Origin of the sequence: Streptomyces sp. NPDC058872 (assembly GCF_042743065.1) — a bacterium.
Classification (GTDB): domain Bacteria; phylum Actinomycetota; class Actinomycetes; order Streptomycetales; family Streptomycetaceae; genus Streptomyces.
In genome coordinates this window covers 1-56672 of the sequence record NZ_JBHYMK010000034.1, presented here as the reverse complement: position 1 = coordinate 56672, position 56672 = coordinate 1, and the positions used below count along the sequence as shown (strand labels likewise).

Genomic DNA, 56672 nt, shown 5'->3' with positions numbered 1-56672 from the left:
GGCCTGTGCGAAGACCGAAGCCCCGGAGAGGGCGCCCAGCACGTCATTGGTACGGCCCATCCACTCCACGGAGCCGTCGAGGCCCAGATCGGTGCTCCGCTGCCGCAGAGACTGCTCCTCGTCGCCGGTCCCGTAGATCCGCAGCTTCCACTCGGGGTGACGCGGGGCGATCTCGGCCCAGCTGTCGACCAGCATGTCGACGCCCTTCTCGTGCGAGAGGCGACCGATGGAGACGACGATCTTTTCGCTGCGCGGTGCCGGGGCCTCGGGCATGAACGGCAGGGCGTTCGGCATGTGGCCCACGTTGTCCATGCCGGCGCGGATCCACTGGTCGGCGTCGCCGGGGGTGAGGACGAGGAGCCGGTCGACGTCCTGGTAGTAGCGCTTCACGCGGGCGAGGCGGGAGGACGCGGCGCTGGCCGCGTACGACTCGTGGCTCATGCCGATGACCACGTGGCCCTTGGTGTCGGCGAGGGAGACCCACTCCATCGCCCACACCTGGGTGACGATCACGATCGCGCCGGGCCGGGCGGCGGCGAACAGCGCCGTCATCCGGTCCGCCCGCTCCCGCACGCCTGCGGCGCGGGCGGCGTGGTTCCGCCGCTCCGCCGCGTTCAGCTTGCCCTTGATGCCGCGCAGCGGCTTCACCTGCGGCGGGTGCGCGTCGTACAGCGTGGTGGTGGGGTAGGGCAGGGGGTCCAGGAACTCGTGCTGCCGGCCCGCGGGGGCGGGGGTGATGCCGATGACGTGGACCTGGTGGCCGCGGCCGGTGAACTCCCGTGCCATCTGGTGCGTCCAGGTGGTCACACCGCCCATCTCGTCGACGCTGTTGGAGACGATGAAGATGTCGCGGCCACCGGACACGGTGGTCTGGTCGGTCACTTGCCGCTCCCGGTGAAGAACTTGGCGACGATCTGGCGGGCCGCGTCGCCCCGGTCGTACTCGCTGAATGCTGCGTTGAACCGTTGACGGGCGGCTGCGTACTTGGTGTCGGCCTCGTCCTTGAAGTTCGAGATCACTCCGAAGAGCTCCTCCTCCGTCGCCACCACCGGCCCCGGCGCGTGCTCCTTCAGATCGAAGTAGGTGCCCCGGTTCTCCTTCGCGTATTCCTCGTAGTCGTAGGTGAAGAAGATCATCGGACGGTCGAGGAGCCCGTAGTCGAACATCACGGACGAGTAGTCGGTGATCAGCCCGTCGGCGAGTGCGAGGAGCGGCGTGATGTCGTGGTGACCCGAGACGTCGACGACTCGTCCCCGTACTGACGGCGGCAGCGTCACGCTGTTCAGGTAGTGCGTCCTGATCAGCAGGGTGTGGGTGTCGCCGAAGCGCTCGGCGAACTCCTCCACGTCGAACGGGGCCTGGAAGGCGCGCACCTTGCCGCCCGGAGCGGCCCGGAAGGTCGGCGCGTACAGCAGCACCTTCTTCTCCGGATCGATTCCCAGCTCGGCGGCGAGCGGGCCGCGCTTGCGGGTACCGCTCTCCGCCTCCTCGCGACGCGTCACGGCGAGCTCGTCGTTGCGCGGGTAACCGACGGGCAGCAGCACCTCGTCGCGCAGCCGGAAGGCCTTCGCGAGGGTGCGCCGGTCGTGCTCGCCGCGGATCAGGAAGTGGTCGAAGCGGTCCAGCGACTTCTGGAAGGACGCCTGGGCGGCGAGCCCGCCGGCCTTGGTCCGGGGCTCGTCGAAGCCCATCCGCTTGAGGGCCGTGCCGTGCCAGGTCTGGATGTACGTGGTCCCCGGACGCTTGGCGAGGCGCAGCGGGAAGCCCTGGTTGTCGATCCAGAACTCGGCCTGGGCGAGCGCCCGCAAGTACTGCCAGCTCCAGCGCTTCACGAGCGTGGCGTCCTCGGGGAAACCGGTCGGCTTCGCACCCGCGTAGGACCAGACCGCGTCGAAGGCGACGCCCTGGCGGCGCATCTCCTCGTAGATCGCCTTGGGGCTGTCGCTGTACTGCTTGCCGAGGTGGCTCTCGAAGACGACGAGCCCCTTGCGGATCGGGAGATTGCTGTAGAGCTCGTGGTAGACGCGCAGCTTGGTCTCGCCCGAGCCCAGGTTCCTCTTCGCCTTGAGGAGGCGGCGCAGGCTCGTCTTCGCCAGACGGGCGGTGCGCCCGTGCATGGCGCCCTCGATCATCGAGGTCGTGTGCACGGCGGCCTTGCCCTCGGCGGAGAGCACGTAGGAGAGGTTGCCCTTCTTGGTGATCTCCGGGACGAAGCGGTCGGAGACCAGCGTCGTCAGCCGCGGGCGGACCTTCAGGGAGCGGGCGTCGTCGAGGGAGGTGCCGCCGACCGATACCCGGGTGCGCAGTTCCTGATCGTCGGCCGTGAGGATCAGGCGGACGTCCCAGACCACGTCGATGATGCCGAGCGGACGGACGGTGCGGGCGACATCCGCCGTTCCCTCCCACTCGATCCAGTCGCCGGCGTGCCGGACCGACTCCACCGGGATGCGGGCGGTCTTGCCGCCGACGCTCCGGCGGGCCGAGAACTCCAGGACGGCCTTGAGCTTCGCGTCCGGGGCGATCCGTCCCAGCGGGTTGACCACACGGCCGGCGAGCCGGACCACGCCGTCGGTGCTCTCGTACGACGTCAGTTTGTTGCCGAGGGCGAGCGCGGTGAGCGGCCGGGTATGGAAGCCGAGGGCTGTGACGTCCAGGATCTGGCGCCCCTGCTCGGTCTCCAGGTGCTGGTCGCACCAGTAGATCCGATCGTCCACTTCGGCGAGCGGGGAGGTGAGGCGACCCGGATTGGTGAGCGCCTCGGTGGCCCGGAGGAGCTGCTCCCAGTCCTCCTTGCTCAGGAGGTAGGCGCAGATGGCGTGCAGCGGTTGCACTTCCTCGTACGCCCGGGGGGCGATCTCGGCGAGGTAGCCGTTGCTCAGCTCGGCGAACTCCCGGCGGTAGTCCTCGTCGAGCAGGGCCAGGTCACGGAAGTGGAGGACCAGGTCGTGCTTGAGGAACTTGATGTCCTTGCGGTACTTGAGTTCGTCGTAGCCCTTGCTCTCGAGCAGGGCGTCCACCCGGCGGTGTATCTCCATGCGGTGCATGAAGTTGGCGATCTCGTGGCGCCGGTTGCTGATCGACTTGGCGGCGGCGCTCTCCTGGACGTTCCAGTAGTAGACCGTGTTCGGGATGAGCGTGATCCGCCGGGCGGCGACGTAGGCCTGGGCCGAGAAGAGCAGGTCCTCGTAGTGGATGCCGACCGGGAACTCGAGCCCCGACTCCTGGAGGAACCCGCGGCGGTAGCACTTGTTCGTCGACAGGGTGTCGTAGGTCAGCAGGTCCGGCAGTTCGGTGATCGAATCGATGGTCCGGGTGCTGGAGTAGAGCCAGGGGTACCAGGAGGTCTCCTTCTGGCTGCGGCTGTCCAGGTGCACCCGGACGCAGAGGCCGGAGACGATGTCGGAGCCGGTGCTCTCGGCGGCTTCCAGCATGTTGCGACAGGCGTTGCGCTCCAGCACGTCGTCGCTGTCGAGGAACATGACGTAGTCCCCGGCGCACTGCTGGACGCCGTAGTTGCGGGGCGCTCCGCACCCGCCGCTGTTCTGCGGCAGCTGGAAAGCCCGCACCCGGTCCGGGTGCGCAGCGGCGAGCGCTTGGGCGACCTCGAAGGTGTGGTCCTTGCTGCAGTCGTCGACGATCACCACTTCGACGCCGCGCAGGGTCTGATCCAGTACCGACTGAACGGCCGTCGGGAGACGCTCTGCGTCGTTGTAGGCGATGACGACCACGGAGACGTCAGGCACTTGCACCTCGATCCACTTGTCTTTCCTCCAGACACACCCAAGCTACCTGGTGTTGGCCACCCGGTTCGCCGCCCCTCGCGGGCGCGGCACCGGGCGTCGTGTCCCGATCCTCGCGGGAGGGGAGCGGGGCGAGGGGCCGACGGTCCGCGCACGCGGAGAAGTCCCCCCTACGGGTGGTCGTTTCACGGAGCGGGGGCGCAGGCGTCTGCACGGACGGCGAGAAGGTACCTCGGATCCGCCCCTTCTCGACCCCCGGAAGTGACAGGCTTCACAGTGGTCCGGCGTGTCGGGCTCAGGGCTGGCGCAGTTGGTCCACCCGGTAGTAGCGGGCGGCGCACTGCGCGACCCAGTCCCGTGCGGGGGTGTTGGTGAAGAAGGGTTCCGCGAGGCTGCCGATGCGGAGGGGACGGTACGCCACCTCCCCGGCACCCGCAGCCGCCTCGGCACGGATGCGGGCGTCCTGCGAGTCCCAGGCGAGGGCGCGCGCCACCGTCAGGGTGGTCAGCGTCCGCACGGGCGGCACCAGGGCCGCCGTGCTCGCCGCGGCGACCACCCCGGCGGCGAACAGGGTCAGGAGGCGGATGGCGCGAGCCGCAGGGGACGGAGCGCCGTCGGAGGCGTCTCCGGCGACCGGCGTCTCCGGCTCCGGAGCTCCCGCGGGGGCCGCATGCGGTGCGGTGCGGAGACGGAGTCGGTAACCGAGCCACGCACCGTAACCGCACAGCGCCAGGAGGAACGCCAGGAGGAAGCTCGTCCAGGTGCGGGCGTACGTCCAGCCGTCCGCCCCGTATCCGGCGCGCAGGCCGTAGGCGGAGACGAGGCTCCCGAGTGCGATCAGGGGCACGGGCAGTGCGGCGGCGATGAGGAGCGTGCCGCGCGCAGGGCCGTTCGGCCGTTCGACCGGGCGACCGGTCCGTGGCGCCAGCGCCAGGCCGAGCAGTACCCCGACGGCGAGTGCGCCCGCGTACGCCCACTGCCCGCCGATCGTCTCCCAGATGCGCGACCAGTCCTGAAACGTCTCTCCGAGTTCCGCCAGTGACAGGGGGCGCTCCGGCTGCTGTGCGCGCCGCCAGCGGGCGCCGGGGGACGTGACGAGCACCACCGTGCCGACCAGTAGGCCGAGGCACCAGGCGGCGCACCAGGTCGACGCGAAGCGGTCGTGGGTGAGGCGCAGCCGGGGGAGGCAGAGCACCCCTGCTGCGGAGGCCGCCAACCCGGACATCGCGACGAAGGGTTCGCTGAGGGTGCCGATCGCCGCGCCCGTCAGCACGGCCGAGCCGACGGCTGCGGACCGGGCCCAGGGGCGGCGGCTGCGGGCCGCCCACACCGCGGACAGGGCCGCCCAGACCCCGATGGTGCTCGGAAGGGTGTGGGACAGGGTGGCCGGCGCCCAGAGCAGCACCTGGTAGGCGCGGGTCCCCGCGAAGAACAGCAGCGCCTCGACCACCAGGACCGCCGCGGAGGTCGCCACCACGGGGAACGGCAGGCGCAGCGCGCGCAGCGCTTCTCGGGCCAGGAGGAACAGGCCCAGGCCCAGCGCGACGACGAGGAGGGCGGGCAACAGCTTCGGGCCCCGCATGCCGTCGGTGTAGAGGAGTCCGGTGAGGAGGGCATTGGTGACGCGCCCGTTCTGGGTGCGGTAGAAGTCCGAGGCAATGCCCAGGGCCCCCATGTCCCGGGTCTTCCAGAGTGCGCACCAGTCGTCCGACGTGGGACGCACGTAAACGCCGAGGAAGGCGCCGACCGAGAGCAGCGCCCCGGCGCCCGCGCCGACGGCGAGCGTCGTCCAGCGCAGTGCCCGCCCGGGACGGTTTCGGGTCCCGGTCCCGCCCTTCGTCGTGGCGCCGTCGATGTCCCGTTCCTCCTGCCCGTCGTGGTGCGTCCGTGCGGCACCGTGCTTCGAGATGGTCGTCCTGCTCACCGGTCACCGCTCCAACTGGCCGAGGTCCGTGGCGCGTCGCCCCTATGGGTGACAAATGGGTGAAAATGCCCGGTATATCAATATCTTCCCCACATGCTGTGCCCCATGGACGACATGCCGACGGGGCGTGGCTGCCCGGACGGCGTCGGGCGGCCACTGCGAGACACCGGTGCGGCCGCGCCGGGAGGAGGCCCCGGCATCGGCCCCTCGCGACGTACTCCCATCCACCCCCTTGGAGTGACCGTTCCATGACCAGACTCTCCGTCGTCGTCCCCTGCTTCAACGAAGAGGACGTCGTCGAACGGTTCGACGCACGGATGCGACAGGCCCTCGACGCGCTCCCGGTCGGCTACGAGATCTGCTACGTGGACGACGGGAGCTCCGACGGCACGCTGGGCAAACTGCGCGAGATCGCCGTCCGGCACCCACGGCGCACCCAGTACGCCTCCTTCAGCCGCAACTTCGGCAAGGAGGCCGCCATGCTCGCCGGTCTGCGGAAGTCCAGCGGGGACGCCGTGGTCATCATGGACGCCGACCTCCAGCACCCGCCCGAGCTCCTCGCGCGGATGCTGGACCTCTATCACCAGGGGCACGACCAGGTGATGGCACGGCGCACCCGAGAGGGGGACAAGAAGCTCCGCACCGCACTCAGCCGCGTGTACTACCGGGCCGTCAACCGCTGGGTCGACGTGGAACTCGCGGACGGGGTGGGCGACTTCCGACTGCTCTCCCGTCCCGCCGTCGACGCCCTCCTCTCGCTCCCCGAGTACAACCGCTTCTCCAAGGGCCTCTTCTCCTGGATCGGCTTCGACACCGTCGCCTTCGACTACCAGAACGCCGCCCGCGAGGGCGGGGAGACGAAGTGGAAGTTCAGCTCCCTGCTCAACTACGGCATGGACGGGCTGATCTCCTTCAACAACCGCCCGCTGCGCATCGCCCTCTGGCTCGGCATGATGCTCACCGGCCTCGCCGTCCTCTACGCGGTCTGGGTGACCGTCGCCGCCCTCACCCAGGGCATCACGGCCCCGGGCTACGTCACCCTGGTCGCGATCATCGTCGGACTCGGGGGAGTGCAGATGGTGATGCTGGGACTGATCGGCGAGTACATCGGCCGCATCTACTACGAGACCAAGCGCCGGCCGCACTTCCTGGTGAAGGAGACCCACCGCTCCTTCGGCCGGGCGGCCGCCGAGCGCGCCGCCGCCGCCGAGCGGATCCGCGTCGTGACCGGCGAGCGGGAGCGCTGATGGGGCGGGGGCGGGCGGGCGGTACCGGCTCCCCCGTCGATCCCGGCTCCGGCCCCCGCGATGGCCCTGGCCCTGGCCCCGATCCCGGCCCTGGCCCCGGTCCCGGCCCTGGCCCCGGTTCCGGCCCTGGCCCCGGTTCCGGCCCTGGCCCCGGTCCCGGCCCTGGCCCCGGTCCCGGCCCTGGCCCCGGTTCCGGCCCTGGCCCCGGTTCCGGAGGCCGGCGGGCACGGCTCGCGGAAATCATTCGCTTCGCCCTGGTCGGAGGAGTCAACACCCTGACGTTCTTCGGGTGTTACCTGCTCCTGCACCCGTGGATGCCCTACTTCGCCGCGTACACCCTGGCCTTCCTCCTCAGCATGACCGGCTCCTTCTTCCTCAACACCTACTTCACCTACCGCACCCGACCGACCTGGAAGAAGTTCGCCCTCTTCCCGCTCACCAACGTCACCAACTACCTGGTGCAGAGCGTCGGCCTGTACGCGCTCGTCAGCTGGGCCGGAACGGACGACCGGCTCGCTCCGCTCATCGCGGCCGTCGTCGCGATCCCCTTCACCTATGTGATCTCCCAGCGCATCCTGGCCCCGCGCGGCCGCCGCCGCGCCCCCGCCGGGTCCGGTCCAGGGAGCGGAACGGACGAGCGACAGCCTTCCAGACTCGCGTAGATTGCCTGGGCAGCCGCGGCGGGGAGCGCGCGGCGCATGGGACGACCGAGCGAGGGCGACACAGGTGACCGGAGAGAGGGACATGGCGAGGCAGTACGTGGCAGAAGCCCGCAGGATCGTCGTCAAGATCGGCTCCTCCTCGCTCACCACCGCCTCCGGTGGGCTCGACGCCGACCGCGTCGACGCCCTCGTCGACGTGCTCGCCAAGGTCCGCAGCGGCGGCGAGAAGGAGATCGTCCTCGTCTCCTCCGGCGCCATCGCCGCCGGCCTCGCCCCCCTCGGCCTCACCCGCCGCCCCAAGGACCTCGCCCGCCAGCAGGCCGCCGCCAGCGTTGGCCAGGGCCTCCTCGTTGCCCGCTACACCGCTTCCTTCGCCCGCTACGGCGTCCGCGTCGGCCAGGTCCTCCTCACCACCGACGACACCAGCCGGCGCGCCCACTACCGCAATGCGTACCGCACCCTGGACCAGCTCCTCGCGATGGGGGCGATGCCCGTCGTCAACGAGAACGACACCGTTGCCACGGACGAGATCCGCTTCGGCGACAACGACCGGCTCGCAGCCCTCGTCGCCCACCTCGTCCGCGCCGACCTGCTCGTGCTCCTCTCCGACGTCGACGGGCTGTACGACGGAGACCCGTCCAAGCCCGGCACCTCGCGCATCGCGCAGGTGACGGGGCCCACGGACATCGCGCACGTCGAGATCGGCTCGGCCGGCAAGGCGGGCGTCGGCACCGGGGGCATGGTCACCAAGGTCGAGGCGGCCCGGATCGCCGCAGCCGCCGGCATCCCCGTCGTCCTCACCTCCGCGAGCCGTGCCGCCGACGCCCTCACCGGTCGGGACACCGGCACCTACTTCCACCGCACCGGCCGCCGCTCCGCCGACCGGCTGCTCTGGCTCGCCCACGCCTCCACGCCCCAGGGATCCCTCAGCCTCGACGACGGGGCCGTACGGGCCGTGGTCGAGGGCAAGAAGTCCTTGCTCGCGGCCGGCATCGCAGCCGTCGAGGGCGATTTCGTGGCCGGCGACCCGGTGGAACTCCGCAACGCCTCCGGCCGGGCCGTCGCCCGCGGCCTCGTCAACTTCGACGCCAAGGAACTGCCCCGGATGCTCGGCCGTTCCACCCGTGAACTCGCCAAGGAACTGGGGCCCGAGTACGAACGGGAAGTCGTCCACCGCGACGACCTCGTCGTCATCGGCTGAACGCCGCGGACCGTACGTCATCGAACACCACCCGCCGAAACGGCTGAAACTGCGGCCATCCGGAAGGGACGTTCACCAAAACCGCCCCAAGTACCGCCTCGGACTGGTCAACTTTGTTTCGGGGATGAAGAGCAAGGCGGGGTACAGCACTACACGCATCACACAGGAGGCCGCCGGTGAGACGAGCGCGCCCAGGGGCACCGCCCCGCGGGACTGCCGAACGCGCCCTGACCAGTGTCGAGGCCGGAGCCGACTTCGACGAGGCACGGGACAGGTCCACGGACAGGAAGACCGAGACCACCACCCACACGGACGGGGCACGCGAGACACCAGGGGCACGCGCCGAGGAACGGCCCGTGTCCAAGCTCTGGCACATCACGCTCAGCGTGTCGGGCGTCGAGTCACCGCTGCAGGAGGTGCGGCGGGGGCTCGAACAGTTGGCCCACGACCATCCCTTCCTGCTGACCAGTCGCTACGCCAACGATCACGCCGAGATCCGGTACTGGGAAGAGGCCCGCGACCTGCACGACGCGGCTGCCGTCGCCCTGCGCCTGTGGGGCGAGCACCGACAGACCGCCAAGCTGCCGCCGTGGGAGATCGTCGGCCTTGAAGTCATCGACCGGGAGACCTACCACCAGCGGGTCGCGGAGGGCTACGGCCCGCCCCCCGCCGCCCCGGTCGGCGTCCACCCGTACTGACGGGCGGGAGCGCGCCCCCGTGCCCAGCCCCGTCTCGGACCGCGGGATGAGTGAGGGGTGTCCGCAGGGCTGCCAGTACCCTGCGGACATGACCTCGCTCACGCCCCTCGACAACCTCTCCCCGGTAGCCCGGGCCGCCTACCAAGCTCGTGGCGCCGCCGCCGAAATCGCGCCACTCCCGCGCGCGGCCAAGGACGATGCGCTCCTCGCGATCGCGGACGCCCTCGAAGTCCGCACCCACGAGATCGTCGAGGCCAACGCCGTGGACATCGCCAAGGCCCGCGAAGCCGGGACCAGCGAGGCCATCATCGACCGTCTGACCCTCACCCCGGAGCGCGTCCGGGCCATCGCCGCCGATGTCCGTGACGTTGCCGCGCTGCCCGACCCCGTCGGCGAAGTCGTCCGCGGCTCCACCCTCCCCAACGGGATCGACCTGCGCCAGGTCCGCGTCCCGCTCGGCGTGGTCGGCATCATCTACGAGGCCCGGCCCAACGTCACCGTCGACGCCGCAGCCCTCTGCCTCAAGTCCGGCAATGCCGTCCTGCTCCGCGGCTCCTCCTCTGCATACGCGTCCAACACCGCCCTGGTGACCGTCCTGCGCGACGCCGTCGGCGGCGCCGGACTGCCCGCCGACGCGATCCAGCTCGTTCCCGGAGAGTCCCGCGAATCCGTCCGCGAACTGATGCGCGCCCGCGGTCTCGTCGACGTCCTGATCCCGCGGGGCGGGGCATCGCTGATCAAGACCGTCGTCGAGGAGTCCACCGTCCCGGTCATCGAGACCGGCACAGGCAACTGCCACGTCTACGTCGACGCCCAGACCGATCTGGACATGGCCGTCGACATCCTGATCAACTCCAAGGCCCAGCGGGTCAGCGTCTGCAATGCCGCCGAGACCCTCCTCGTCCACCAGGACGTCGCCGAGGCCTTCGTGCCCAAGGCCCTCGCCGCGCTCGCCGAGGCCGGCGTCACCGTCCACGCCGACGAGCGGATCCTCGCCCTCGCCGAGGGCTCCAAGGCCACGGTCGTGCCGGCCACGCCCGAGGACTGGGAGACCGAGTACCTCTCCTACGACCTCGCAGCCGCCGTCGTGGACTCCCTCGACAAGGCCGTCGAGCACATCCGGATGTGGTCCTCCGGTCACACCGAGGCGATCGTCACCACCTCGCAGGCCGCGGCGCGCCGCTTCACCCAGCTGGTCGACTCGACCACGGTTGCCGTGAACGCCTCCACCCGGTTCACGGACGGTGGCCAGTTCGGTTTCGGCGCCGAGATCGGCATCTCCACCCAGAAGCTCCACGCCCGGGGCCCCATGGGCCTCCCGGAGCTCACCTCGACCAAGTACATCGTCACGGGCGACGGTCACGTGAGGTAATGCCTCCTTTCGGTACGGGCGGGGAGGGTTCGCACTCTCCCTGCCCAAAACCACCTTTCGGGTCTACTCTGATTCCGTGCCGGACGACGTGGGGGGCCAGCCGTTCCAGGACGGCGGAGACCCCGAGGACGCTGTCGACCGCGGAGGCGCTGACGAGGTACAGGCCGCCGTGGTCTTCGACGAGGACTTCGTCAGGGCCGCCACCATCCACGAGCCCACTGCAGTGGAGCGACTCCTCGCCGCCGCCCAGGCGCGTGCCGAGGCCGAGGCCGCCCGCGCCCGTGCCGGAGTCGGATCCGCCGAGGACGACCCCTACGAAGACGGCCACGACCTCGTGGGCCCCACCTACGAACCCGATGACGTCGGCGACGACGCCAGCCCCTACGGCCGTCACGGCGGGGCCCTGCGCCCCTACCGGGGCCAAGCCCGCTGGCACCGCCCCGTCGCCTGGGTCCTCGCCCTCGTCATGGGCGTCGGCATGGTCGCCCTCGCCTTCAGCGCCGTCTACCGGGGCGCTGCGGCCAACCGTGACGACCAGGTTCCGCCGCCGGCCACCAGCGGCGTCGACACTCCGAACCCGAACCCGGCCCCACCCGCCGCCGAAGCGCCCGTCGCACGGTCGACATCGCCCCGCTAGGCACGGTCCAGCAGGAGCGGCGACGTCGTGGACCGACGGGGACACCCGCAACGCGCCACCGACCCCCGTGGGTACTCCCGCCCCGTCGGTCTTTCTTCGGCCCGGGGCCACTCCGACGGCCGAATTCTTCCGAACTTGTCGTGTACCTGGGAGTTTATAGAGGCGCCCGCAGACCTACCCTGAAGGTATGGCAGGGCGTGGCGACCCGCCTGAGGGGACACCCGAGGGAGTCCCCGGCGGTGAGGACGAGTACCGGTCCCTCGTCTTCGACGAGGCGTTCATCCGCGCTGCCCGCCTCCAGGAGTTCTCGGCCCGGGAACGGATGGGCGAGCACGCCCTGGCCGTCCGCAGCCGTTCCACCCGGGAGGGCCGGAGCGGCTCCCGCCCGACGGTCCTGCTCGTCCTGCTGATCCTCCTCGCCTTCGGAACCGCCATCTACCTGGGCGCCCGCACCCCGTACCAGCCCCCGGTCGACCAGCGCGCCGAGTCGCTGCGGACCACGGTGGTCCCGCTCGCCCCCCAGGGCCCCGTCCCCGGCGGCGCACCCGCCCAGCTCTTCTCCCACAGCCCGGCCGCCGAGTACCGCACCGGGGCCGCGGGCATCAACCTTCCCGTCACCGGGCGCACCTCCCACTTCGCCGAGAGCCAGGTCGTCACCGCACTCAGCATCGCCAAGGACTACCTGGTGACCTCCGGCCTGGAGCCCGACGTGCTGTCCGGGGCGACCGTGCGTCCAGTGCGCCTGTTGCTCGACCCGGACCAGCTGGAACAGTTCGACCGGAGCGTGGAGTCTCCCGCCAACGACGGCCAGCACGCCCTCGCGGGCTGGCTCATCCGCTTCGACCCCGGTCAGGTGGCGCTCGCCGAGCCCGCCGCCCGGGTGCAGGGCACCCTCCGCTTCGAGGAGGTCGGCCCCGACACCCTGGACGTCACCGCGGACCACACGTACACCTACGCCCTGCGTCCGGCTGTCCAGGGCGCCGGACCGGTCGGAGCGGCCTCCCTCTTCACCGTCCACCGCGTGGTGCACTTCCGCTTCGACCGCGAGGACCTGCGGATGCACCGTGCCGAGCTGTTGACCAGCACCGTGGAGGCCGGCCCCCAGGCGTGCGGTGCCGACACCACGGGCTCCTTGGAACCGCTCCTGGCAGGGGCGCGAGCCTCGGACACGGGGCGCGTCCCGGCCGTCACCGACCCGTACGCCACCGCCCGGCCCGCTGCCCCCGCGCTGTGCGGAGTGCTGGCGCCGAACGCTCAGCCCTCGCTCTGACCGTCCCCGGCCGTGCCGTCGGCCTTCCCCCCGCCGGTCGTGCCGCCGTCTCCGGCCGCCGAGCCGCCGCCGGCCTTTCCTCCGGCCTGGCCGGCACTGAACCGGTTGCGCAGCCGGCCGCCCAGATCACCGGCCAGGTCGCCGGCCCCACCGGCTATGTCCCCCACCAGCTTCATCAACGGATCCTTGCTGCTCCGCACCGTGTCGGCATAGTGCCCCGCCGACTCGCGGAAGGAGTCCGTGACGGAGGTGTCCTTGTCCTCCGAGCGCTTCGGGTAGTGCCCGTCCATGATCCGCTGGAAGTCGCGGTTCTCCGACCACTTCTTGAGCTCCGCCGCCCGGACGGCCGTGAAGGGGTGCGAGCGCGGCAGCACGTTGAGGATCTTCAGGACCGAGTCCCGCAGGTCCCCGGCCTTCTCGTACTCATCGGCCTGGGCGAGGAAGGCGTCCACGTTCATCTCGTGGAGGTGGTTGCCGCCGGCGATCTTCATCAGGCCGCGCATCGAGGCCTGGACGTCCTGGCCGACGAGCAGCCCGGCACGGTCGGCGGAGAGCTCCGACTTGCGGAACCATTCGCGCAGCGCCGTCACGATGGCCGTGATCGCCACCGTCCCGAGCGGGATCCAAGCGACCTTGAGGGCCAGATTGGTGAGGAACAACAGGACCGTGCGATAGACGGAGTGTCCGGAGAGCGCATGGCCGACCTCGTGGCCCACGACCGCCCGCATCTCCTCCTCGTCGAGGAGTTCTACCAGTCCGGTGGTGAGCACGATGATCGGCTCGTCCAGGCCGATGCACATCGCATTGGGCTTCGGATCCTGGGTGACGTACATCGGCGGGACCTTCTCCAGGTCCAGGATGTAACAGGCGTCCCTCAGCATGTCGTTGAGGTGGCTGAACTGTGCGTCGCTCACCCGGACGGAGTCCGACAGGTAAAGGAGCCGCAGGCTGCGCTCCGGCAGCAGCCCGCTGAGGGCCTTGAAGGCGGTGTCGAACCCGCTGAGCTTCCGCAGGGCGACGAGCGCCGAGCGGTCGGCCGGGTGCTCGTAGGCCCTCGAGGAGATGCCGGGGAACCGCTTCCGCTGCCTGCTCGGCGTGCTCCCCTGGTCTTTCTCGGTCATGGATGCCCCCTGTTCGTACGAGATCGATGCTCGTCCCCCTGACTGCCCCCAGCGTAGGTGCTGGCGCTACCGTGTGCCGGGGGCCTGTGGATAACTCCGGGCCCCGAGGACGACCGAAGGGCACGACCGACATGCCGGACACCGTCGACGCCGCAGCCGACCTGCTGGCGACCACCGCCCAGCAGGGCCCGGGGGACACGCTCCGGATCGTGCTGCTCGTCTCCCTCGTGGGCGGTGCACTGCTCGCCTGGTTCCTGCTCCGCGGGTACCGCACGGAAGACGCCTCCCGCGAAGAGGACGCCGACCGTGATGCCAACGCCTGAGTCGGCGTGATCGCTCCGGGACGGCCCGCATACGATGTGCGCGAAGTCTCCGCTCCCATTCCCGATCGATAGGTCTGCCGAAGATGAGCCTCCACAGCACCGCCGTCCACCTGGTCACCCTCGCCGAGGGTGCCGAGCACGGCGGCAACCACGACAGCCTCAACCCCTACCTCACCGGCTTCGGCGCCCTCGGCGCCCTCCTGCTGCTGCTGTGGATCACCACCCGTTTCAACCGCGACCGCTGAACCGACGGCCGCTGATCCGGCGTCCGCCGCCGTGCCAGTAGGCTCTGCACGCATGGGAGAGCAGGAAGTGCCTACTGGCGGGCGCGGCAAGCGCCGACTCGGCGTGATGGGCGGAACCTTCGACCCGATCCACCACGGACACCTGGTGGCGGCCAGTGAGGTCGCCGCCCTGTTCCACCTGGACGAGGTGGTGTTCGTGCCGACCGGGGAGCCCTGGCAGAAGAGCCACAAGGTCGTCTCGGCCGCCGAGGACCGGTACCTCATGACGGTCATCGCCACGGCGTCCAACCCGCAGTTCTCGGTCAGCCGCATCGACATCGACCGCGGTGGCGCGACCTACACCATCGACACCCTGCGGGACCTGCGGTCTCTCAACAGCGACTCGGACCTCTTCTTCATCACCGGGGCCGACGCGCTGTCGCAGATCCTCACCTGGCGCGACGCCGAGGAGCTCTTCGCGCTCGCCCACTTCATCGGCGTCACCCGACCGGGCCACGACCTCACCGACGACGGACTGCCCAAGGGCGGCGTCTCCCTCGTCGAGGTGCCCGCGCTCGCCATCTCCTCCACCGACTGCAGGGCGAGGGTCGCGCAGGGCGATCCCGTCTGGTACCTGGTCCCGGACGGCGTGGTGCGCTACATCGACAAGCGCCAGTTGTACCGCGGCGAGTGAGCTTCGGGGAGGGCCACCGGTGAACGATCAGCAACACCCGTACGACCCGTACTATCCGCAGCCGCAGATCATCGGCTACGACGAGTACGGGCAGCCGGTGTACCAGCAGCAGGTGCCGCCGCAGGCACCCGCACAGCACTACGACCCGTACGGCGGCCAGCAGCAGGCGTACGGCCAGGACCCGTACGCCCAGGGGCCCTACTCGCAGGGGTCCTACGCCCAGGAGCCGGCCCCGTCCCCGCAGTACGACCCCTACGGGCAGCAGGGCTACGCCTATCCGTCGTACGACACCGGACAGCAGTGGGCCGCCCCGGTCGATCCCGCCCCGGCTCCCGTCCAGGCAGCCCCGACCGTCGCCCAGGCCGCCCCGGTGGACCCCACCCCGGTCCCCGCCCAGGCCGCACCGACCGGAGTCCCCGGCCAGCGTCCCGCCTCCGAGCGGTCCGCCCCGACCCGGAAGGGCGAGGGCGACTACCGCACCGAACAGTTCTCCTTCGTCGAGGAGCCCGACGAGGACTCCGAGGACGTCATCGACTGGCTCAAGTTCACCGAGAGCCGTTCGGAGCGGCGCGAGGAGGCCAGGCGGCGCGGGCGCAACCGGACCATCGCGCTCGTCGTCGTCCTCGTCCTCGCCGTCGTCGGAGGCGTCGGCTACCTCTGGTCCGCCGGCCTCTTCCCCGGCTCCTCCGACCCGGAACGCAAGGGCGGGAGCACGGCGACCGGCCCGCAGCAGCGCGCCACGATCGTCGTCCACCTCCACGACCTCAAGAACGGCAGCACCTCCACCGCCCTGCTCGTGGACAACGCGACCACGGGCCAGGGCACCACGGTCCTCATCCCCAACTCCGTCGTCGTCGCCGGCGTCGACGGGGTGGGGACCACCCTCGCGAAGTCGGTCGAGGAGGACGGTTCCAGCGGCACTCGGGAAGCGATCGGCAACCTGCTGGGAACGAAGATCACCGGCACCTGGCGCCTCGACACCCCGTACCTGGAGAACCTCGTCGAGTCCCTCAGCCGCATCGAGGTCGACACCGACACGGACGTGCCCAATCCCAAGGAGGGGGCCGAGCCGCTCGTCAAGAAGGGCGAGAAGCAGACGCTGAACGGCCGTGCCGCCGTCGCCTACGCCACCTATCGGGCGCCGGGCGAAGCAGAGGCCAAGCAGCTCCAGCGCTTCGGCCAGGTCATGTACGGGGTGCTGCGCAAGTTCTCCAGTGACCCCGAGGCGGCCACGGTGACGGTCGAGACCCTCCAGCAGATCCTCGACCCCTCCCTCCCCGAGCGGGACCTCGCCGCCTCCTTGGCCAAACTCGCCGACCACGCCAAGGTCGGCGACCACAAGACCGCCCTGCTCCCGGTCGACCAGGACGGCGCGCTGACCGAAGGCGCGAGCGACAGCGTGGTGAAGGACATCCTGGGCGGCAAGGTGAGCGCCCCCGAGGCGGGCGAGGTGCCCCGGGTCTCCGTACGGGACGGGTCGGGCAAGAAGGCGTCCGAGAGCGCCCGGATCGTCCTGGTCAACGGGGGCTACGCCTTCGTGGGCGGCGCCGACGCACCGACCCAGAAGACCTCGCAGGTCTTCTACGGCGATGACGCGCAGAAGGCGACGGCCGTCGAGGTGGCCAAGACGCTGGGGCTGCCCGACGACTCGGTCGAGAAGGGCAAGCCTTCCGGAACGATCGCGGTCACCGTGGTCCTGGGCCGGGACTACGAGGTCCAGGGGGCCGGGTAAGGGGCGCTCGGAAAACGCCGACGGGGTCGTCGGCGGTCCGTGAGACCCTGGAGGGGTACTGGACCGCCGACGAAAGCCTGCCTGTGACCGCCACGGACCGTTCCATCGAGCTCGTCAAGACCGCCGCTCAGGCGGCTGCCGACCGGCTCGCGCACGACATCATCGCGTACGACGTCAGCGACGTGCTGTCGATCACCGACGCCTTCCTGCTCGCCTCCGCGCCCAACGACCGCCAGGTCAAGTCGATCGTCGACGAGATCGAGGAGCGGCTGCTCAAGGAGCTCGGCGCCAAGCCGGTCCGCCGCGAGGGCGACCGCGACGCGCGCTGGATCCTGCTGGACTACGTCGACATCGTCGTCCACGTCCAGCACAGCGAGGAGCGGGTCTTCTACGCCCTGGAGCGGCTGTGGAAGGACTGCCCCGAGCTCGACCTGCCCGAGGATGCCCTGAAGACGCGCGGCAAGGCCGCCGAGCACGCCGCCCTGACCGGTGCGGACATCGAGGCCGGCTCCGGTCTTCCCGAGGGAGCGGACGGTGAGCTGAGCTGAGCGCCACCAAGGGCGGCAGAGGCCGCCGCATCGTCCTCTGGCGCCACGGCCAGACCTCCTGGAACCTGGAGCGACGTTTCCAGGGCTCGACCGACATCGAGCTGACGGAGACCGGCGTCGCCCAGGCGCGTCGCGCCGCACGGCTGCTCGCCGCGCTGGAGCCGGACGCCATCGTGGCCTCCGACCTCAAGCGGGCGGCCGCCACCGCCGCCGAGCTCTCCGTCCTCACCGGGCACACCATCGCCCATGACGCCGCGCTGCGCGAGACGTACGCGGGGGAGTGGCAGGGCCTGACCCACGACGAGATCGTGGCGCGCCACGGGGAGCAGTACGCCGCGTGGAAGCGCGGGGAGCCCGTGCGTCGGGGCGGCGGCGAACTCGAGACCGAGGTGGCCGACCGGGCCGCCCCGGTGGTCCTCGAGCACGCCGACAAGCTCCCCGAGGACGGCACGCTCGTCGTGGTCAGCCACGGTGGCACCATCCGCACCACCATCGGTCGGCTCCTGGGGCTGGAGCCCCACCACTGGGAGAGCCTGGGCGGGCTCTCCAACTGCTGTTGGTCGGTCCTCGGCGAGGGCGCCCGTGGCTGGCGCCTGCTGGAGCACAACGCAGGAACGCTGCCCGAGCCGGTCCTCGGCGACGACGACTGAGTCCCACGAGGGGCCTGCCGGACCCGGATTTCACTTTCTGGCAGGTCACAGGCTAAAGTTCTTCTTGTTCGCAGCGCAGAGCGCGAAGAACACGAGGGGCTATAGCTCAGTTGGTAGAGCGCCTGCATGGCATGCAGGAGGTCAGGAGTTCAATTCTCCTTAGCTCCACAGTCACCGAATCCCGTCCCCCATGGGGGGCGGGATTCGTCGTTCCGTCACTTTCCCGCCCGGTGCGGGGCATCGATCCTGCGGTGGCCCTCCGCCCCGTTCGACGTGCGGGCCGTGATCCGGCACTCGGGCGTCCCCCTCCCGGGGACGCGGGGCGTCGCTGGTTCCGGAGTACAGGGCTCCGTGAGCGCGTTCCGGGTGGTCGGCCCGGCCCCGACGGCCGTGCGCATCACGGCTGACGAGGCGTGACCGCCTCGTCGGTCACGCTGACCCCCTTGCGGGGACATGGCAGAATCGGACGGCCGGAGGGGGACGAGGATCCGGACGGGAGGGTGACCCAAGTGCTCGGCGACAACGGCAGGGCGTCCTATGGGTGCACGGCCTGCGGCCACAGCTGGAGCTGATTCATGGGTGCACATCGGCGGAAATGCGATTGGTGCGACAGCGGTACGCCCATCGTGCGTGACATGGACCCCGTCAACCCGGGGTTCCAGTACTGGTGCGAGGAGTGCGCGCGGGCGCTGATCATAAAAGGCGACCCCATCGAGACCTACCGCGAGCTGGAGGGGGAGCCGATCTACGGCCGGCTCCTCGACGAGCACTGCACCCTCAAGCGCTTCTACTCCTTCGCCACGGCCTGACGCCGCAGCGTCAGCGCGTACCCCACGAGCAAGGCCGTCGCCGTCAGCGGATAGACCGCCGACAGCAGCATCTGCCCCGCGTTCTGGTCCAGTTCGGGGCGGCCCGGGTCGTGCGGGACCCACCACAGCGCGAACGAGGCGAAGGCCAGGGCCGTCGCCCCCGTCACCGGCCACGTCCGCGTCGCCCGGTCCGCGAGCAGGATCAGCAGGGGCACGCACCAGACCCAGTGGTGGGACCAGGAGATCGGGCTGATCATCAGTGCGGTGAGCGCGCAGACGACCACGGCGACCGCCTTGTCGCCGCGCATCGCGGCCCGTACCGCGAGCACCATCGCCGCACCGCCCAGGACGGCCGCGGTCACGGCCCACCACGTGCCCGGGTCATCGGTGTGCATGAGGCGGGCCAGCACTCCGCGGATCGACTGGTTCGCGGTCTCTTCGGCGAAGCCGACGCGGCCCGTCTCGAACAGCGTCTCGGTCCAGAACCGCCGTGAGTCCGCAGGCAGGGCGACCGCCACGGCGAGCGTCGTCCCGACGAACACTCCGGTCGCGGTCAGGGCCGTGCGCAGCCACTGGTTTCCCCTCCGGTCCCGGTGCCACAGGAGCAGGCCGGCGGCGAACAACAGGACCACGAAGAGCCCGGGGGTGAGCTTCACGGCGGTTGCCAGGCCCGTTCCCAGGCCCGCCCAGCGGCTCCCCTCGCGACGGGTCAGGTCCCAGAGCACCGCCACGGCTATGAGCAGGTTGATCTGGCCGTACCGCAAGGTCGTCCACACCGGCTCGCACCAGACCACGACCGCGGCGACCCACAGGGTCGTGCGCCACAGGTCGGTGCGGGGCAGGGAGGGGCGGACCAACTGGAGGGACAGGTGCACCAGGGCGACCACCAGCAGCAGGTTCCCCGCGGTGGTGAGCGTCCGCATCAGCGGGACGCCCACCAGGGTCAAGGGGACGAACAGCAGGGCCGCGAAGGGCGGGTAGGTCATGCCGAGGTTCGCCGAGGTCGCGCGCATCGCGTACAGGTCCCCGCCCGCCAGGACGGTCTCGCCCTCGGCCCGGTAGACCATCACGTCGAGCATGTTCACGTGGGCGAGGCGTTGAGCCACCCAGAAGGCCGCGAAGGAGAGCAGGCAGACCGCCGCGGCGGTGGCCAGGGGCCACGGCCGGGCGCGGGTTCGGGAGAGCACGGAGACGGACACAGTCGGCGACCCTACCCGGCAGGTCAGGGGGGTCCCGGGAACCGATTTGGAGATCTGCGGGGAAGCCGGTTAATGTTCTGTCTGTCGCCGCGAGGGAAACCGAAACGGAGACAGAAGAAAAGCAAGGGGCTATAGCTCAGTTGGTAGAGCGCCTGCATGGCATGCAGGAGGTCAGGAGTTCAATTCTCCTTAGCTCCACAAGAAGGAAGCGGGTCATCCTCAAAGGGTGGCCCGCTTCTTCGCGTACACCTTCCCGTCAACGCCCCCACCGCCGTTCCGTGGACGCCGATGCGCCCCCGTCGAGCGCTGCGGTACCCTGACGCCATGCGTGCCGTACGCCTCCTGCTTACCGAGCCGCGCTGATCAGTGTCGACGGGTGACCGACATCCCGTCGGAGTCGGCGCGGCATCCCCTCCTGTGCGAGGGGATTTTTCATTTCGGGCAGTTCGTGGCAGTGGGCAGAGACGATCGATGGAGCATCAAGGACCATGACCGAGATCACTACGGCCGCCGAGACGGCGGCCCCGCATCGCTACACGGCGGCCATGGCCGCCGACATCGAGGCACGCTGGCAGGACTTCTGGGACGCCGAAGGCACCTATGAGGCGCCGAACCCCACCGGTGACCTGGCGGGCGACCCGGCAGTCGCCGCCCTGCCCAAGAAGTTCATCATGGACATGTTCCCGTACCCCTCGGGTGCGGGCCTGCACGTCGGCCACCCGCTGGGCTACATCGCCACGGACGTCTTCGCCCGTCACGCGCGCATGACCGGCCACAACGTGCTGCACACCCTGGGCTTCGACGCCTTCGGCCTGCCGGCCGAGCAGTACGCCGTGCAGACGGGCACGCACCCGCGGGTGTCCACCGAGGCCAACATGGAGAACATGAAGCTCCAGCTGCGCCGGCTGGGCCTGGGCCACGACAAGCGCCGGTCGTTCGCCACGATCGACCCGGACTACTACAAGTGGACCCAGTGGATCTTCCTGCAGATCTTCAACGCCTGGTACGACGACGAGGCCAAGAAGGCCCGCCCGATCGCCGAGCTGATCGAGCAGTTCGAGACCGGCGCGCGTGAGGTGCCCGGCGCGCGAGCATGGAGCGAGCTGAGCGCCGTCGAGCGCTCCGACGTCCTGGGCGAGTACCGTCTGGCGTACGCCTCCGACGCCCCCGTGAACTGGTGCCCCGGCCTGGGCACCGTCCTGGCCAACGAGGAGGTCACCGCCGACGGTCGCTCCGAGCGCGGCAACTTCCCCGTCTTCAAGGCGAAGCTGCGCCAGTGGAACATGCGGATCACCGCCTACGCGGACCGCCTGCTGGACGACCTGGACGCGCTGGACTGGCCCGAGGCCATCAAGCTGCAGCAGCGGAACTGGATCGGCCGTTCCGAGGGTGCCCGCGTCGACTTCCAGGTCGGCGACGCCGGAGCCATCACCGTCTTCACCACCCGCCAGGACACCCTGTTCGGTGCCACCTACATGGTCCTGGCGCCCGAGCACGACCTGGTCGAGAAGATCGTCCCGGCCGCCTGGCCCGAGGGCACCCACGCCGTGTGGACCGGCGGCCACGCCACCCCGTCCGAGGCCGTCGACGCCTACCGCAAGCAGGCCGCCTCGAAGTCCGACGTCGAGCGCCAGGCCGAGGCCAAGGACAAGACCGGCGTCTTCACCGGCGCGTACGCGACCAACCCGGTCAGCGGACAGCAGGTGCCGGTCTTCATCGCCGACTACGTCCTGATGGGCTACGGCACCGGCGCCATCATGGCCGTCCCGGCCCACGACAGCCGTGACTTCGCCTTCGCCCGCGCCTTCGAGCTCCCGATGCGCTGCGTGGTGGAGCCGGGCGACGACCGCGGCACCGATCCGTCGACCTGGGACGACGCCTTCTCCTCGTACGAGGCCAAGCTGGTCAACTCGGCCAACGACGCGATCTCCCTGGACGGCCTGGGGGTCGTCGAGGCCAAGGCGAAGATCACCGCCTGGCTGGCCGACCGGGGCATCGGCGAAGGCACCGTCAACTTCCGCCTGCGCGACTGGCTGTTCAGCCGCCAGCGGTACTGGGGCGAGCCCTTCCCGATCGTCTACGACGAGGACGGCGTCGCCCACTCGCTGCCCGAGTCGATGCTGCCGCTGGAGCTCCCCGAGGTCGAGGACTACTCGCCGCGCACCTTCGACCCGGACGACGCGGACACCCAGCCCGAGACCCCGCTGTCCCGCAACGAGGACTGGGTCAACGTCACCCTGGACCTGGGCGACGGCGCCGGTCCGCGTCGCTACCGGCGCGAGACCAACACCATGCCCAACTGGGCCGGCTCCTGCTGGTACGAGCTGCGCTACCTGGACCCGCACAACTCCGAGAAGCTGGTCGACCCCGCCGTCGAGCAGTACTGGATGGGCCCCCGCGAAGGGATGCCCACCGGCGGGGTCGACCTGTACGTCGGCGGCGCCGAGCACGCGGTGCTGCACCTGCTGTACGCGCGCTTCTGGTCCAAGATGCTGTTCGACCTGGGGCACGTCTCCTCGGCGGAGCCCTTCCACAAGCTGTACAACCAGGGCATGATCCAGGCCTTCGTCTACCGGGACGCGCGGGGGATCGCCGTGCCGGCGGCCGAGGTCGAGGAGCGGGACGGCGCCTTCTGGTACCAGGGCGAGAAGGTCGGCCGCGTCCTGGGCAAGATGGGCAAGTCCCTGAAGAACGCGGTGACGCCCGACGAGATCTGCTCGGAGTACGGCGCCGACACCCTGCGCCTGTACGAGATGGCCATGGGCCCGCTGGACGTGTCGCGCCCCTGGGACACCCGCGCGGTCGTCGGCCAGTACCGGCTGCTGCAGCGGCTGTGGCGCAACATCGTGGACGAGACGACCGGCGAGGTCACCGTCGTCGACGACGCGCCCGACGAGGACACCCTGCGCGCCCTGCACAAGGCGATCGACGGTGCCGCCCAGGACATGACCGCGATGCGCTTCAACACCGCCATCGCCAAGATCACGGAGCTGAACAACCACCTGACCAAGTCGGGCACTGCGGTCCCCCGGACGGTCGCCGAGCAGTTGGTCCTGCTGATCGCCCCGCTGGCCCCGCACATCGCCGAGGAGCTGTGGAACAAGCTGGGCCACACCGACTCCGTCGTCCACCAGGACTTCCCGGTCGCCGACCCGGCGTACCTCGTCGACGAGACCGTGACCTGTGTCGTGCAGATCAAGGGCAAGGTCAAGGCCCGCCTGGAGGTCTCCCCCTCGATCACGGACGCCGAACTGGAGGCGCTGGCGCTGGCCGACCCGCAGGTGGTCAAGGCACTGGGCGGTGCCGAGATCCGCAAGGTCATCGTGCGTGCGCCGAAGCTGGTCAACATCGTCGCCGGCTGACGACGCATAGGGGTTTCCCCTACGGGCAGCTTGGGGGTTCCGATGGAACCACCAAGCTGCCCGTTCCGTTTACCGTGGAAGAACCACAGCCGTGGGAAACCGACGGACGCCGGAGGGGCGCACATGGGAGCCACGATTATCACGATCATGGCGCTGCTCTTCTTTTCCTTCGTGGCGCTCGGGGTGTACGCCACCGTGAGGGTCGCGAAGGCCGCCAGACGGGGCGTCGACCGCACCATCGACCAGGCCCGGCGCACGGTCGAGGACACCGCACTGCGGGCCAAGAGCTTCGGTCAGGCCGGTGTGGCCGGGGAACTGGCCCGGCTGCGGCTCTCGCTGCGCACCTCGATGCGCGCCACGCAGGAGGCACTGCGGGAGGGCGTCGGAGAGGACGCCTCGCTCAAGGAATCGCTCGACCTCTTCCAGAGGCTCAGCGGTCACGGGCTCGAACTGGACGCGGACCTCAAGCGGCTCGAGCGGGAACCCGACCGGGCGTGGGTGGCCGGGCAGCTCCCCGAGCTCACCGCGCGGACCGAGCGCATCACCGGCTCGGCCGACGCGCTGCGCCGCGCGGCCCGTGAGCGGGCCCTGAAGTTCGCCGAGGACGACCTGTCGATGCTCAGCGCACAGATCGACGTCGAGGCGGGTGCCCTGCGCCACTGGGCCGAGCCGGAGAGCGTGCCGGGAACGACACCGGCGTCCGGAGCACCCGGGGTGACGACGGCGGACGCATGGGGACAGCCCACGGGGGCCGCCGCTCAGACCGGCCCTGCGGGCGAGGGGGAACCGCCTGCGATCACGGCACCCGATCCGCGTCGGACCGCCTACCCCTGGGAGAAGTCGACCCGTCCGGAGACCACCACCTGACCGGGGGCGCGGGCGGGGTCGTGCGTCGGGACCGACGGTCCCCTCCCGTCCGCACCGCTCCCGACCCGTCCCGTCACGGTGGACGTCCATGAGCCCGGCCCTGCGCCGTGTGCATCAGGTGGGGGCCGGTCTGCCGTGTTGCCGCCCCGAAGGGTAACCTCCCGCTCATGTCCCGGCATGTCGCGATCCTCACCGATTCCACGGCCTACCTGCCACGCCAGACGAGGGAGCGGCACGCGATCGTCACGGTTCCGCTGACCGTCGTCATCGGCGACCGCGCCCTTGAGGAAGGCACGGAGATCTCGGCAGGGGCCCTTGCCGAGGCCCTACAGAAGCGCCGGCCCGTCACGACCTCGCGGCCCAGTCCCGAAGTCTTCGCCGAGGCCTACCGAGAGGCCGCGGCAGCGGGTGCGAAGGGCGTCGTCTCGCTCCACCTGTCCGCGGAGGTCTCCGGAACCCACGACGCTGCGGTCCTCGCGGCGAAGGACGCGCCCCTGCCGGTACGGGTGGTGGACACCCGCATGGTCGGCATGGCGCTGGGCTTCTGCGCCCTTGAGGCGGCCCGGGTCGCCGAGGCCGGTGGCTCCCTCGACGAGGTGGTCGCGGCGGCCGAGAAGCGCGCTGCCGGAACCTCCGCCTACTTCTACGTCGACACCCTGGACTATCTGCGCAGGGGCGGGCGGATCGGGACCGCGCAGGCGCTGCTCGGCTCCGCGTTCGCGGTGAAGCCGCTCCTCGAACTCGACGGCGGCCGGATCGAACTGAGGGAGAAGGTCCGGACGGCCTCGAAGGCCATCGCCCGCCTGGAGGAGATCGCCGTGGAGCGGGCCGGGGCCGGTTCCGTCGACATCGCCGTGCACCACCTCTCCGCACCGGAACGGGCCGCCGCCCTTGCGGAACGCCTCCGGGACCGCGTGCCGGGGCTCGAGGAGCTCCAGGTCAGCGAGGTCGGTGCGGTCATCGGCGCACACACGGGCCCCGGTCTGCTCGCGGTCGTGGTCTCCTCGCGCTGAGACGGTCGTGCCCGGGCTCGGGTTTTCCCGCGCCCTGCGGGGAGAGGGTTTCTCCGCCACCCGCACGGGTGACGGAGTTCTCCACAAGAGAACCCCCGTCCACAGAGAACGGGTGGGGCCCGCAGAGGACGGCCGCGATCCCTAGCGTCACGGTCATGACTCTTCGCACACGCATCGCATCGATCGCCCCGGGAACCGCGCACACGGCAGGAGCTCCGACGGGCGGGCCGGGCCGGGTGCCGGGGGCGGGCGGGCGCAACCGTCCCGGAGGGCCCGGCGTGCTTCTCGGCCGGCGTCGTCACACCGGTGGAGGGCGGACCTCGTCCCCGTCCGTGGGTGCCGTACGGCGGCGTGGAGAGGCCTTGTTCCCGCCCGAGACCCTGCAGGTCCCCCAGGTCCCATACGCCCCGCAGGCCCCCCAGGTCCAGCAGGCCCAGCACGCCTCGGTGGAGGCTTCGCCGTCGATCGGCCCGTCGCAGATCCCCGGGGAGGGGGCCCCGGGGGTGCGAAAAGCTCCCGAGGCCCCGGAGCGAGGCTCCCCGCCAGGGGCGCGGGAGCGGTTTGCTGCGGCGCTCCGCGACCGGACTCCGACCTGGGTGCAGACCCGGTGCGGGCTGGAGCCCAGGACGCTGGCGGCGCTGACGACGGTCCTGCTCCTGGCGGTGGCCCTCGCAGGCGGTTACTTCTGGAGCGGCCGGCCACAGCAGGTGCGGGTCCCCGAGACCGTCCGGGCCGCTCCTGCGGTTGCCGCGTCCGGGTGGCGCGCCGGGGCAGGCCCGGCACCGGGGCCCGGGACGGTTCCGGTGCCGGAGCGTGGCGCACCGGACGCGGAGGCCGGCGCAGCACCGGGGCCTGCTCCCGGGGCCCGGGTCGTGGTCGACATCGGTGGAAAGGTGCGAAGGCCCGGGGTGCTGAGTCTGCCTGCGGGTTCCCGGGTGGCCGACGCCCTGCGCGCGGCCGGCGGCACGGAGCCCGGTGCCGATCTCACCGGCGTCAATCGGGCCCGGGTGCTGTTGGACGGCGAGCAGGTCCTGGTCGGTCTGCCCGGGGTCCCGGCCGGTGCCCCGGGGGCGGGCGGCGCCATCGGGGGAGGCGGGCTAGGAGCGCCCCTGAGCCTCAACGCGGCCACCGTGCAGCAGCTCGATTCCCTACCCGGCGTGGGTCCCGTACTCGCCCAGCACATCATCGATCACCGGACGGAGCACGGCGGTTTCCGATCGGTCGCGGAACTGCGGGAGGTCAGCGGCATCGGAGAACGTCGGTTCGCCGACCTCGAACCACTGGTCAGGCCGTGAAGCGCGACCGGTCGGCCGGCACGGAGCGGGTCGGGGGAGGACCGACGCGGCACGAGGGGCCGACCGACCTCCGGCTCGTTCCCCTCGCGGCGGCGGCCTGGGCGGCAGCGGCCTGGGCCGTGGGCGCCACTGGGTGGCGGACGTTCGCCTGTGTCACGGCGTGCCTGCTGACCGGCCTGTTCCTCCTCGTGTGGGGCGCGAGGCGGTGCCGTGCCACGGGCGGCGGCCCTGGAACGTCGGCCTCCCTGACCACGCCCGGGAGGCGGTTGTGGTGGACCGCGTGGTCCGGGGCCCTGCTCTGCGCGGCGGCCGGAGCCGCTGCGGCGGGGCTGCACGCGGCGGACCTGCGGAGGGGACCCGTTCCGGGGCTGGCGCGGGAGTACGCACGGGTGCGGCTGGAGGTGGTGGTCACCTCCGATCCGCGGCTCACCCGACCCGCGGTGCGCGGCAACGCGGTGGCACCGGTCTCGGTCCTCCTGGACGGCGAGGTGACCCGGGTCGAGCAGTCGGACGGCACGGTCCACCGGACCAGGGCACCGGTCCTGCTGATCGTGCCCTCCGGGGAGGGACGGGAGGACTGGCTCGGGCTCCTCCCCACCACCCGACTGCGGATCGACGGTCGACTCGCCCCGCCGCTGCGTTCCGGAGCGCCTTTCGCAGCCGTCCTCAGGGCCGGTGGAGCCGGGCCACCGCACACCATCGGTCCGCCGAGTGCGCTGCAGAGGACCGCGGGAAGACTGCGCGCCGGGCTCCGGACGGCGACCGCGGGACTCGACCAGGACGCAGCGGCCCTGTTGCCGGGGCTGGTCGTCGGAGACACCTCGCGGGTCGGCCCCGAACTGCGGGACGCCTTCGAGGCCACCGATCTCACCCACCTCTTGGCGGTTTCCGGAAGCAACCTCTCGATCGTCTTGTTGCTGCTCGTCGGGAGGCCCGGGCGGGCACACCGGGCGGAGCGGCGCGGGCTCGCGCCGAGGATCGGATTGTCGCTGCGGGCCACGGCACTGGCCGGGGGAGGGCTGACGCTCGCCTTCGTGATCGTCTGCCGCCCCGACCCGAGCGTGCTGCGCGCCGCGGCCTGCGGGCTCATCGCGCTGCTGGCGATCGGAACCGGGCGTCGCAGATCGTTGGTCCCCGCGCTGGCCGCCGCCGTCCTGGCCCTCGTGCTCCATGACCCCTGGCTTGCACGGAGTTATGGATTCCTCCTTTCGGTCCTGGCCACCGGGGCGCTGCTGACGATCGCCCCGCGCTGGAGCGAGGGACTGCAACGGCGCGGGGTGCCCGGCCGGCTGGCGGAGCCGTTGAGTGCGGCACTGGCGGCACAGGCGGTGTGCGCTCCGGTCGTGGTGGTGTTCGCCGCCCGGCTCAGCCTGGTTGCCGTACCGGCGAACCTCGTCGCCGAACTGGCGGTGGCTCCGGCGACGTTGTGCGGATTCGCCGCGCTCGGTCTGGCAGCGGTCTGGATGCCGGCTGCCGAGTGCGCGGCCTGGCTGGCGGGATGGCCGGCCGGGTGGATCGCCCGGGTCGCCCGCGCGGGGGCCGCACTGCCGGGGGCCACGTTGACCTGGCCCGGCGGCTGGTGGGGCGGGCTCGCCCTGGCCCTGCTCACGGTGCTGGTGGTCCTCGGTGCGCGCAGGCTGCGGTACCGGGGAGCGGTCGGTGCCTGTGCGGCGGCTCTGCTTCTGGTCGCGGTGGTGCGCCCGGCGCCGCTGGTGCGATGGGCCACGGGGTGGCCGCCACCGGGCTGGGTGCTCGCCATGTGCCAGGTGGGTCAGGGAGACGCGACGGTGCTCGCGGCGGGCGGGGACTCCGCCGTCGTGGTGGATGCCGGACCGGATCCCGAGCCGGTGGATCGCTGCCTGCGCGAACTCGGCGTGCGACGGGTGCCGTTGCTGGTGCTCACCCACTTCCACGCGGACCACGTGGCCGGACTTCCCGGGGTGTTGCGGGGGAGGTCAGTGGGCGCGATCCAGACCACGGGGCTCGAAGAGCCGCCGGACCAGGCCGCGTTCGTGCGACGGACCGCGGCCGTCGCCGGGGTGCCGGTGATCCCTGCGAGACCGGGCGAGCGGTGGCGGGCGGGGGACCTGGAGTGGCGGGTGCTCTGGCCGTGGAACAGCGCCGAGGGGGCAGCGGTGTCCCGCGGCGGGCCCAATGACGCCAGCGTCACGCTCCTCGTGCATGCTGCCGGAGGGGTGCGCCTGCTGCTCCTCGGCGACCTCGAACCACCGGCCCAGCGGGCCTTGTGGCGGGCGCATCCGGACCTCGGGCCGGTCGACGTGCTCAAGGTCGCCCATCACGGTTCCGCGCATCAGGACCCGGGCCTGATGCGGAGGGTGCGGCCTCGGCTGGCGCTCGTGTCGGCGGGGAGGGACAACCCCTACGGCCACCCTTCGCCCAGGACCTTGGCGATGCTGCGGGCAGGCGGTGCGCAGGTGCTGCGGACCGACCGGGACGGGACGGTCGCCGTCCTCGGAGCGGAAGGGGGACTCGTCGCGGTACCGAGAGGAGGGTGAGCCGGTGCCGGGGTGAAGGGGAAGGGCCAGCGGAGGAAGCTTCCCCGCGGAACCCGCACGCCTGCCGGAGACCAAGGACACCCCCTCCGGGGAGGAGTCGCCACGGCATCCGACGGACGCGGAACGGGAGCGGGCGGGAGACTGCCTGCATGACGACACGTGATCATGCCCGCATCGAGGCCTATCTGCATCGCATCGGTGCCGAGCGGCCGTTGCGCGCGGACAGCGCCGCGCTGCGCGAACTGCACCTGCGGCACCTGCGGACCGTGCCCTTCGAGAACCTGTCGATCCATCTCGGCGATCCCGTCGTCCTGGACGAGGAGGCGCTGGTCGACAAGGTGGTCGCTGCCCGCAGGGGCGGGTTCTGCTACGAACTCAACACGGCGTTCGCCGTGTTGCTGCGCGGGTTGGGGTACGAGGTCGAACTCCTTCAAGCACGGGTCATCGGGCCGGAAGGGAAGCCGGGCATCCCGTACGACCACATGGCCCTGCGCGTGGAGTCGGCGGACGGGAAGCGGTGGTTGGCCGACGTGGGTTTCGGCGACCACAGCCACTTTCCGCTGGAGTACGGGGCACGCGACGACCAGGAGGATCCGGGAGGGGTCTTCCGGATCGTGGAGACGACCGATGGCGACCTGGACGTGCTGCGGGACGGGAAGCCGCAGTACCGGCTGGAGCCGCGCCCCCGGGCGCTCGCCGACTTCGCGGCCGGTGCCTGGTACCACCAGACCTCGCCCGACTCGCACTTCCCCCGCTCCCTCATCTGTTCCCGGCTCACCGAGGAGGGCCGCGTCACGCTCAGTGCGCCGAAGCTGATCGTCCGTACCGGCAGCGGTCGCGAGGAGCGGGTCCTCGACGGAGAGGAGGCGGTGCGGAGCGCGTACCGGGAGCTGTTCGGCATCGAGCTCGACGTCTTGCCGGTCGTCCGCGGAGGAGTCACCAATTCGGACGCTCGGTGATACTTGAGGTCACTCGCCCCGTTTGCCTCGAACACCCCAAGAGTGATCGAATGCAATTTCGTTGCATTGTGAATGAATCGCACGGGGGTGCGTGAAGAATGTTCGGTCGTCTCTTCGGGAAGCGTGCGGCGGGTGCCGTGCGCGGCGGACCGCTCGGCGATGTCGCCGTACCGGCGACGGCGGGCCTGCTCAGCTGCCGGGTGCTCGATCCCGTTCACGAGCCGGTCCGGAGGGCTGCGTTCGTCGTCAGCGACGCCGAGGGGCGCAAGGTCATGGCCGGCGAGACCGACCCCTACGGCACGGTCCTCGCGACCGTGCCGGCGGGGGAGTACCGACTCGCCGTCACCTCCGAGGGGTACGCGCCCTACCGCGGTGGCGCGGTCGTCACCGCAGGCGAACACCAGGGGCTCGGCGACGTCTTGCTCCAGTTCGCTCCCCAGCCCCCGCTCCCGGCACCGGGCGACTGGGAGATCGACCCCCTGCACTCCCGGATCGGCTTCACGGCGCGCCACATCGGCCTGGCCCGGGTCCACGGGCGGTTCAACGGCTTCTCGGGGACGGTCCGGATCGCCGACCGCATGGAGCGTTCCTCGATGCGCGTCGTCATCGATGCGGCCTCCATCGACACCGGCGTGCGGATGCGCGACGACCACCTGCGCTCCGGTGACTTCCTCGACGTCGGCGCCCATCCCGTGCTGGAGTTCTCCAGCGAGCGCTTCGTCCACCGCGGCGGCAGCCGCTGGGCCGTCACCGGGGCGCTCACCCTGCACGGAGTGAGTCGCACGGTGACCCTCGACACGCAGTACCTGGGCCTCGGGAACGGCCTGCAGGGCGAGCCCCGGGGCGCCTGTCGCGCCACCACCGAGCTCCACCGGGAGGACTTCACGCTCACCTGGCAGGCGATGCTCGCGCGGGGCATCGCGGCCGTCGGGTCCAGCATCAGCATCGACCTGGACGTCCAGATCGTTCCGAAGGCGGGGGCCCCGGGCTCCTAGGGAGCTTCGAGCCAGCCCTCGTACTCGGCGGCCAGCGCGTCCAGCGCAGTCGGATCCAGACGGGCTTCCGGGTCCTCGACGACCACCAGCCACTGGGCGTCCTCGGCGTCGTCCTCGCCGGCCAGGGCGTCCCGCACCAGGTGCGGCTCCTCGGCCACGCCGAAACGGTCGGGGAGTTCCTCGGCGACCTCCTCGGCCGCGTCGCGGTCGGGAAGCACCAGTACGTGTCGTTCGCTCACCCCGTCATTGTCGTCCTCGCGTCGGCCATCGCGAACTCCGGTGTCAGCGGCCCGTGGGATGCTGGAGCGCGATGGCCACCAGAAAGACTTCCCCCGACGACCTCCTCGGCCCCGTGACGCTCGCCGTGGGGCAGGAGGACCTGCTCCTCGACCGCGCGGTCCAGGAGGTGGTGTCGGCCGCCCGGGCCGCCGACGCCGACACGGACGTGCGCGACCTCACCCCGGACCAGCTCCAGCCCGGGGCGCTGGCAGAGCTCACCAGCCCCTCGCTCTTCGCCGAGCGCAAGGTGCTGATCGTGCGGAGCGCGCAGGACCTCTCCGCCGACACGATCAAGGACGTCAAGGCGTACCTGGCCGACCCGGTCGAGGACATCTCGCTCGTGCTGCTCCACGCGGGCGGGGCCAAGGGCAAGGGCCTGCTCGACGCGGCGCGGAAGGCGGGGGCCCGGGAGGTCGCCTGCCCGAAGACGACGAAGCCGGCGGAGCGCCTGACGTTCGTGCGGCAGGAGTTCCGGGCGCTCGGCCGCTCGGCGACGGCGGAGGCCTGCCAGGTGCTCGTCGACGCCATCGGCAGTGACCTGCGGGAGCTCGCGTCCGCGGTCGCGCAGCTCGTGTCCGATGTGGACGGCACGATCGACGAGGCCGTCGTCGGGCGCTACTACACGGGCCGTGCCGAGGCCTCCTCCTTCAACGTCGCCGACCGTGCCGTCGAAGGCCGCGCGGCCGAGGCACTGGAAGCGCTGCGCTGGTCGCTCTCGACCGGAGTCGCGCCGGTCCTCATCACCAGTGCGCTGGCGCAGGGCGTGCGGGCGATCGGCAAGCTCTCCTCGGCGCGGGGCGGGCGCCCCGCCGACCTGGCGCGGGAGCTGGGCATGCCGCCCTGGAAGATCGACCGCGTCCGGCAGCAGATGCGCGGTTGGACCCCGGACGGGGTGTCGCTGGCGCTGCGCGCGGTCGCGGAGGCGGACGCGGGGGTGAAGGGCGGGGGGGACGACCCCGAGTACGCCCTGGAGAAGGCGGTGGTCGCGGTGGCGCGGGCGGCAAGGATGCGGCGGGGCTGAGGCCCGCCGCGGGGAGCCGGGCCGGAGCGGTGGGCCGCGCGGGGCTTGCCGGGTGCCGGCGCTCCGGTGTCGGACCTGCGGCCCGCTGTCGGGCCCTCCCGCCCGCCCCGCGGAGCGGGTACGGCGAAGGCCCCGGTCTCCTGGGGAAGGAGAGGACGGGGCCTTCGACGTTCAAGCAGATGGGCTCGCACCCGCGTGGCGAACGCGTCCGCGCGCGAGTCCTGGTTGGCCGGGCGGGAGCGGGAGAGAGGGCCCGCTGGGTCCCGTACGGCCGGTGGAGCGTGAGATCAGAGCTCAGCCCTGGAGGGAGGCAACCTTGATCGCCAGCGCCGACTTCTTGTTGGCGGCGGCGTTCTTGTGGATGACACCCTTCGAGACAGCCTTGTCGAGCTGACGCGAGGCGGCGCGAGTGGCAACGGTGGCCTTCTCGAGGTCGCCGGCGGCGACAGCCTCACGGGCCTTGCGGATCGCGGTCTTGAGCGAGGACTTGACGGCCTTGTTGCGCAGGCGCGCCTTCTCGTTCGTCTTGTTCCGCTTGATCTGGGACTTGATGTTCGCCACGAAAAGAGCCTTTACAGGTTCGGTGTTCCTTCTGGATGCGCCGCGCAGCTGAGAAGGCGTACGAGGCACAGCTGTCCACGGTATCAGCCACCCTCAGGGCGGCCCAAACCGGGCGCCGGGCGGCGGGCATGGGACCATGGTGTCTACGTATCCGTTCTGAACATCGCCCGAGACGAGATCCCTGCGTGCCCGCGACTCCTACCAACGTGCCCGAGCCGAGCCGTACCGACCCGGCTCTGATCCGCAACTTCTGCATCATCGCGCACATCGACCACGGCAAGTCCACGCTCGCCGACCGGATGCTCCAGCTGACCGGTGTGGTCGACCAGCGGCAGATGCGCGCCCAGTACCTCGACCGGATGGACATCGAGCGGGAGCGCGGCATCACGATCAAGTCCCAGGCGGTGCGGTTGCCCTGGGCGCCGACCGAGGGTCCGGCCCAGGGCAGTACGCACATCCTCAACATGATCGACACCCCTGGGCACGTCGACTTCACGTACGAGGTCTCGCGCTCCCTCGCGGCCTGCGAGGGCACGATCCTGCTGGTCGACGCGGCCCAGGGAATCGAGGCACAGACCCTCGCCAACCTCTACCTGGCGATGGAGAACGACCTCACGATCGTTCCGGTCCTCAACAAGATCGACCTGCCGGCCGCGCAGCCCGAGAAGTTCGCCGACGAGCTCGCGAACCTCATCGGCTGCCAGCCCGAGGACGTCCTCAAGGTCTCCGCCAAGACCGGCATGGGCGTCGAGGCCCTGTTGGACCGGGTCGTCCAGGACATCCCGGCTCCGGTGGGCGTCGCGGACGCCCCCGCCCGCGCGATGATCTTCGACTCGGTCTACGACTCGTACCGCGGTGTCGTCACGTACGTGCGTGTCGTCGACGGGCAGCTCAACAAGCGCGAGCGCATCCGGATGATGTCGACCGGCGCCACCCACGAGCTCCTGGAGATCGGCGTCTCGTCCCCGGAGATGACCTCGTCCGACGGCCTCGGCGTCGGCGAGGTGGGCTACATCATCACCGGTGTGAAGGACGTCCGCCAGTCCAAGGTCGGTGACACGATCACCTCCCAGCACCAGGGCGCCAGCGAGCCGCTCGGCGGGTACAAGGACCCGAAGCCGATGGTCTTCTCGGGGCTCTACCCGCTGGACGGCTCCGAGTACCCGGACCTGCGCGAGGCGCTCGACAAGCTGCAGCTCAACGATGCCGCGCTGGTCTACGAGCCGGAGACCTCCGCCGCGCTCGGCTTCGGTTTCCGCGTCGGCTTCCTGGGGCTGCTCCACCTCGACGTCATCCGTGAGCGGCTGGAGCGCGAGTTCGGGCTCGACCTCATCGCCACCGCCCCCAACGTGGTCTACCGCGTGGTCATGGAGGACGGCAGCGAGCACACGGTGACGAACCCCAGCGAGTTCCCCGAGGGGAAGATCAGCGACGTCTTCGAGCCCGTCGTGCGCGCCACCATCCTCGCCCCGAGCGAGTTCATCGGCGCGATCATGGAGCTCTGCCAGACCCGCCGCGGCACCCTGATCGGCATGGACTACCTCTCCGAGGACCGGGTCGAGATCCGCTACACCCTGCCCCTCGCCGAGATCGTCTTCGACTTCTTCGACCAGCTGAAGTCCAAGACGCGCGGATACGCCTCGCTCGACTACGAGCCCACCGGCGAGCAGGCGTCCAGCCTGGTCAAGGTGGACATCCTGCTGCACGGCGACAAGGTCGACGCCTTCTCCGCCGTCACCCACAAGGACGCCGCGTACGCCTACGGCGTCCGGCTCGTCGCCAAGCTGCGCGAGCTCATCCCGCGGCAGGCGTTCGAGGTGCCGATCCAGGCCGCCATCGGCTCCCGGGTCATTGCCCGCGAGACCATTCGAGCCATCCGGAAGGACGTCCTCGCCAAGTGCTACGGCGGTGACATCTCCCGGAAGCGGAAGCTGCTGGAGAAGCAGAAGGAAGGAAAGAAGCGCATGAAGATGGTCGGCTCGGTGGAGGTGCCCCAGGAGGCCTTCATCGCCGTCCTCTCCAGCGACGAGTCCTCCGGCAAGAAGAAGTAGCCGGACCGTCGGGAAGCGCCGTTCCGTGCAACCAACGGGTCCACGTGCCGTGTGCGCGTGGGCCCGTTCGTTATGAAGCGACGCCCTGCAGCCCCTTACGCGCCGGTCCCCCGCCCTTTAGTCTGAACCCGGCTCGAAGGTTACTCGCCAGTTAGTTACGAACCACCAGAAGGCACCGCCGCCGCCCGGAGGACGTCGTGAGCGACACACAGACCCAGATCGAGAACCGGCCGCCCTCCGTGGCGACCCTCTTCCTTGAGCGCGTCGAGCGGACCCCGGATGCGGAGGCCTATCGCCACCCGGTTCCCGCTGCTTCCGGCAGCGGACCGGACGACTGGAAGTCGCTCAGCTGGGGACAGGCCGCCGAGCGGGTCTACGCGATCGCCGCCGGCCTCATCGACCTCGGCGTCCGGCCCGAGGAGCGGGTCGCCCTCGCCTCCTCCACCCGGGTCGAGTGGATCCTCGCCGACCTCGGCGTGATGTGTGCCGGCGCCGCGACCACCACGGTCTACCCGCAGACCAATGCGGAGGAGTCGGCGTTCATCCTCTCCGACTCCGAGTCGAAGGTCCTCATCGCCGAGGACGCGGCCCAGGTGGCCAAGGCCGTCGAGTGCCGAGCCGACCTGCCCGACCTCCACCACGTCGTGGTCATCGACCCGGCCGGCGTCGACACCGGGGACGAATGGGTCGTGACCCTCGCGGACCTGGAGGCCCGCGGCAGGGCCTACCTGGAGGAGCACCCCGACGCCATCAAGGAACGCGTCGCCGCGATCACCTCCACGCAGCTCGCCACCCTGATCTACACCTCGGGCACCACCGGCCGCCCCAAGGGCGTGCGCCTCCCGCACGACAACTGGTCGTACATGGCCAAGGCCATCGCCGCCACCGGTCTCGTCACCCAGGAGGACGTGCAGTACCTGTGGCTGCCGCTCGCCCACGTCTTCGGCAAGGTCCTCACCTCGGGCCACATCGAGGTCGGGCACGTCACCGCCGTCGACGGCCGCGTCGACAAGATCATCGAGAACCTTCCGGTGGTCCGGCCGACCTACATGGCCGCCGTGCCCCGCATCTTCGAGAAGGTCTACAACGGGGTCGCCAGCAAGGCCCGTGCCGGCGGCGGCGCCAAGTACAAGATCTTCCAGTGGGCGGCCGGCGTCGCCCGCGAGTACGCCAAGACCACCCAGGACAACTTCCGCCGCACCGGCACGGCCTCCGCGCCCTTCGGCCTCTCGGCCAAGCACAAGGTCGCCGACGCGCTCGTCTACGGCAAGATCCGCGAGGCCTTCGGCGGGAACCTGCGCGCCTGCATCTCCGGTTCCGCCGCCCTCGCCCCCGAGATCGGGTACTTCTTCGCCGGCGCCGGCATCCACATCCTGGAGGGCTACGGCCTCACCGAGTCCTCCGCGGCCTCCTTCGTCAATCCCGGCGAGGCCTACCGCACCGGCACCGTCGGCAAGCCGCTCCCCGGCACCGAGGTCCGGATCGCCGACGACGGCGAGATCCTGCTGCGCGGCCCCGGCATCATGGAGGGCTACCACGGCCTGCCGGAGAAGACGGCCGAGGTACTGGAGTCCGACGGCTGGTTCCACACCGGTGACATCGGCGAGCTGTCCGCGGACGGCTACCTCCGGATCACCGACCGCAAGAAGGACCTGATCAAGACGTCCGGCGGAAAGTACATCGCCCCGGCGGAGGTCGAGGGCCACTTCAAGGCCGTCTGCCCCTTCGTCTCGAACATCCTCGTCCACGGTGCCGACCGGAACTTCTGCACCGCCCTGATCGCCCTCGACGAGCCGGCCATCCTCGGCTGGGCCGCCGAGCACGGGCTCGGCGGCGCGTCGTACGCCGAGGTCGTCGCCGATGCGCGGACCCAGAAGCTGGTCCAGGGGTACGTCGACCGTCTCAACGAGGGGCTCCAGCGCTGGCAGACGATCAAGAAGTTCCGCCTGTTGCCGCGCGACCTCGACATCGAGCACGGTGAGCTCACGCCGTCCCTCAAGCTGAAGCGGCCGGTCGTCGAGCGGGCGTACAAGGACCTCATCGAGGAGATGTACGAGGGCTCGCGCGAGGCCTGACCGGCGAGTGGGAGGGTCACCCCGGGCAGTACGGGACAATGGGTCCCATGCCTTCCGTACTGCCCGATGGTGAGCCCGTTCCCGAAGACGGGGCGCTGCCCCCGCAGGCCCTCGCAGGCGCCGTGGACCGGCCGCTCGGGTTCTACCTGCACGTCCCGTACTGCGCGACGCGCTGCGGCTACTGCGACTTCAACACGTACACGGCGAGCGAACTGCGCGGTACGGGCGGTGTGCTCGCCTCGCGCGACAACTACGCCGAACAGGTCGCCGAGGAGATCCGGCTCGCCCGGAAGGTCCTGGGGGACGACCCGAGGCCGGTCCGCACCGTCTTCGTCGGCGGCGGCACGCCGACCCTGCTCGCCGCCCGGGACCTGGTCCGCATGCTGGCGGCCGTCCGCGACGAGTTCGGGCTCGCGGACGACGCCGAGGTGACGACGGAGGCCAACCCGGAGTCCGTCGACCCGGCCTACCTCGCGGAGCTGCGCGACGGCGGCTTCAACCGGATCTCCTTCGGGATGCAGAGCGCCCGCCGGCACGTCCTGCAGGTCCTCGACCGCACCCACACCCCCGGGCGCCCCGAGGCGTGCGTCGCCGAGGCGCGGGCCGCGGGCTTCGAGCACGTCAACCTGGACCTGATCTACGGCACCCCGGGGGAGTCCGACGACGACTGGCGGGCCTCGCTGGAGGCGGCGATCGGGGCCGGGCCGGACCACGTGAGCGCCTATGCCCTGATCGTCGAGGAGGGCACCCAGCTGGCGCGCCGCATCCGGCGCGGCGAGGTGCCCATGACCGACGACGACGTGCACGCCGACCGGTACCTGATCGCGGACTCGGTCCTGGCCGGGGCCGGATTCGAGTGGTACGAAGTCTCCAACTGGGCCGCTTCCGAGGCCGGGCGCTGCCTCCACAACGAGCTGTACTGGCGGGGCGCCGACTGGTGGGGCGCGGGCCCCGGTGCCCACTCGCACGTGGGCGGCGTGCGGTGGTGGAACGTGAAGCATCCCGGCGCGTACGCCGCGGCGCTGACCGGCGGGAGGTCGCCGGGCGCCGGGCGCGAGGTCCTCTCGGACGAGGACCGGCGGGTGGAGCGGGTGCTGCTGGAGCTGAGGCTCCGCGACGGGTGCCCGCTGGACCTCCTGCGCCCGCAGGGCCGCATCGCGGCCGAGCGCTCGCTGGCCGAGGGGCTGCTGGAGCCGGGGCCGTACGGGGCGGGGCGCGCGGTCCTGACCCTGCGCGGGCGACTGCTCGCCGACGCGGTGGTGCGCGACCTGGTGGACTGAGGGGCACCCGGCCGACGGGCGGCCCCGCGCCGGGGTCAGGGCACCGTCACGTGGTCGATCAGGCGTTCCACCGCACCCAGCAGCTCCGGCTCGAGGTCCCGGTACGAGGTGACCCTCGACAGGATGTGCTGCCAGGCCGCACCCGTGTGGGCCGGCCACCCCAGGGCCCGGCAGACGCCCGTCTTCCAGTCCTGGCCGCGGGGGACCGTCGGCCAGGCGGGGATGCCCAGGGAGGACGGCTTCACGGCCTCCCAGACGTCGACGTACGGGTGGCCGACGACCAGGACGTCCGGAGAACTCACCCGGGCCGCGATCCGGGACTCCTTGGAGCCCGGGACCAGGTGGTCCACCAGCACCCCCAGACGGGCGTCCGGCGCCGGACCGAACTCCGCGACGATCGACGGCAGGTCGTCGACGCCCTCCAGGTACTCCACGACCACGCCTTCGATCCGCAGGTCATCGCCCCAGACCCGCTCGACGAGCTCCGCGTCGTGACGGCCCTCCACGTAGATCCGGCCCGCCCGGGCCACCCGTGCCCGCGCCCCCGGGACCGCGATCGAGCCGGAGGCCGTGCGGGCCGGTCGTGCCGGGCCGGCCGCGGAAGGGCGCACCAGGGTCACGACCTCGCCCTCCCACAGGAAGCCGCGCGGTTCCAGCGGGAAGACCCGGTGCTTGCCGAAGCGGTCCTCCAGGGTCACCGTGCCCGCCTCGCAGCGGATCACCGCCCCGCAGAAGCCCGTCGTGACCTCCTCGACGACGAGGTCGCGGTCGGCCGGGACCTCCGGGACGGGCTTCGTCTTCTTCCAGGGGGGCGTCAGGTCCGGGTCGTAGCTGCGCATGGGCTCGATTCTGTCCGGGGCACGGGGCACGGGGCACGGGGGCGGCCGGGTGGGCCGCCCGCCCTCCGGAGGCGGCCGAAAGGGCGTCAGGTCCACGTGCGGGCCGCGCACTTCGGGTGACGTTAGGCCACGCCGAAGCGGCGTGCCAGTTCATCGCGCTGGCCCCGCACGAACGCGGCGTCCACCACCGCCCCGTGGCCCGGTACGTACGCCGCCCGCCCGCCGCCCAGGGAAAGGAGGCGGTCCAGGGCGTCCGGCCAACGGGACGGGACGGCGTCCGGGCCCGCCTGGGGCTCGTCCGACTCCTCCACCAGGTCGCCGCAGAAGACGACCTCGCGCGAGCCCGGTGCGCAGAGCGCCAGGTCGTGCTTCGTGTGCCCGGGGCCGACGTTCGCCAGGAGGACCTGGCGGTCCCCCAGGTCGAGCGTCCACTCGCCCGAGACCACGTGCCGCGGGGCCACCAGGACGTCCGCCGCCTCCGCAGCCGCCACCGGGTCCAGGCCGTGTCGTACCGCGTCCGTGCGCAGGGCTTCCCGGTCCCTGGCCCCGCTCAGCAGTTGGTCGCTGCCCACCGCGCCGAACACCTCCGCGCCCGCGAACGCGGCGGTGCCGAAGACGTGGTCGAAATGGGGGTGCCCCAGTGCGATGTGCGTCACTCTCCGGCCGCCGGTGAGCCCCTCGATCTGCGTCCGCAGCTCCGCGCCCTCCGCGAGCGAGGAGCCCGTGTCGTACAGCAGCACCCCCCGTGAGCCCAGCACCAGGCCCACCGTGGCGTCCCAGCCTGGCAGTCGTCGCCGGCCCACCCCGTCCGCGAGCCGCTCCCATCCGTACGCTTCCCAATCCACGTCCATGGGGCGACGCTAGCCGGTGCGGGCGCCGCCTCCTTGCCAGGAGCGATGCCCGCCGCCGTACACTGGCCGGGGAATCGCTGGCACTCGGACAGGGGGAGTGCCAAAAGCGGAGCAACCGGAACGACGACGACAGGCGGAGGTGCGCACGATGCTCAGCGAACGCAGACTCGAGGTCCTGCGCGCCATCGTGCAGGACTACGTCGGGACGGAGGAGCCCGTCGGCTCCAAGGCGCTCACGGAGCGCCACAAGCTCGGGGTGTCACCCGCCACCGTGCGCAACGACATGGCCGTCCTGGAGGAGGAGGGCTTCATCGCCCAGCCCCACACCAGTGCCGGTCGCATCCCGACCGACAAGGGCTACCGGCTCTTCGTCGACCGGCTCGCCGGCGTCAAGCCGCTGTCGACGCCCGAGCGGCGGGCGATCCACAACTTCCTGGACGGTGCCGTCGACCTCGACGACGTCGTCGGCCGTACGGTCCGTCTGCTCGCGCAGCTGACCCGACAGGTCGCCGTCGTCCAGTACCCCTCGCTGACCCGTTCGACCGTCCGGCACGTGGAGCTGCTCTCGCTGGCCCCGGCCCGCCTGATGCTCGTCCTCATCACGGACACCGGTCGGGTGGAGCAGCGCGTCATCGACTGCCCCGTGCCCTTCGGCGAGACCTCGCTCGCCGATCTGCGGGCCCGGCTCAACAGCCGGGTCGTCGGTCGTCGGTTCGCCGACGTCCCGCAGTTGGTGCAGGACCTTCCCGAGTCCTTCGAGGAGGCCGAGGACCGCGCCACGGTCTCCACCGTGCTCGCGACCCTCCTCGAAACGCTCGTCGAGGAGCACGAGGAGCGGCTGATGATCGGCGGCACCGCCAATCTCACCCGCTTCGGACACGACTTCCCCCTGATGATCAGGCCCGTCCTGGAGGCACTGGAGGAGCAGGTCGTGCTCCTCAAGCTGCTCGGCGAGGCCAAGGAATCCGGCATGACCGTACGCATCGGGCACGAGAACGCCCACGAGGGGCTGAGCTCCACGTCCGTCGTCTCGGTCGGCTACGGTTCGGGCGGCGAGGCAGTCGCCAAACTCGGCGTGGTCGGACCGACCCGCATGGACTACCCCGGAACGATGGGAGCGGTACGCGCAGTGGCACGTTACGTCGGACAGATCCTGGCGGAGTCGTAAGTGGCCACGGACTATTACGCCGTGCTCGGCGTACGCCGCGACGCGTCCCAGGACGAGATCAAGAAGGCGTTCCGGAGGCTCGCGCGCGAGCTGCACCCGGACGTCAATCCCGATCCGAAGACGCAGGAGCGCTTCAAGGAGATCAACGCCGCCTACGAGGTCCTCTCGGATCCGCAGAAGAAGCAGGTCTACGACCTCGGCGGCGACCCGCTCTCGGCCTCCGGCGGGGGCGGTGCGGGCGGTGGCTTCGGGGCGGGTGGCTTCGGCAACTTCTCCGACATCATGGACGCCTTCTTCGGCACGGCCTCGCAGCGCGGTCCGCGTTCGCGCACCCGCCGCGGACAGGACGCCATGATCCGCCTGGAGATCGACCTCAACGAGGCGGCCTTCGGCACCACCAAGGACATCCAGGTCGACACGGCGGTCGTCTGCACCACCTGTTCGGGTGAGGGCGCCGCACCCGGCACCTCCGCGCAGACCTGCGACATGTGCCGCGGTCGTGGCGAGGTGTCCCAGGTCACCCGGTCCTTCCTCGGCCAGGTCATGACCTCCCGGCCCTGCCCGCAGTGCCAGGGCTTCGGCACCGTCGTCCCGACGCCGTGCCCGGAGTGCGCGGGCGACGGCAGGGTCCGGTCCCGCCGCACCCTCACGGTCAAGATCCCGGCCGGCGTCGACAACGGCACCCGCATCCAGCTCGCGGGCGAGGGCGAGGTCGGTCCCGGCGGCGGTCCCGCCGGCGACCTGTACGTCGAGATCCACGAGACCCCGCACGAGGTCTTCCAGCGGCGCGGCGACGACCTGCACTGCACGGTCACCATCCCGATGACGGCGGGTGCGCTCGGCACCAAGGTGCCGCTGCAGACCCTCGACGGCGTCGAGGAGATCGACATCCGCCCGGGAACGCAGTCGGGCCAGTCGATCCCGCTGCACGGCCGGGGCATCACGCACCTGCGGGGCAACGGCCGGGGCGACCTGATCGTGCACGTCGAGGTGACCACCCCGGGCAAGCTCGACGCGGAGCAGGAGCGACTCCTGCGCGAGCTGGCCAAGCTGCGCGGCGAGGAGCGGCCCACCGGCCAGTTCCAGCCGGGACAGCAGGGGTTGTTCTCGCGGCTCAAGGACGCGTTCAACGGGCGGTAGGCGCTCGTGCGGACGGGGGGACGGGGCACCGGAAGGCGCGGACCCGTCCCTCCGCCCGTCTCCGGAGCAGGCCCTTCCGCGATCTGACGGACGGATTCGGCCCGGAAGCAGGGGCATGGCACGATGCCCACATGTCCACCACCGCACTGAACGGTCTCTCTCGTTTCCCGATCGTGCAGGCCCCCATGGCGGGTGGCGCCGCTGGTCCCGAGCTCGTCGGGGCCGTCTGCGAGGCCGGGGCGCTCGGGTTCCTGGCCGGCGGGTACAAGACGGCCGGGGGGCTCTACCAGGAGATCAAGCAGGTGCGCGGGCTCACCGCACGCCCCTTCGGAGTCAACCTCTTCCTGCCCCAGGAGGGGCCGCACGCCGACCCCGCCGCCGTCGACGTCTACCGCCACCAGCTGGCCGGTGAGGCCACCTGGTACGGCACCCCGCTCGGCGAGGCCGACGACTCCCGCGACGACGCCTACGACGCCAAGCTCGCGATCCTCCTGGAGGACCCGGTCCCCGTCGTCTCCTTCACCTTCGGCTGCCCCGCGCCCGAGACCTTCCGGGCCTTCGACCGGGTCGGCACGTACACCCTCGTCACCGTCACCTCCGCCGAGGAGGCCCTCGCCGCGGAACGCGCCGGGGCCGGAGCCGTCTGCGTCCAGGGCGTCGAGGCCGGTGGGCACCAGGGCACGCACCGCGACGAACCGGCCGAGGACGACGCCCCCGGCACCGGGCTCCTCACCCTCGTCACCGAGGTCCGCCGGGCCGTCGCGCTCCCCGTCGTCGCCGCCGGCGGGATCATGTGCGGTGCGCAGATCGCCGCAGTCCTCACCGCCGGGGCAGCCGCCGCCCAACTCGGCACCGCCTTCCTGCGCTGTCCGGAGTCGGGCGCCCACCCGCTGCACAAGCAGGCGCTGACCGACCCGCTGTTCACCCGGACCGCCCTCACCCGGGCCTTCTCCGGACGCTCGGCACGCGGTCTCGTCAACCGCTTCATGCGCGAGCACGGGCCGTACGCGCCCGCCGCCTACCCCGAGGTCCACCACCTCACGGCCCCGCTCCGCAAGGCCGCGGCCCATGCCGGCGACGCCCAGGGCATGGCCCTGTGGGCGGGCCAGGGATACCGCCTCGCCCGCGAGCTCCCCGCCGGGGAACTGGTCGGGGTGCTGGCCGCCGAACTCGACACCGCCCTCTCCGGACCGCCCCACAGGAGCACCCCATGACCGCACCCGTCTTCGTCGTCGACGCCGTCCCCGGTGCCGGGAGCTTCCTGCTGGACGGGCCCGAGGGGCGACACGCCGTTTCCGTGAAGCGGCTGCGCGCCGGGGAGGCGCTGGTCCTCGCCGACGGCCGGGGCCGGTGGGCCGAGGGCGTGGTGCTCGCCGCCGAGGGCAAGGACCGGCTCACCGTCCGCATCGACGAGGTCCACGAGGACTCCGAGGAGGAGCCCCGGATCACCGTCGTCCAGGCGCTCCCCAAGGGCGACCGCGGCGAACTCGCCGTCGAGACCATGACGGAGACCGGGGTGGACGCGATCGTGCCCTGGGCCGCGTCCCGCTGCATCACCCAGTGGAAGGGCGACCGGGGCCTCAAGGCGCTCGCCAAGTGGCGGTCCACCGCACGGGAGGCCGGCAAGCAGTCGCGCCGCACCCGCTTCCCCGAGGTCGTCGAACCCATGACGACCAAGCAGGTCGCCGCCTTCCTCGCGGGCGCCGACTTCGCGGCCGTCCTGCACGAGGACCGCGAGCACCCCAGCGGGACGCTCGCCACCGCGGAGCTCCCGGTGGAGGGTTCGATCGTGCTCGTCGTCGGCCCCGAGGGCGGGGTCTCGCCGGAGGAGCTCGCCGCCTTCGAGGCCGCCGGGGCGAAGCCGTACCGGTTGGGCCGCAGCGTGCTGCGCACCTCGACGGCCGGTACGGCGGCGACCGCCCTGGTCCTGGGGCGCACCGGCCGCTGGAGCTAGGCGGTCCGTCCGGGCGGGGGCGGGAGGCACCCCGCGGGCGGTCCGCCCGCCGCCCCGGACGTGCCTTCGCCGGCCCCGGCCGCCGGGACCCGGCCGTCGCGCACCGGGGGAGCCGCTCGGCCCCGGAGCTGCGCGCTCCGGAGAACCGGCCGGGAACCCCGGCGGAACCCGTCCCGTCGGGGCGGCGGATAGCATGCCCGTCGTACCGGTGTTGTACTGATCGACAGAGGCGAGGAGGCCCGGGCCATGGCCGGAGAGCCGCAGAGCGACTGCCTGTTCTGCAAGATCGCGCAAGGGGAGGTGCCGGCGACGATCGTGCGCGAGACGGAGACCACGGTCGCGTTCCGCGACATCAACCCGCAGGCGCCCACCCACGTCCTCGTGATCCCGCGCGCCCACTACCCCGACGCCGCCTCGCTGGCCGCCGCCGTGCCGACCGTCGCCGCGGACGTGCTGCAGGAGGCGGGCCGGATCGCCGAGCAGGAGAAGGTCGACGGCAGCGGCTTCCGGATCGTCTTCAACACCGGGGCCGGTGCCGGACAGACCGTCTTCCACGCCCATGCGCACGTCCTGGGCGGTCGCGGGCTCAACTGGCCGCCCGGATAGCCCGTGTCCGTACGCGAACTGGTCGTCCTCGGAACCGCCAGCCAGGTCCCGACCCGACACCGCAACCACAACGGCTACCTGTTGCGCTGGGACGGCCGGGGCATCCTCTTCGACCCCGGCGAGGGGACCCAGCGGCAGATGCTGCGGGCCGGGGTCGCCGCCCACGACCTGGACCGGATCTGCGTCACGCACTTCCACGGCGACCATTCGCTCGGCCTGGCCGGGGTGATCCAGCGGATCAACCTCGACCAGGTCCCGCACCCGGTCACCGCCCACTACCCCGCGAGCGGACGCCACTTCTTCGAACGGCTGCGGTACGCCACCGCCTACCGGGAGACCGTGCGCCTGGTCGAGTCGCCCGTCACCGCCGACGGGCCGCTCGCCACCACCGGGGACTTCACCCTGGAGGCCCGGCGGCTCTCCCACCCCGTGGAGTCCTACGGCTATCGGATCGTCGAGCCCGACGGGCGCCGGATCCTGCCCGCGAAGCTCGCCGAGCACGGCATCAAAGGCCCCGACGTGGGCCTGATCCAGCGCGAGGGCAGCCTGAACGGCGTCACCCTCGACGAGGTCAGCGAGATCCGGCGCGGGCAGCGCTTCGCCTTCGTCATGGACACCCGGCTCTGCGACGGGGTGCACGCCCTCGCCGAGGGCGCCGACATGCTCGTCATCGAGTCGACCTTCCTGGACGAGGACGTCCGGCTCGCCACCGACCACGGCCATCTGACGGCCGGACAGGCCGCCGCCGTCGCACGGGACGCAGGGGTCCGACACCTCGTCCTCACCCACTTCTCGCAGCGCTACTCCGACCCCGCCGCGTTCGAGCGGCAGGCCCGGGAGGCCGGCTTCGACGGCGAGTTGAGCATCGCCCAGGACCTCATGAGGGTCCCCGTACCGAAACGAACGTGACCATGCCCGTACCCAAGGCCGAACTGCACCTCCACATCGAGGGCACCCTCGAACCCGAACTGGCCTTCGCGCTCGCCGCACGCAACGGCGTCACCCTGCCCCACGCGGACACCGCCGCCCTCCGCGAGGCCTACCGCTTCAGCGACCTCCAGTCCTTCCTGGACCTGTACTACCGTCTGATGGCCGTCCTGCGCACCGCCGAGGACTTCACCGAGCTCGCCGACGCCTACCTGGAGCGGGCCGCCGCCCAGGGCGTTCGGCACGCCGAGGTCTTCTTCGACCCGCAGGCGCACACCGCGCGGGGCGTTCCCCTCGGCACCGTGGTCGAGGGACTGTCCGCCTCCCTGGACCGGGCCGAGGAACGGTACGGGGTCTCCACCCGGCTCATCATGTGCTTCCTGCGCGACGAGCCCGTCGAGTCGGCGATGGCCACTCTGGAGGCGGCCAAGCCCTATCTGGACCGGATCACCGGCATCGGCCTGGACTCCGCGGAGGTCGACCATCCGCCGGCCGCGTTCCGGGCCGTCTACGAGGAGGCCGCCCGACTCGGTCTGCGCCGCGTCGCCCACGCCGGCGAGGAGGGCCCCGCCGCGTACGTCCGGGAGGCCCTCGACGTCCTCGGCGTCGAGCGGATCGACCACGGCCTGCGCTGCATGGAGGACCCGGAGCTCGTCGAGCGGCTGGCCCGCGAGCGGGTGCCGCTCACGCTCTGCCCCCTGTCGAACGTCCGGCTGCGCGTCGTCGACGCGCTCGCCGACCACCCGCTCCCGCGGATGATGGACGCGGGACTGCTGGTCACCGTCAACTCCGACGACCCGGCCTACTTCGGAGGGTACGCGGGCGACAACTTCGACGGCGTGCAGCAGGCGCTGGGACTGACCGAGGACCAGCTCCGCGAACTGGCGCGCAACTCCTTCCGGGCCGCGTTCCTGGAGGACGACGAACCCCGCCGGGCACGGTACCTCGCCGAGGTGGAGGCGTACGCCTTCGGCACGGAGTAGGACCGGCTCACCCCCGGTCCGACGGCCTCGCCAGCCCGAACGTCGACCGCGACGCCCGGCGGCGGCCCGCCCCCACCGGGATCGCGGCCACCGGCTGCTCCGGAGCGCCCACCTGGGGCACCAGGGACGCCGCCGCTCCCTTCCCCGCGAGGACCGCCGCGGGGGCGCCGCCGCGGCGGCGGATCGAGCCGGGGACCAGCGGACGACCGGCGGCGCGCCGGGCGACCGCGGCCATGGGGGCGGCGACGAGCAGGAGCAGGGAGCAGAGGACCAGCCCCATTCCCGGGTAGCCGAAGCGGGCGGAGAGCAGGGAGCCGGCTACCGGGCCGCAGGCCGTGCCCAGGGAGGACGCCGAGCCGACCGTCACGGCCCAGCGGCCGTGCGGGTCGAGGGAGGCCGCCATGCCCAGGAGATAGGAGAGGACGACCGGGTAGACGGCGTTCCAGAGGACCTCGCCGGTCGCGAAGGAGGCGAGGCCCCCGGCGGCCGAGCTCAACAGCACGCATCCCGCGATGACCACCGTGCCCACCCCGATCGGGACCGCACGGCCCAGCCGCGAGCCGAGTGCGCCCGCGGCCGTGACGCCCAGGAGCCCCGCGCCGAGCGCCGTCGCGAAGACCGCGCCGACGGTGACCTCGGAGAGGCCGGCCTGGGTGAGCCCGATGCGCCCGCTGACCCCCCAGAGCGCGTTCTGCGCGAGGGACCAGCACAGGATGCTGCCGGCGAGCACGGCACCGGTCCGCCGGTAGGGCAGGGGACCCCGGGACGTCGCGGCGGCCCCGCGCACCGTGCGCGCGGCGCCCGGGAGCCGGTGCGTGACCGGCCACACCAGGGCTGCTGCACCGGCGATCGCGAGCAGCGGTCCGGCATGTCCGCCGCCCAGGTGCGGGAGGGTCAGGTAGAGGGCGCCGGCGGTCGCCGAGACGGAGAGCAGGCCGAGGGTGGAGGCCCGGTGCGGATCGTGTTCACCGGCGATGCCCGCCACGGCCACGGCGGTTGCGGTGCCGGAGCCGAGGCCGCCGAGGACCACGCCCGCGACCACCAGCGGTACGGAGGTGGTGGTGGCTGCGGCGCCGTATCCGACGGCCATGGCGAGGAGGCCCGCACGGGCGGCCGGGCGCGGCCCGGTCCGATCGCCGCGGGCGGCGAGCGCGAAGCCGGCGGTCGAGGAGCCGAGGAGCAGGACGGAGCCGACCAGACCCGCCTGGGCGGGGGTGACGCCGAGCCCGGCGGGGAGCCGGCCGACGACGGTGGGCAGCAGGTACGGGGCGAGGTAACCAGCGGTGAAGAGGGCGACGAGGGCGACGAGGGCCCCCGCGCCGCGCGTCCGCGCGGACATGGGCGTTCCCGAGAACAGAAGGGGGAGGGGTGGAGCGCCCGGTGGTGTGCGTGGGGCACGGGGTCGCGAGGCCATGTGTATCAAGCGGGCGAGCGGGCGGAGAAGACGGTTCCCGCCGGTTTATGGTGTGATCTGGGTCACTTATTGTTTGGGATGGTGATCGAGGGGTATCCCAAGCGCTTCCTGTCGCATCCCATCCGTCACCGGCCCCCCATCGGGCACACTGATCTGATCCGCACCACGACCGGGGAGCCTGCCGTGACCACAGCAAAGGGAGAGCAGTCGCCACACGACGCCGGGGTCGACCCGTTGGTGTGCCTGCGCGAGCCCACCGACCCCGCCTGTGACGTCTTCCTGACCGGCACGGTCTTCCTCGACATCATCTTCACCGGCCTGGACAGCGCCCCGGTCCGCGGCACCGAGTCCTGGGCCAGGGGCATGGGCTCCAGTCCCGGTGGGGTCGCCAACATGGCCACCGCCCTCGCCCGGCTCGGCCTGCGGACCTCCCTCGCCGCGGCCTTCGGCGACGACCACTACGGCGAGTACTGCTGGGACGCCCTGGAGCAGGGGGAGGGGATCGACCTGTCGCTCTCCCGCACCGTCCCCGGCTGGCACTCGCCGGTCACCGTCTCCATGGCCTACGAGGGGGAGCGCACGATGGTCTCCCACGGCCACGAAGCCCCGCCGCTCGACGACGCCCTGCCCGCCTATCCGCCGCACGCGCGCGCGGCCGTCGCCTCCCTCGTGCCCGGCCGCCCCGAGGAGTGGGTCGCCCAGGCCGCCCGCGGCGGCGCCAAGGTCTTCGCCGACGTCGGCTGGGACGACACCGGCCGCTGGGACCTGGCCGGCCTCACCGACCTCCAGCACTGCGAGGCCTTCCTCCCCAATGCCGCCGAGGCGATGCGCTACACCCGCACCGACTGCCCCCGGGCCGCCGCCCGCGCCCTCGCCGACAAGGTCCGCTACGCCGTCGTCACCCTCGGCTCCGAGGGCGCCTATGCCGTCGACGGCGCCACCGGCGAGACCGCCGAGGTCCCCGCGATCAGGGTCGCCGCCCTCGATCCGACCGGTGCCGGGGACGTCTTCGTCGCCGGATTCGTCACCGGCACCCTCGCCGACTGGCCGCTCGCCGACCGGCTGGCCTTCGCGGGACTGACCGCGGCCCTGTCCGTCCAGGAGTTCGGCGGCTCGCTCTCGGCCCCCACCTGGGGCGAGATCGCCGCCTGGTGGCAGCACGTCCAGGGCCACGCCCAGCAGGACCCGGAGGCGCTCCGCGGCCGGTACGCCTTCCTGGAGCGGCTCCTGCCCGCCCCCGCCCGCCCCTGGCCGCTGCGCAGGGCGGTGCCGACGATCGGCTTCCGCGCGGCCACCTCCTGACCACCGGGTGCGGTAAACCGCTACGGGCACGGCGGCGCCTGGTCGTAGGCTGGTAGCCGAGAGGTTGTCGAGCAGCGAGAACCACGCAACGGGAGGTACCTGCAGGCCACAGTGCCGGCCCATGACGCAGACACCCACAGCCCACGACGGAGCGCCCCAGGACGGGACGCCCGGACAGGCCCGCGCCCACTTCACCGTTCCCGCGAAGCACCCGATGGTGACCCTGCTCGGCTCAGGTGACGCCCTGCTCCGCGTGATCGAGCGGTCGTTCCCCCGGACGGACATCCACGTCCGGGGCAACCAGGTCAGCGCGGTCGGAGACGCGACGGAAGTCGCCCTGATCCAGCGCCTGTTCGACGAGATGATGCTGGTGCTCCGCACCGGTCAGCCGATGACGGAGGACGCAGTGGAACGCTCGATCGCCATGCTCAGGGCGAGCGAGAACGGATCGGCGGAGGGTGGAGAGGAAACTCCCGCCGAGGTGCTCACGCAGAACATCCTCTCCAGCCGGGGACGCACCATCCGTCCCAAGACGCTCAACCAGAAGCGGTACGTCGACGCGATCGACAAGCACACGATCGTCTTCGGCATCGGTCCCGCAGGCACCGGCAAGACCTATCTCGCCATGGCGAAGGCGGTCCAGGCCCTGCAGTCCAAGCAGGTCACCCGGATCATCCTGACCCGGCCCGCCGTCGAGGCGGGCGAGCGGCTCGGCTTCCTGCCCGGCACGCTCTACGAGAAGATCGACCCCTATCTGCGGCCGCTCTACGACGCCCTGCACGACATGCTCGACCCCGACTCGATCCCCAAGCTGATGACGAACGGGACGATCGAGGTCGCCCCCCTGGCGTACATGCGGGGCCGGACCCTGAACGACGCGTTCATCATCCTCGACGAGGCGCAGAACACGAACCCCGAGCAGATGAAGATGTTCCTCACCCGCCTCGGCTTCGACTCGAAGATCGTCATCACCGGTGACGTCACCCAGGTCGACCTGCCGAACGGGACGAAGAGCGGCCTGCGACAGGTCCGCGACATCCTGGACGGTGTCCCGGACGTGCACTTCTCGACGCTCACGTCGCAGGATGTCGTTCGGCACAAGCTCGTCGGCCGTATCGTCGACGCGTACGAGCAGTACGACAACCGCAACGGGAAGTAGTAAACGAGCACCATGTCGATCGACGTCAACAACGAGTCCGGAACCGAGGTCGACGAGCAGGCGATCCTCGACATCGCCCGCTACGCGCTCGCCCGGATGCGCATCCACCCGCTCTCCGAGCTCTCGGTGATCGTCGTGGACGCGGAGGCGATGGAGCAGCTCCACATCCAGTGGATGGACCTGCCCGGGCCGACGGACGTCATGTCCTTCCCGATGGACGAACTGCGCCCGCCGTCGAAGGACGACGAGGAGCCCCCGCAGGGGCTCCTCGGTGACATCGTGCTCTGCCCCGAGGTCGCCACCCAGCAGGGCAAGGACGCCCCGACGCAGCACTCCATGGACGAGGAGCTCCAGCTGCTCACCGTCCACGGCGTGCTGCACCTGCTCGGTTACGACCACGAGGAGCCGGACGAGAAGGCCGAGATGTTCGGCCTCCAGGCGGCGATCGTCGACGGCTGGCGGGCCGAGAAGGGCCTCACCGGCCCGTCCCCGGCGCCGACCGTCTCCTGACCCCGATGGACGTTTCGCTGATCTTCGGCGCGGTCGCGCTGGTCGTCGTCGCCTGGCTCGCCGCCTGCGCCGAGGCCGGTCTCGCCCGCGTCTCCGCCTTCCGCGCCGCCGAGGCCGTACGGTCCGGGCGGCGCGGTGCCGAGAAGCTCGCCCAGGTCGCCTCCGACCCGACCCGCTATCTGAACGTGGCCCTGCTGGTCCGGGTCGCCTGCGAGATGGCGGCCGGCGTCCTCGTCACGTACGCCTGCCTCGAAGCCTTCCCGGAGACCTGGGAGGCACTGCTCGTCGCGATCGCCGTCATGGTCCTGGTCTCGTACGTGGCCGTCGGCGTCTCGCCGCGCACCATCGGTCGCCAGCACCCGCTGAACACGGCGACCACCGCGGCGTACGTGCTGCTTCCGCTGGCCCGGATCATGGGCCCGATCCCGCAACTGCTGATCCTCATCGGCAATGCGCTGACGCCGGGCAAGGGCTTCCGCAAGGGCCCCTTCGCCTCCGAGGCCGAGCTGCGGGCCATGGTCGACCTCGCCGAGCAGGAGTCGCTGATCGAGGACGAGGAGCGCCGCATGGTGCACTCGGTCTTCGAGTTGGGCGACACCCTGGTGCGCGAGGTGATGGTGCCCCGCACCGATCTGGTCTGCATCGAGCGGTACAAGACGGTCCGTCAGGCCCTCACGCTGGCGCTGCGCTCCGGTTTCTCCCGGATCCCGGTCACCGGCGAGAACGAGGACGACATCGTCGGCATCGTCTATCTGAAGGACCTGGCCCGCCGGACGCACGTCAACCGCGACTCCGAGGCCGACCTGGTGTCGACCGCGATGCGGCCCGCCGCCTTCGTCCCCGACACGAAGAACGCCGGTGACCTGCTGCGCGAGATGCAGCAGGAGCGCAACCACGTCGCCGTCGTCATCGACGAGTACGGCGGGACGGCCGGCATCGTCACCATCGAGGACATCCTGGAGGAGATCGTCGGCGAGATCACCGACGAGTACGACCGGGAGCTCCCGCCCGTCGAGGAGCTCGGGGACGGCCGCTACCGGGTCACCGCCCGTCTCGACATCGGAGACCTCGGCGAGCTCTACGGCTTCGGCCCCGACGAGTACGACGACGAGGACGTGGAGACCGTCGGCGGTCTGCTCGCCAAGGCGCTCGGCCGGGTTCCGATCTCCGGCGCCAGGGCCGTGGTGGAGCTGCCGGACGGACGTTCCCTGCGGCTGACGGCCGAGTCCCCGGCCGGCCGCCGGAACAAGATCGTCACCGTGCTCGTGGAACCGCTGGAACCGGAGGAGGTGCCGGAATGACCCCCGACGAGCTGCGGACCTTCTGCCTGGACCTCAACGACGCGACGGAGGAGTTCCCGTTCGACCAGGGGACCTCCGTCTTCAAGGTCGCCGGGAAGGTGTTCGCGCTGTCCGCGCTCGACGCCGTGCCGCTGAGGGTCAACCTCAAGTGCGACCCGGACGAGGCCGTCCGGCTCCGCGGGGAGCACCCGGCGATCATCCCGGGTTGGCACATGAACAAGCGGCACTGGAACACGGTCACCGTGGGGGAGCTCCCGGACCGGATGGTCCGGGAGCTCGTCGAGGACTCGTACGACCTGGTCGTCGCCGGTCTTCCGAAGGCGGTGCGGCTCCGGCTCGACCGGTCCTGAGGAGGACCGGGGCGGGCCCGACGGGCACGGTCCTCAGGCCCGCTTGCGCAGCCCGAGGGCGAGGAGCAGCGCCGCGCCGAGCACGAGCACCGCGTCCAGGGCGATCACCGAGCGGACGCCGGCGAACAGGTCGGGGTCGGTGGTGGCGAGCACGCCCAGCAACGGGATGCCGACGGTCAGACCGACCTGCTGGGTGGTGGTGACCAGGCCGGTGGCGAGCCCCTGCTCCTCGTTGCGGACCCCCGAGGTGACGGTCACGCCGTACGAGACGATCGCGCCGAGGTGCAACATCGACCCCAGGGAGAGGGCGACGGTCACCAGGACCGCGCCCGACTCCCGGCCGATGCCGAGCAGCGCGGCGGTGAGCAGGCCCTGTCCGGCCAGTGAGAGCCCCAGGGTCCGGTGGGCGCCGAGCCGGTCGATCACCTTCGGGGTGAGCACGCCCGCCAGGGCCGAGCACGCGCCCTGGACGCCGAAGACGATGCCGGAGGCGAAGGCCGAGAGGCCCAGCGTCCCCTGGAGGTACAGGGTCAGGACGAAGACGATCGTCGACATCATCGCGAAGGTGACCAGACCGCCCAGGTTGCCGAGGGCGACGGTGCGGCGACGCAGCATCGGCAGCGAGACCAGCGGTGCCGGGTGCCGGGACTCGACGAGGCCGAAGGCCACGAGCAGCAGCACCCCGAGGACCAGGGCGACGAGGACGTCCGTGCCGCCGAAGCCGCGCTCGGCCGCCGTCGTCAGTGCGTAGATCAGGAAGAGTAGACCGCCGGTGACGGTCATCGCACCGGGCACGTCGAGGCGGGGCCGCTCGGGGGTGCGGGACTCGGGGAGCAGGCCCGGGGCGAGCGGCAGCACGACCACGGTGAAGACGACGAGCAGGGCCATCGTGGACCGCCAGCCGAGCGCGTCGGTCATGACGCCGCCCAGCACCATGCCCACGGTGAAGCCGAGGGAGAGCAGGGTGCCGGAGATGCCGAGCGCCCGCGCGCGCAGCGGTCCCTCGGGAAAGACGGTGGTGAGCAGCGCCATGCCGGTCGGCACGATCGCCGCCGCGCCGAGGCCCTGCAGGGCGCGGCCGGCCAGGAAGGCGCCGGGGCTCCAGGCCAGCGCGGCGAGCACGGAGGCGGCGCCGAAGAGGGCCAGGCCGGCGAGGAAGAGCTTCTTGCGGCCGAAGAGGTCGCCGATCCGGCCGAAGAGCAGCAGGAAGCCGCCGGAGGGCAGGGCGAAGGCGGTGACCGCCCACTGGAGGTCGGACGGGTCGAAGCGGAGGTCCGCGCCGAGGACGGGCAGGGCGACGTTCAGGACGGAGAAGTCGAGCGCCACCATGAACTGGGCGGCGCACAGGACGAAGAGGACGAGCCGGTCACGGCCGGAGAGGGCCGGGGGAGCGGTGCGGGATGCGGGCGGAGAGGTCGTCGTTGCCATGGCCCCAGCCTCGGCGGGCGGGAACAAAGCAGGGGAGCGGGTACTTATCCTGTTGGTCGTACCACCAGGCGTCCAGGGGGAGGAAGCGCACGTGGCCACCGCTCTTGAGAGCAGCAGCGCCAAGCAGCACCGGTTGGCCGAACTGCGCGGCTTCCTGATGAGCCGTCGGGCCCGGGTGAGTCCGGCCGAGGCGGGCCTTCCGGACGGGGGTGCGCGTCGCCGCACTCCGGGGCTGCGGCGCGAGGAGGTCGCCGTCCTCGCGGGGGTCGGGGTTTCCTGGTACCAGTGGCTGGAGCAGGGGCGGGACATCACGGTCTCCCCGCAGGTCCTGGACTCGGTGGCCCGGGTGCTGCGGTTGAGTCCTGCCGAGCGCCGCCACCTGTACGTGCTGGCCGGGCTGAATCCACCGGCCCCGGAGGCCGCCCCGGAGGACCGGGACATGTGCGACGGGCTGCGGCGGTTGATCGATGCGTGGATGCCGTTCCCGGCGCACATCATGGACGCGTACTGGAACACCGTCATGTACAACGAGGCGGCGGCCGTCGTGCTGGGGATGCGGCCGGAGCTCTCCCAGAACTGCCTGGTCGACTTCTTCACGGACCCGCTGTACCGCTCGCGGATGGGGCACTGGGAGGAACTCGCGCCGAGGGTCGTCGCACAGTTCCGTTCGGCCTGTTCCGAGTGTCCGGACGACGAGGGCTTCCAGGCGGTGGTCGACGCGGCCGTGGAGGCGAGCCCGGAGTTCGCGGAACTGTGGGGGCGGCGGGACGTCCTGCCGGGCGGTCAGAACCGCAAGGAGATGGAGCACCCGTTGGTCGGCACGCTGGTCGTCGAGGCGACCCAGCTCAGGGTCCCGGCCCGGCCGGACCTCGTCATCGTGATGCACACCCCGCTCCCCGAGGCGAGCACGGCCGAGAAGCTGGAGTGGCTGGTCTCCCCGGCGGGGCGCCGAGGAGCGATGTACCCGGTCGCGGGTTGAGCGCGGATCCGTTGTGATCTTGTTGCAGGTCCGTTGTGGGGGCCTCTATATCCTCATCGTCCGGTCGTCTGGGCGTTCCCGTGGAACGGCCGGACGACGTGCCCCGTTTCCTGTGCTTAAGAGGTGTTCCAGCATGCGTGCTCGTATCAGCAGAGGCGTCGCAGCCGTTCTCGCCGTCTCCGCGCTCTCGCTGACCGCGGCCTGCGGCGGCGGGGCGGAGGACGAGGCCGCGAAGGGCGGTGCCGACGCGCCCGCGGCTCCGTCCGCGACTTCTGCCGAGCCCACCCCCGAGGCGCCGGCCGCGCCGCTGACGGAGGCCCAGATGAAGGCCGCCCTGCTGGAGTTGAAGGACCTGCCGTCGGGTTGGAAGACCACGAAGCACGAGGAGTCCACGGGCGGGTACAAGACCGACAAGGCCGAGTGCCAGGACCTGGCCGCGATGCTGGGCAGCAACTCGATCGACGACGCAGCGAAGGGGCCGAGCGCCGGCTTCGTCATCGGCAACAACGCATCGGAGATCAGCGAGCAGGTCGTGACCTTCGAGGGCACCGGGGCGGCCGACTACGTCACCAAGCTCTCCGCGGCGCTGGACGCGTGCAAGGAGATGACGGTCGAGGCCGACGGCCAGAAGATGAAGCTCACGGTGAAGAAGGGCACCGCGCCGCAGGGTCTGGAGCAGGGGATCGCCTTCACGCTGGGCCTCGAGGTCCTCCCCGGCATCACGATCGAGCCGAACTTCGTGATCGGCAGCCAGGGCACCGGGGTGTTCCGCTTCATGCTGCTCGCGGACTCCGCCGCCGCCAAGAAGGACTTCGACGCGCTCGGAAAGCTGGCCACCGACAAGTTCGTGAAGGCCGTCCAGGGCTGAGCCCGGACCGGGGCCCCGCACCGCACCCGCCCGGCCTATCCTCTGATCATGACTCTCCACCGCGAGCACGGCGACCTCGGCGCCGAGGACCTCAAGATCATCACTTTGGCGCGGAGCGCCCGCGCCCGCAACGGCGTGCCCGAGGGGGCGGCCGTGCGCGACGAGACGGGCCGCACCTATGTGGCCGGGACCGTGGACCTGGAGTCGCTCAAGCTGAGCGCGCTGCAGACCGCGGTCGCGATGGCGGTGGCGAGCGGGGCCGAGTCCCTGGAGGCCGCTGCCGTCGTGTCCACCGCGGAGGCGGCGTCCGACGCGGACCGCGCGGCGGTGCGGGACCTCGGCGGGCCGCAGACCCCGGTGCTGCTGGCGGGCCCGGACGGGCAGCTGCGCGCGGCGGTCACCGCGGGCTGAGCCGGTCGGCGGTTCGGAGGCGAGAACGGGGCGGCGGGGGGCCGGGGCCCCCCCGGGCCCCCCCCCGGGGGGGGGGGTTTGCGCCCCCCCCGGCCCCCCCCCCCCCCCCCGAACGCCCCCGGGGGTGGGGCCACCCCCCCCCCCCCCGGGGGCCCCG

The 56672-nt window shown here is 71.5% G+C and carries 52 protein-coding genes and 2 tRNA genes (1 of these 54 running past the window's edge); 43 read left to right on the top strand and 11 right to left on the bottom strand.

What is annotated here, in order from left to right; all coding sequences use genetic code 11:
- The 3 genes from ACFW22_RS21935 to ACFW22_RS21925 form a co-directional block, all read right to left on the bottom strand.
- Nucleotides 1-816, bottom strand: partial view of a glycosyltransferase gene (locus ACFW22_RS21935; protein ID WP_386407262.1) — the 5' portion only. Its footprint begins 291 nt before the window's first position; only the first 816 of its 1107 coding nucleotides appear in the window; the start codon lies at nucleotides 814-816; its stop codon lies off the left edge, out of view.
- Between the two features lie 62 nt (nucleotides 817-878).
- Complete coding sequence (locus tag ACFW22_RS21930; protein WP_386407199.1) at nucleotides 879-3749, bottom strand: CDP-glycerol glycerophosphotransferase family protein; 2871 nt, start codon at nucleotides 3747-3749, stop codon at nucleotides 879-881.
- Nucleotides 3750-4035: 286 nt separating this feature from the next.
- The gene (locus ACFW22_RS21925; protein ID WP_386407196.1) at nucleotides 4036-5664 is read right to left on the bottom strand and encodes a hypothetical protein; all 1629 of its coding nucleotides are present in this window, start codon (nucleotides 5662-5664) and stop codon (nucleotides 4036-4038) included.
- 248 nt (nucleotides 5665-5912) lie between these two features.
- On the opposite strand from ACFW22_RS21925, the gene ACFW22_RS21920 reads away from it, so the two are divergent.
- The 8 genes from ACFW22_RS21920 to ACFW22_RS21885 all read left to right on the top strand — a co-directional run bounded on the left by ACFW22_RS21920 (nucleotide 5913) and on the right by ACFW22_RS21885 (nucleotide 12751).
- On the top strand, nucleotides 5913-6911 hold the full coding sequence (locus tag ACFW22_RS21920) for a glycosyltransferase family 2 protein (RefSeq protein WP_386407193.1): 999 nt from the start codon (nucleotides 5913-5915) through the stop codon (nucleotides 6909-6911).
- Nucleotides 6912-6971: 60 nt separating this feature from the next.
- The gene (locus ACFW22_RS21915) at nucleotides 6972-7190 is read left to right on the top strand and encodes a hypothetical protein (RefSeq protein WP_386407265.1); all 219 of its coding nucleotides are present in this window, start codon (nucleotides 6972-6974) and stop codon (nucleotides 7188-7190) included.
- Nucleotides 7151-7573: a GtrA family protein gene (locus tag ACFW22_RS21910; protein ID WP_386407259.1), complete on the top strand. Its 423-nt coding sequence runs from the start codon at nucleotides 7151-7153 to the stop codon at nucleotides 7571-7573. The genes ACFW22_RS21915 and ACFW22_RS21910 overlap by 40 nt, the downstream gene beginning before the upstream one ends.
- An 82-nt stretch (nucleotides 7574-7655) precedes the next feature.
- On the top strand, nucleotides 7656-8774 hold the full coding sequence (gene proB / locus ACFW22_RS21905; protein WP_386407191.1) for a glutamate 5-kinase: 1119 nt from the start codon (nucleotides 7656-7658) through the stop codon (nucleotides 8772-8774).
- A 176-nt stretch (nucleotides 8775-8950) separates the two neighbouring features.
- The gene (locus ACFW22_RS21900; protein ID WP_386407188.1) at nucleotides 8951-9472 is read left to right on the top strand and encodes a hypothetical protein; all 522 of its coding nucleotides are present in this window, start codon (nucleotides 8951-8953) and stop codon (nucleotides 9470-9472) included.
- 88 nt (nucleotides 9473-9560) lie between these two features.
- Nucleotides 9561-10844 carry a glutamate-5-semialdehyde dehydrogenase gene (locus ACFW22_RS21895; RefSeq protein WP_386407185.1) on the top strand — a complete coding sequence of 428 codons (1284 nt, stop codon included), beginning with the start codon at nucleotides 9561-9563 and terminating at the stop codon, nucleotides 10842-10844.
- 76 nt (nucleotides 10845-10920) lie between these two features.
- Complete coding sequence (locus tag ACFW22_RS21890; protein WP_386407182.1) at nucleotides 10921-11481, top strand: hypothetical protein; 561 nt, start codon at nucleotides 10921-10923, stop codon at nucleotides 11479-11481.
- 187 nt (nucleotides 11482-11668) lie between these two features.
- A complete protein-coding gene (locus tag ACFW22_RS21885; RefSeq protein WP_386407180.1) occupies nucleotides 11669-12751 on the top strand; it encodes a hypothetical protein in 1083 nt (360 codons plus the stop codon).
- Here the strand turns inward: ACFW22_RS21885 and ACFW22_RS21880 are convergent.
- Nucleotides 12736-13872, bottom strand: a complete 1137-nt coding sequence (locus tag ACFW22_RS21880; RefSeq protein ID WP_386407177.1) for a M48 family metallopeptidase — start codon at nucleotides 13870-13872, stop codon at nucleotides 12736-12738. The two genes, ACFW22_RS21885 and ACFW22_RS21880, sit on opposite strands and share 16 nt — an antisense overlap.
- Before the next feature lie 131 nt (nucleotides 13873-14003).
- Here ACFW22_RS21880 and ACFW22_RS21875 point away from each other — a divergent pair, with 131 nt between their 5' ends.
- The 8 genes from ACFW22_RS21875 (at nucleotide 14004) to ACFW22_RS21840 (ending at nucleotide 18852) form a co-directional block, all read left to right on the top strand.
- The gene (locus ACFW22_RS21875; RefSeq protein WP_386407174.1) at nucleotides 14004-14195 is read left to right on the top strand and encodes a hypothetical protein; all 192 of its coding nucleotides are present in this window, start codon (nucleotides 14004-14006) and stop codon (nucleotides 14193-14195) included.
- 83 nt (nucleotides 14196-14278) lie between these two features.
- Nucleotides 14279-14440: a hypothetical protein gene (locus tag ACFW22_RS21870; protein ID WP_384874550.1), complete on the top strand. Its 162-nt coding sequence runs from the start codon at nucleotides 14279-14281 to the stop codon at nucleotides 14438-14440.
- A gap of 52 nt (nucleotides 14441-14492) precedes the next feature.
- Nucleotides 14493-15113 carry a nicotinate-nucleotide adenylyltransferase gene (nadD, locus tag ACFW22_RS21865; protein ID WP_384874552.1) on the top strand — a complete coding sequence of 207 codons (621 nt, stop codon included), beginning with the start codon at nucleotides 14493-14495 and terminating at the stop codon, nucleotides 15111-15113.
- A gap of 19 nt (nucleotides 15114-15132) precedes the next feature.
- Nucleotides 15133-16845, top strand: coding sequence for a LytR C-terminal domain-containing protein (locus ACFW22_RS21860; RefSeq protein WP_386407170.1), 1713 nt, complete (start codon nucleotides 15133-15135; stop codon nucleotides 16843-16845).
- Between the two features lie 83 nt (nucleotides 16846-16928).
- Nucleotides 16929-17393: a ribosome silencing factor gene (rsfS, locus tag ACFW22_RS21855; protein ID WP_386407167.1), complete on the top strand. Its 465-nt coding sequence runs from the start codon at nucleotides 16929-16931 to the stop codon at nucleotides 17391-17393.
- Complete coding sequence (locus ACFW22_RS21850) at nucleotides 17390-18043, top strand: histidine phosphatase family protein (RefSeq protein WP_386407256.1); 654 nt, start codon at nucleotides 17390-17392, stop codon at nucleotides 18041-18043. Before rsfS ends, ACFW22_RS21850 begins: the two co-directional genes overlap by 4 nt.
- Before the next feature lie 95 nt (nucleotides 18044-18138).
- A tRNA-Ala gene (locus ACFW22_RS21845) sits at nucleotides 18139-18211 on the top strand.
- Between the two features lie 407 nt (nucleotides 18212-18618).
- A complete protein-coding gene (locus ACFW22_RS21840; RefSeq protein ID WP_384874559.1) occupies nucleotides 18619-18852 on the top strand; it encodes a hypothetical protein in 234 nt (77 codons plus the stop codon).
- Here ACFW22_RS21840 and ACFW22_RS21835 read toward each other — a convergent pair.
- Nucleotides 18831-20051, bottom strand: a complete 1221-nt coding sequence (locus ACFW22_RS21835; RefSeq protein WP_386407164.1) for a glycosyltransferase 87 family protein — start codon at nucleotides 20049-20051, stop codon at nucleotides 18831-18833. The genes ACFW22_RS21840 and ACFW22_RS21835 overlap by 22 nt on opposite strands.
- Before the next feature lie 125 nt (nucleotides 20052-20176).
- Between ACFW22_RS21835 and ACFW22_RS21830 the strand changes: the two genes are divergently transcribed.
- The 8 genes from ACFW22_RS21830 (at nucleotide 20177) to ACFW22_RS21795 (ending at nucleotide 31058) form a co-directional block, all read left to right on the top strand.
- Nucleotides 20177-20249: transfer RNA gene (locus ACFW22_RS21830), tRNA-Ala, on the top strand.
- A 290-nt stretch (nucleotides 20250-20539) separates the two neighbouring features.
- Entirely contained in the window at nucleotides 20540-23413 is a 2874-nt protein-coding gene (leuS, locus tag ACFW22_RS21825; RefSeq protein WP_386407161.1) for a leucine--tRNA ligase, read from the top strand.
- 123 nt (nucleotides 23414-23536) lie between these two features.
- Nucleotides 23537-24280 (top strand): hypothetical protein, encoded by a 744-nt coding sequence (locus tag ACFW22_RS21820; protein WP_386407158.1) that lies wholly within the window; start codon nucleotides 23537-23539, stop codon nucleotides 24278-24280.
- Nucleotides 24281-24447: 167 nt separating this feature from the next.
- Entirely contained in the window at nucleotides 24448-25293 is an 846-nt protein-coding gene (locus ACFW22_RS21815; RefSeq protein ID WP_386407155.1) for a DegV family protein, read from the top strand.
- A 362-nt stretch (nucleotides 25294-25655) separates the two neighbouring features.
- Nucleotides 25656-26588: a helix-hairpin-helix domain-containing protein gene (locus tag ACFW22_RS21810; RefSeq protein ID WP_386407152.1), complete on the top strand. Its 933-nt coding sequence runs from the start codon at nucleotides 25656-25658 to the stop codon at nucleotides 26586-26588.
- On the top strand, nucleotides 26585-29104 hold the full coding sequence (locus ACFW22_RS21805) for a ComEC/Rec2 family competence protein (protein ID WP_386407149.1): 2520 nt from the start codon (nucleotides 26585-26587) through the stop codon (nucleotides 29102-29104). Before ACFW22_RS21810 ends, ACFW22_RS21805 begins: the two co-directional genes overlap by 4 nt.
- A gap of 149 nt (nucleotides 29105-29253) precedes the next feature.
- The gene (locus ACFW22_RS21800; protein ID WP_386407146.1) at nucleotides 29254-30063 is read left to right on the top strand and encodes an arylamine N-acetyltransferase; all 810 of its coding nucleotides are present in this window, start codon (nucleotides 29254-29256) and stop codon (nucleotides 30061-30063) included.
- 98 nt (nucleotides 30064-30161) lie between these two features.
- A complete protein-coding gene (locus tag ACFW22_RS21795) occupies nucleotides 30162-31058 on the top strand; it encodes a YceI family protein (RefSeq protein ID WP_386407143.1) in 897 nt (298 codons plus the stop codon).
- Here the strand turns inward: ACFW22_RS21795 and ACFW22_RS21790 are convergent.
- Nucleotides 31055-31297, bottom strand: coding sequence for a hypothetical protein (locus ACFW22_RS21790; RefSeq protein WP_386407140.1), 243 nt, complete (start codon nucleotides 31295-31297; stop codon nucleotides 31055-31057). The genes ACFW22_RS21795 and ACFW22_RS21790 overlap by 4 nt on opposite strands.
- A 71-nt stretch (nucleotides 31298-31368) precedes the next feature.
- Between ACFW22_RS21790 and holA the strand changes: the two genes are divergently transcribed.
- Nucleotides 31369-32358: a DNA polymerase III subunit delta gene (holA, locus tag ACFW22_RS21785; protein ID WP_386407137.1), complete on the top strand. Its 990-nt coding sequence runs from the start codon at nucleotides 31369-31371 to the stop codon at nucleotides 32356-32358.
- 294 nt (nucleotides 32359-32652) lie between these two features.
- On the opposite strand, the gene rpsT is transcribed toward holA, so the two are convergent.
- Nucleotides 32653-32919, bottom strand: coding sequence for a 30S ribosomal protein S20 (gene rpsT, locus ACFW22_RS21780; protein ID WP_093876150.1), 267 nt, complete (start codon nucleotides 32917-32919; stop codon nucleotides 32653-32655).
- Nucleotides 32920-33104: 185 nt separating this feature from the next.
- On the opposite strand from rpsT, the gene lepA reads away from it, so the two are divergent.
- From lepA to hemW, 3 genes are all read left to right on the top strand, one after another.
- Nucleotides 33105-34970: a translation elongation factor 4 gene (lepA, locus tag ACFW22_RS21775; protein WP_386407133.1), complete on the top strand. Its 1866-nt coding sequence runs from the start codon at nucleotides 33105-33107 to the stop codon at nucleotides 34968-34970.
- 197 nt (nucleotides 34971-35167) lie between these two features.
- Nucleotides 35168-37045 (top strand): AMP-dependent synthetase/ligase, encoded by a 1878-nt coding sequence (locus ACFW22_RS21770; RefSeq protein WP_386407130.1) that lies wholly within the window; start codon nucleotides 35168-35170, stop codon nucleotides 37043-37045.
- Nucleotides 37046-37092: 47 nt separating this feature from the next.
- The gene (gene hemW, locus ACFW22_RS21765) at nucleotides 37093-38325 is read left to right on the top strand and encodes a radical SAM family heme chaperone HemW (RefSeq protein ID WP_386407127.1); all 1233 of its coding nucleotides are present in this window, start codon (nucleotides 37093-37095) and stop codon (nucleotides 38323-38325) included.
- Nucleotides 38326-38360: 35 nt separating this feature from the next.
- Here hemW and ACFW22_RS21760 read toward each other — a convergent pair whose 3' ends face one another.
- Together ACFW22_RS21760 and ACFW22_RS21755 are read right to left on the bottom strand one after the other, a co-directional pair.
- Complete coding sequence (locus ACFW22_RS21760) at nucleotides 38361-39164, bottom strand: DUF3097 domain-containing protein (RefSeq protein WP_386407124.1); 804 nt, start codon at nucleotides 39162-39164, stop codon at nucleotides 38361-38363.
- Nucleotides 39165-39286: 122 nt separating this feature from the next.
- Complete coding sequence (locus ACFW22_RS21755) at nucleotides 39287-40015, bottom strand: MBL fold metallo-hydrolase (RefSeq protein WP_386407121.1); 729 nt, start codon at nucleotides 40013-40015, stop codon at nucleotides 39287-39289.
- Between the two features lie 148 nt (nucleotides 40016-40163).
- Between ACFW22_RS21755 and hrcA the strand changes: the two genes are divergently transcribed.
- From hrcA to ACFW22_RS21720, 7 genes are all read left to right on the top strand, one after another.
- Nucleotides 40164-41183: a heat-inducible transcriptional repressor HrcA gene (gene hrcA / locus ACFW22_RS21750; RefSeq protein WP_384874604.1), complete on the top strand. Its 1020-nt coding sequence runs from the start codon at nucleotides 40164-40166 to the stop codon at nucleotides 41181-41183.
- Nucleotides 41184-42323 carry a molecular chaperone DnaJ gene (dnaJ, locus tag ACFW22_RS21745; protein ID WP_386407118.1) on the top strand — a complete coding sequence of 380 codons (1140 nt, stop codon included), beginning with the start codon at nucleotides 41184-41186 and terminating at the stop codon, nucleotides 42321-42323.
- Between the two features lie 131 nt (nucleotides 42324-42454).
- Nucleotides 42455-43537, top strand: a complete 1083-nt coding sequence (locus ACFW22_RS21740) for a nitronate monooxygenase (protein WP_386407115.1) — start codon at nucleotides 42455-42457, stop codon at nucleotides 43535-43537.
- Nucleotides 43534-44277, top strand: coding sequence for a 16S rRNA (uracil(1498)-N(3))-methyltransferase (locus ACFW22_RS21735; protein WP_386407112.1), 744 nt, complete (start codon nucleotides 43534-43536; stop codon nucleotides 44275-44277). Before ACFW22_RS21740 ends, ACFW22_RS21735 begins: the two co-directional genes overlap by 4 nt.
- A gap of 246 nt (nucleotides 44278-44523) precedes the next feature.
- Nucleotides 44524-44883 carry a histidine triad nucleotide-binding protein gene (locus ACFW22_RS21730; RefSeq protein WP_386407110.1) on the top strand — a complete coding sequence of 120 codons (360 nt, stop codon included), beginning with the start codon at nucleotides 44524-44526 and terminating at the stop codon, nucleotides 44881-44883.
- 3 nt (nucleotides 44884-44886) lie between these two features.
- Nucleotides 44887-45792, top strand: coding sequence for a ribonuclease Z (locus tag ACFW22_RS21725; RefSeq protein WP_386407108.1), 906 nt, complete (start codon nucleotides 44887-44889; stop codon nucleotides 45790-45792).
- Nucleotides 45793-45794: 2 nt separating this feature from the next.
- Nucleotides 45795-46793: an adenosine deaminase gene (locus tag ACFW22_RS21720; RefSeq protein WP_386407106.1), complete on the top strand. Its 999-nt coding sequence runs from the start codon at nucleotides 45795-45797 to the stop codon at nucleotides 46791-46793.
- A 7-nt stretch (nucleotides 46794-46800) separates the two neighbouring features.
- On the opposite strand, the gene ACFW22_RS21715 is transcribed toward ACFW22_RS21720, so the two are convergent.
- On the bottom strand, nucleotides 46801-48132 hold the full coding sequence (locus ACFW22_RS21715; protein ID WP_386407104.1) for an MFS transporter: 1332 nt from the start codon (nucleotides 48130-48132) through the stop codon (nucleotides 46801-46803).
- 258 nt (nucleotides 48133-48390) lie between these two features.
- Here ACFW22_RS21715 and ACFW22_RS21710 point away from each other — a divergent pair, with 258 nt between their 5' ends.
- The 5 genes from ACFW22_RS21710 (at nucleotide 48391) to ACFW22_RS21690 (ending at nucleotide 52829) form a co-directional block, all read left to right on the top strand.
- Nucleotides 48391-49509 carry a carbohydrate kinase family protein gene (locus ACFW22_RS21710; RefSeq protein ID WP_386407102.1) on the top strand — a complete coding sequence of 373 codons (1119 nt, stop codon included), beginning with the start codon at nucleotides 48391-48393 and terminating at the stop codon, nucleotides 49507-49509.
- 121 nt (nucleotides 49510-49630) lie between these two features.
- Complete coding sequence (locus tag ACFW22_RS21705; protein WP_386407100.1) at nucleotides 49631-50668, top strand: PhoH family protein; 1038 nt, start codon at nucleotides 49631-49633, stop codon at nucleotides 50666-50668.
- 12 nt (nucleotides 50669-50680) lie between these two features.
- On the top strand, nucleotides 50681-51178 hold the full coding sequence (gene ybeY, locus ACFW22_RS21700) for an rRNA maturation RNase YbeY (RefSeq protein ID WP_041129173.1): 498 nt from the start codon (nucleotides 50681-50683) through the stop codon (nucleotides 51176-51178).
- A gap of 5 nt (nucleotides 51179-51183) precedes the next feature.
- On the top strand, nucleotides 51184-52479 hold the full coding sequence (locus ACFW22_RS21695; RefSeq protein ID WP_386407085.1) for a hemolysin family protein: 1296 nt from the start codon (nucleotides 51184-51186) through the stop codon (nucleotides 52477-52479).
- The gene (locus ACFW22_RS21690; RefSeq protein WP_386407082.1) at nucleotides 52476-52829 is read left to right on the top strand and encodes an MmcQ/YjbR family DNA-binding protein; all 354 of its coding nucleotides are present in this window, start codon (nucleotides 52476-52478) and stop codon (nucleotides 52827-52829) included. The genes ACFW22_RS21695 and ACFW22_RS21690 overlap by 4 nt, the downstream gene beginning before the upstream one ends.
- Before the next feature lie 33 nt (nucleotides 52830-52862).
- Here ACFW22_RS21690 and ACFW22_RS21685 read toward each other — a convergent pair whose 3' ends face one another.
- On the bottom strand, nucleotides 52863-54257 hold the full coding sequence (locus ACFW22_RS21685) for an MFS transporter (protein WP_386407079.1): 1395 nt from the start codon (nucleotides 54255-54257) through the stop codon (nucleotides 52863-52865).
- 157 nt (nucleotides 54258-54414) lie between these two features.
- Here ACFW22_RS21685 and ACFW22_RS21680 point away from each other — a divergent pair, with 157 nt between their 5' ends.
- From ACFW22_RS21680 to ACFW22_RS21670, 3 genes are all read left to right on the top strand, one after another.
- On the top strand, nucleotides 54415-55236 hold the full coding sequence (locus ACFW22_RS21680) for a helix-turn-helix transcriptional regulator (RefSeq protein WP_386407253.1): 822 nt from the start codon (nucleotides 54415-54417) through the stop codon (nucleotides 55234-55236).
- A gap of 133 nt (nucleotides 55237-55369) precedes the next feature.
- Nucleotides 55370-56104 (top strand): hypothetical protein, encoded by a 735-nt coding sequence (locus ACFW22_RS21675; RefSeq protein WP_386407076.1) that lies wholly within the window; start codon nucleotides 55370-55372, stop codon nucleotides 56102-56104.
- Between the two features lie 48 nt (nucleotides 56105-56152).
- Nucleotides 56153-56515 (top strand): cytidine deaminase, encoded by a 363-nt coding sequence (locus tag ACFW22_RS21670; protein WP_386407073.1) that lies wholly within the window; start codon nucleotides 56153-56155, stop codon nucleotides 56513-56515.
- Nucleotides 56516-56672: the final 157 nt, after the last annotated feature.

Excerpts from the sequence above, each read along its gene's own strand:
- ACFW22_RS21670 (WP_386407073.1), top strand. The coding sequence starts at position 56,153 with ATGACTCTCCACCGCGAGCACGGCGACCTCGGCGCCGAGGACCTCAAG.
- ACFW22_RS21695 (WP_386407085.1), top strand. The coding sequence starts at position 51,184 with ATGGACGTTTCGCTGATCTTCGGCGCGGTCGCGCTGGTCGTCGTCGCC.
- leuS (WP_386407161.1), top strand. The coding sequence starts at position 20,540 with ATGACCGAGATCACTACGGCCGCCGAGACGGCGGCCCCGCATCGCTAC.
- holA (WP_386407137.1), top strand. The coding sequence starts at position 31,369 with ATGGCCACCAGAAAGACTTCCCCCGACGACCTCCTCGGCCCCGTGACG.
- ACFW22_RS21690 (WP_386407082.1), top strand. The coding sequence starts at position 52,476 with ATGACCCCCGACGAGCTGCGGACCTTCTGCCTGGACCTCAACGACGCG.
- ACFW22_RS21895 (WP_386407185.1), top strand. The coding sequence starts at position 9,561 with ATGACCTCGCTCACGCCCCTCGACAACCTCTCCCCGGTAGCCCGGGCC.
- ACFW22_RS21820 (WP_386407158.1), top strand. The coding sequence starts at position 23,537 with ATGGGAGCCACGATTATCACGATCATGGCGCTGCTCTTCTTTTCCTTC.
- ACFW22_RS21720 (WP_386407106.1), top strand. The coding sequence starts at position 45,795 with ATGCCCGTACCCAAGGCCGAACTGCACCTCCACATCGAGGGCACCCTC.
- ACFW22_RS21735 (WP_386407112.1), top strand. The coding sequence starts at position 43,534 with ATGACCGCACCCGTCTTCGTCGTCGACGCCGTCCCCGGTGCCGGGAGC.
- ACFW22_RS21795 (WP_386407143.1), top strand. The coding sequence starts at position 30,162 with ATGTTCGGTCGTCTCTTCGGGAAGCGTGCGGCGGGTGCCGTGCGCGGC.
- ACFW22_RS21730 (WP_386407110.1), top strand. The coding sequence starts at position 44,524 with ATGGCCGGAGAGCCGCAGAGCGACTGCCTGTTCTGCAAGATCGCGCAA.
- ACFW22_RS21880 (WP_386407177.1), bottom strand. The coding sequence starts at position 13,872 with ATGACCGAGAAAGACCAGGGGAGCACGCCGAGCAGGCAGCGGAAGCGG.
- nadD (WP_384874552.1), top strand. The coding sequence starts at position 14,493 with ATGGGAGAGCAGGAAGTGCCTACTGGCGGGCGCGGCAAGCGCCGACTC.
- ACFW22_RS21685 (WP_386407079.1), bottom strand. The coding sequence starts at position 54,257 with ATGGCAACGACGACCTCTCCGCCCGCATCCCGCACCGCTCCCCCGGCC.
- ACFW22_RS21920 (WP_386407193.1), top strand. The coding sequence starts at position 5,913 with ATGACCAGACTCTCCGTCGTCGTCCCCTGCTTCAACGAAGAGGACGTC.
- ACFW22_RS21815 (WP_386407155.1), top strand. The coding sequence starts at position 24,448 with ATGTCCCGGCATGTCGCGATCCTCACCGATTCCACGGCCTACCTGCCA.
- ACFW22_RS21875 (WP_386407174.1), top strand. The coding sequence starts at position 14,004 with ATGCCGGACACCGTCGACGCCGCAGCCGACCTGCTGGCGACCACCGCC.
- ACFW22_RS21740 (WP_386407115.1), top strand. The coding sequence starts at position 42,455 with ATGTCCACCACCGCACTGAACGGTCTCTCTCGTTTCCCGATCGTGCAG.
- hemW (WP_386407127.1), top strand. The coding sequence starts at position 37,093 with ATGCCTTCCGTACTGCCCGATGGTGAGCCCGTTCCCGAAGACGGGGCG.
- ACFW22_RS21915 (WP_386407265.1), top strand. The coding sequence starts at position 6,972 with ATGGCCCTGGCCCTGGCCCCGATCCCGGCCCTGGCCCCGGTCCCGGCC.
- ACFW22_RS21680 (WP_386407253.1), top strand. The coding sequence starts at position 54,415 with ATGAGCCGTCGGGCCCGGGTGAGTCCGGCCGAGGCGGGCCTTCCGGAC.
- ACFW22_RS21840 (WP_384874559.1), top strand. The coding sequence starts at position 18,619 with ATGGGTGCACATCGGCGGAAATGCGATTGGTGCGACAGCGGTACGCCC.
- proB (WP_386407191.1), top strand. The coding sequence starts at position 7,656 with ATGGCGAGGCAGTACGTGGCAGAAGCCCGCAGGATCGTCGTCAAGATC.
- ACFW22_RS21885 (WP_386407180.1), top strand. The coding sequence starts at position 11,669 with ATGGCAGGGCGTGGCGACCCGCCTGAGGGGACACCCGAGGGAGTCCCC.
- ACFW22_RS21715 (WP_386407104.1), bottom strand. The coding sequence starts at position 48,132 with ATGTCCGCGCGGACGCGCGGCGCGGGGGCCCTCGTCGCCCTCGTCGCC.
- ACFW22_RS21870 (WP_384874550.1), top strand. The coding sequence starts at position 14,279 with ATGAGCCTCCACAGCACCGCCGTCCACCTGGTCACCCTCGCCGAGGGT.
- ACFW22_RS21705 (WP_386407100.1), top strand. The coding sequence starts at position 49,631 with ATGACGCAGACACCCACAGCCCACGACGGAGCGCCCCAGGACGGGACG.
- ybeY (WP_041129173.1), top strand. The coding sequence starts at position 50,681 with ATGTCGATCGACGTCAACAACGAGTCCGGAACCGAGGTCGACGAGCAG.
- hrcA (WP_384874604.1), top strand. The coding sequence starts at position 40,164 with ATGCTCAGCGAACGCAGACTCGAGGTCCTGCGCGCCATCGTGCAGGAC.
- ACFW22_RS21675 (WP_386407076.1), top strand. The coding sequence starts at position 55,370 with ATGCGTGCTCGTATCAGCAGAGGCGTCGCAGCCGTTCTCGCCGTCTCC.
- ACFW22_RS21755 (WP_386407121.1), bottom strand. The coding sequence starts at position 40,015 with ATGGACGTGGATTGGGAAGCGTACGGATGGGAGCGGCTCGCGGACGGG.
- ACFW22_RS21760 (WP_386407124.1), bottom strand. The coding sequence starts at position 39,164 with ATGCGCAGCTACGACCCGGACCTGACGCCCCCCTGGAAGAAGACGAAG.
- ACFW22_RS21800 (WP_386407146.1), top strand. The coding sequence starts at position 29,254 with ATGACGACACGTGATCATGCCCGCATCGAGGCCTATCTGCATCGCATC.